The organism is Paracoccus sp. IB05, assembly GCF_016405985.1.
Lineage (GTDB): Bacteria > Pseudomonadota > Alphaproteobacteria > Rhodobacterales > Rhodobacteraceae > Pseudogemmobacter.
Genome location: NZ_JAEFCF010000012.1, coordinates 1 through 57,244 on the forward strand (window position 1 = coordinate 1; position 57,244 = coordinate 57,244).

Consider the following 57,244-nt stretch of genomic DNA (forward strand, 5'->3'; position numbering starts at 1 on the left):
GGGAAAGGGACACATGCGGCCTCAATCAGAATAGCGCAACAAAGCCGATCCAGGTCGGCGGTAGGGGCCATTCTTCCCTCCCGGGACACCAGTGCCCGGGGGCTTGAAGCAGGCCCCGCCTCCGGGATAGGGTTCTGGCAGATGCCAGCCATCCGGCAAGCCGACCGACCTGCCGGAGAGTGAACCATGGGCGCCAGCGCCATCACCCCGCGCCGCGTGCCGATCAACCAGACCGCCGCCGCGCCTTTCGATGCCCGCCAGATGGCGCGCGATCTCCTGCGCAGCTGCCGCAGCATTGCGCTGGCGACGCTCGATCAGCACAGCGGCTATCCTTACAGCACGGTGACCAATCTCTCGGTGGAACCCGATGGCAGCCCGCTGTTCTATGCTGCGGGGATCTCGCTGCATGCGCGCAATATCCTCGCCGATCCGCGGATCTCGATGACGCTGGCCCAGGCCGAGGGGCTGGATGTGGTCAGCGAAAGGCGGATGACGCTGGTTGGGCGCGCGCTCCCGCTTGAGGGCGAGGCCGCGCACATCGCGGGCGAGCGATACCGGCGCCGCTTTCCCAAGGCTTCGGCCTATATCCCTCTGAAAGACACTATGTTTTTCCGGGTGGCGGTCGAGGCGATCCATTTCAATGGCGGGGCCGCGCGCAATACCGATCAGCTGACAGTGGCGGATCTGCATTGCGATCTCGCCGGTGCCGATGATCTGATGCGCCATGAGGCCGAAGAGATCGCCCGCCTCCAGGCCGATCGCGAGAGTTTCGCCTTTCTGACCGCGAAAGCGGGCGGCGCGCGCGGGCGCTGGCGGATCGCAACCATCGATCCCGAGGGGATCGACCTGGCGGCTGAACGCGCCCTGTACAGGATCTGGTTTCCGCAGCGCGTCACCAGCCGGGCAGAGCTGCGCGCGATGCTCGCGGGGCTGTGCGCCCAGGCCCGGGGGGCGCTGCCTGCCGTGGCGGCGATGCCGCAACTTCGGGGGAAACTTTAATCTCTGTTTAATAAATGCGCGCCGCCACATTGCCCCGGACGAGACTATTTCCTAAAACGCTGGCGCCCGGGCGTGATGCGTCCGGCACCAGACACGATCCGAGACAGTTGGGCCAGGATATCTGTGGCTCCGGCGATCCAGGGGAAGTCATTTCCCTGAGTCAGATCCGGAGACAGCAATGTCCTATCCTCATGGCGCATATCCGCGCCTTTTCTCGACCCGTTTCCTCGCGCTTTTGCTGGGCAGCAGCATCCTGGCGCAATACCCGCTTTCCGCCACCGCGCAGACCACAGGTGAAGACGAGACCAGCACGGCGGTGCCGCATAACCTGGGCACCATCTTCCTGACCGGCGAAGGGCTTACGCTCGGCGTCGCAGGCGATGCGGTCTATGAGACGCCGGCCCCGGTCAGCGCGATTTCCGGCGCCGATATCCTTGGCCGCTATTCCGGCAATGCCCAGACCGCCTTGCGCGCAATCCCCGGTGTGTTTTCGCGCCAGCAGGCCAACCAGCCGGGGATCGAGGTCAATATTCGTGGCATGAGCGGCTATGGCCGGGTCACCGCGATGATCGACGGCGTGCCGCAGACCTTCAGGAATATCGGCGGCCACGAATCCTCCGGCGGCTCTATGCTTTATGTGCATCCCGAACTGACCGGCGCGGTCGAAGTGGTGCGCGGCCCGGTTTCGGGCGCCCATGGATCCGGTACGCTGACGGGGGCTGCGAATTTCCGCACGCTCGCGATTGATGATATTGTGCCGGAGGGCGAGACGCGTGGCGGGATGCTGCGGCTGAAAGGCGGCTCGAACGGCTATGACCAGTCGGGGATGCTGGCTTACGGGCAGCGCTTTACCGGCCTTTGGGGCGGCGACGGCGAGGTCAATGTGATGGCCGCGATCGCCCATACCTCGCAAAGCGATTACGAGAATGGCGACGGGATCGTGGTCGCGGGCAAGGGCGTCTCGAATTCGCCGAAGGGCGGGCTGATGAAATTCGAGGTCAAGCCGAATTCCGAACATACATTCGCATTCGGCACCCGCTGGTATCGCAACCAGTTCATCAATTCGAATTACAACTGGGATATCGACAACCAGACCGATACGCTGTCCTGGAAATGGCGGCCGGACAATCAGTGGATCAATCTTGATCTCGAGCTGTTCCATAATGAGGAAGAGCTGAACTACCGCCCCGGCTCGACCGGTGGCTATACCGGGCGGCGCACCGCCGATGTCACCAAAGGTGCGAGCCTGACGAACCATGCCAATGTCGATCTGTCGAATGGCGTGAACCTTGATCTGACCTTCGGCGTCAGCTGGCAGCAGAACGACTTCAGAACCTATGAGCGGCGCGGTGGCAACCATCCGGGAACACTCGACAAATCTTCGCTGTTTTCCGAAGCGGTGGCCGATTTCGGCCGCTGGAGCCTGATCGGTGGTCTGCGCTATGACCATTGGGAGGTTTCGGGCACCCGGACGGCTCCGGCGAATGAATATGTCGAAAGGTCGGGTGGTGAAGTGCTGCCGAAGCTCGGTCTCTCCTTTGATCTGACACCGGAGATCGAGCTTTACGGCACCTATTCCCACACCTTCCGGCCGCCAAGCTCGCATGAGGTGTTCTACGCCAATGTGCCGTTCAACACCGGTGTCGGCAGCTCGAACAACAACAATCTGGATCTGAAGCCGGAACTGTCGAAAGGCGTTGACCTCGGCGTGAACTGGCGGCGTGACGGTCTGTTCAGCGCCGATGACCAGGTGAGGCTGAAGGTTGGTTACTTCAACAACCGGATCAAAAACTACATCGTCAATGATCTGCAGGGTGGCGTGGTACGCTGGGTGAATACCGATGGCACGGTGAAAAGCCATGGCGTCGAGATCGAGGGCTCTTATGATGCCGGGCTCTATTACGTCAATATCGGGTATTCCGACAGCAAGACCGATGATGTGCCGACGGGCTTCGGCACCGGTGGCGGCAATGGGGAAGGCTCGATCCAGCCTGACCGCGTGGCGACCGTGGATTTCGGTGTGCGGCTCATGGATCAGCGGCTGCAACTGGGCGCGCAATATCGCTATGTCGGCACCGGCAAAGAGGCCGAGTTCTTCAATGGCTGGCAGGAGACCGCAGCCTATGACCTCTGGGATCTCTATGGCAGCTATAAGATCAATGACACGGTTCAGGCCTTTTTCTCGGTCGAGAATGTCACCGACAAGACCTATGGCTATGCCGGTTCGGGGCTGAACAATTACCGGTCTGAATCCGGCCGGGGCCGGACCTTTATCATGGGGATGACCGCGCGGTTCTGATCGGATATCGCGACTGAAACGGGCCGGCCCTGTCATGCGGGGCCGGCCTTTTTCATGTTCTCTGTCAGCCCAGCGTCAGGCGCTGACAGGTTCCAGGCGCCTTCGGCACGTCATGTGAGACACAAAGGATCATCGCCTCCGGCAGTTCACGGGTCAACAGCGCCAGCATCTCTTCCGCCGCTGCCGCATCGAGGGCGCTGGTGGCCTCGTCCAGGATGACAAAGCCGGGCCGTACCAGCAAAAGCCGTGCAAAGCCGAGCCGCTGGCGCTCGCCCCCGGAAAGGGTCCTGAGGGGCGTATCGGGGGAAACAGCGCCAAGCCCGGTCAGGCGCAGCGCCGCCTCGATCTGCAAAGGATCGCATTCCGCCGGGTCCAGCGGGTAGCAGGCGGCGGCGGCGAGGCTTTCGGGGAAGAGGCGCGGCTCTTGCGACAGTACGGTCGGGGCATGGGCCGGCAGCCCGATCTCGCCCTCGCCATAGGGCCAGAGGCCGGTGATCGCGGCGACAAGCGTGCTCTTGCCCTGGCCGGACGCCCCCGTGATCCAGAGCCGGTCCCCGGGCGCAAGGGTCAGATCCGGAACCGGTGCCAGCGCGCGTCCCTCAGGGGTGAAAAGACGCAGCCCGCGCAGCTGCAGCCTGCCGCTCCCGGAGGCGGCGCGGGTGATCGCCTGGGGCGGTTCCGGGCGCAGTTCTGGCCGCGCCGCTGCGGTGAAAAGGCCATCGAGACGCTCGGATACGGCCACGAACTGCGCCAGATCGCGGTAGGAAAAGATGAACCAGCTCAGTGTCGTGACAACATTCGAGAAGGCCGCCGCCAACTGCATCAGCCCGCCGAGCGTCACCGCACCCGCGAAATAGGCCGGCAGGGCAAAGAATGTTGGCACCCGCAGCACGGTCTGGAAATAGCTGCGCGAGAAAAGGCCAAAGATGAATTCGCGCCGGATCAGCTGGTTCCAGTTGACACGCAAGGCGCCGAAAAGCCGCAAGAGCCGCCGCGTCTCGGCCGCTTCGCCCCCCGATTGCGCGATGGGGCTGGCCTCTTCCCGCAGCTGGACCAGGGCATGGCGGAAATCGGCCTCGCGCTTTTCCTGGGTGAAAAGCAGGGTCTTCAGCGGCCGGCCAAGGAAATGCGTCGCAAGCGAGGATATGGCCACATAGAGAAAGGCAAGGATTACCATATATCTATGAATTTTAATATCATGTCCTGCGATGCTGAAGCTGAGAGTGAAGTCTGAAAGGGTCCAGAGCAGGGTGACATAAGAGATCAGCGCCACGATGTTCGAGATCAGATCGAGGGTCTCGATCAGCAGTTTCTCGGCGAAAACCCGGCAATCCTCGGCCACGCGCTGGTCAGGATTGTCGACCGGCACTGCCGAAAATCCCGGCCTGAGATACCAATAGGCCCGGCGCCCGACCCAGAGGTCCAGGGCGCGCGTGGTCAGCCGGCTGCGCAGCCGCATCAAAAGCCGTTTGCGCAGCCATTCTCCGATAAGGAAAATCGCAACCGAAGTCATGGTGAGCGCGAAGAACACCCCGATCTGACGCATCGCCTCGGCGGCGTTCATCTGTTCGAGTGCATCGAAAAAGGCCTTGTTCCAGGCAATGGTCCGGAGCGAGATCCAGACGCCGGCGAATTGCAGCCCCAGAACGATGGAATAGGTGAAAAGGGCAATCGACGTCCCCGGGCCGGAGAGCGCGATTTTGGTCAGCCGCCAGATGCGGCCTGCGAGCTGTCTCATATCTGTCCGCTTTATATGCGCGCCGCAGGTCTCAACGATGGCGCGGCAGGGCGTCAGCGGGAGAGGATGCGGATCTGTTGCAGGGGCCGCTCGGGGCTCGCGCTTATGTCACGGTCACGGGGCCTTCTTCTCAGGAAGGGCCCGCCCGGACCGGCTGGCGGCAAGGGACTGTCCCTGCGCTAGCAATTTGTCGCAGGGGTCGCAATATGGTCTTTCGCATGCAGGGCGGGCTGGCTATCGTCCGCCGCGCCGTAGCCCGAGTTCCAGCCAGCGGATTTGTGACCAAAGGCTATCCGGAGATCTCCCATGCCAGGCATAGACGCCGCCATCACTCCGCGTGATATCGAAATCAATCCGGGCGCAGCTGCGGCATTCGATCCGCGAGGGGCGGGCCAGGTGCTTTTGCACGAAAGCCGCAATGCCGCGCTCTCGACGCTGGATCCCGGCGGGTTTCCTTATGGTGTGGTGACCAATATCCTGCCCGATTACGATGGCAGCCCGGTGTTTTTCACCGCGCGGCTGGCGCTGCATGCAAGAAATATCGCAGCCGATGACCGGGTCTCGCTGGCGCTCGCAGGTTTTGACAGGCCGGACGCGCTGACGCAGCCGAGAATGACGCTGGTGGGCCATTCAAGGCGGGTCGGACCGGAGCGGATGGCGGCGCTGAGCGCGCGCTTTGCGGCGCGGTTTCCGAAAGCGAAGCTCTATCTGCAACTCCCCGATGCGGCGCTGTTCCGGATCGAGGTGCTGGGCGTCACTGTCGGTGGCGGCCCCGGGCGCAATGCCGCGGATATCGGGTTTGACGCGTTTCGCATCGACCTTTCCGGGGCGGAGGGGCTGATCGCGGATGAGGGCGCGGTTCTGGCAGAGCTGAATGCCGCACCGGCACGACTGGGCGCGATGGCTGTTGGCGCCGGGGCTGCGGCGGGGCGCTGGAAGGCGATTGCACTGGACCCGGCCGGCCTGATTCTGGCCTCGGGCGAGCGGCTTTTGCGGGTGGATCTGCCGGAGCGGGTGGTGACGGCCGCGGGTTTTGCGGCTGCGCTCGCGCGGCTGGCGGGCGGCTGAGCGTGCCGGGGGGCGAGGGTGAGGGGGCCAGCCCCCTCAGACCCCCGGAGTATTCAGGTCAAGAGGAAGATCAGAGCGCGAGGAGCGCGGTTGTCAGGCTGGAGCTGGGATCAGCGAGGGCGTCGGACACGTTTAAGTGGTGTTTGCCCGGGGCTGCGGACCAGGGGCAGGACCATTCCTCCGAGAGGATACGGGCCTGGGCGAGGAAGGCGGGGCGCTCCTCTGCGCCGACATGGATATGGGCGGAGATGCCGGGGGCGAGCCTGAGGCGCGCGGGGCTTTCGCGGGCGGCCTCGTCTGCGGTGATCCGCAGCGTCTCATTCATTTTCGTGGCCATCAGCGGGCCGAGTTCGCTGAGGGGCGAGATCGGGACGGTGCGGGCGATGGGCAGGGCAAGATCGGTGCAGGCAAGGCGCGCGGCCAGGTGTCCGCCGGCGGAATGGCCGGTTGCGATGACCGGGCCGGGATGGTCTTGCACGATCAGCCGGGTGAGATGGGCCATCTCCTGCACGATCTGCGTGAGGCTTGCATCGGGGGCGAGGCTGTAGGACGGCATGACGACACGCCAGCCATGCGCGAGCGGGCCGGCGGCGAGATGCGACCAGCTCTCGCGGCCAAAGGCCATCCAGTAACCGCCATGAATGAAGAGGACGGTACCGAGGGCCGTGCCTTCCGGCTCGAAGAGGTCATAGTATTGGCGTGACCCGGTGCCATAGGGCAGATCAGGACGCGCCCTTGCACCGAGACTGTCCCGGAAGGCATGGGCCATTGCGGCCCAGCGGGCGGGAAAGAGTGCGGCATCTGTGATGAAGGCGCCATTGGCATAGTCACGGTCAGGATCGGGCCAGGCATAGGGCGGGCGCGTCATTCAGCTCATCCTCTCCGGGTCTCTGCCCGTAAACGGGCGAATGGCCCTTCCTGAGGTATAGACCGGCTCCTGCAGCAGGAACAGAAGATCGTCGGGTGCATGGTGCCGCTGACAAAGGACCTTATGGCCGGACGCGTCGAGGCGGGGGCACCCGTCTGGTCGGGGGCGGCGGCAGCCCGGCTCCGCTTCGTGGCGGGGCGCATGAGAAAAGGGGCAGGGCGTCCGGCCCTGCCCCTTTTGGATGGGATTTTACCGATGCTCCGGCGCAGGCCCGCGATCAGTCTTTCGCGCGTTCCACATAGGAATTGTCATCGGTATTGATGACGATGCGGGTCTCGGCGCCGATATGGGCCGGCACCATCACCCGCAGCCCCGAGGTGGTCATCGCGGGCTTATAGGAGGACGAGGCGGTCTGGCCTTTGACGACCGGCTCGGTCTCGGCGATTTCGACGGTGATCTTTTGCGGCACTTCGATGGCGATGGGCGCGCCCTCATAGGTCTTGACGTAGCAACGCATGCCTTCGGTCAGATAGACCTTGCTGTCGCCCATGACGTCGGCGGTGACCACGACCTGGTCATAGCTTTCGGGCTGCATGAAATGGAAGCCCTCGCCATCCTCATAGAGGAAGTCGTAATCGCGTTCGTCCACGGTGGCCTTTTCGACCTGGTCGGTGGTTTTCCAGCGTTCCGAGACCTTCACCCCGTCCGAGATGCGGCGCATATCGACGGAGGTCGTGGGGGTGCCTTTGCCGGGACGATAGGTTTCGGCCGAAAGGACGGCGTAGAGCTTGCCGTCCACCTCAACCACATTGCCCTTGCGAAGCGATGACGCGATGACTTTCACGGGTGAATATCCTTTGATATGCGGATGCGCGACCGGGAAGGCTGAAGGCTCCGGCCAGCGATTGCGCTCCGGTTAGCGTATGATGTGTCAGATTTCCAGCAGGAATGGCGAAGATGAGCGGCAGAGACGGCGAAATGCGTGATCCGGGCCAGGGTCAGTGGTGGCAGCCGTCGCGCCATGCGGACCGGCGCCCGGCCTTGCTGGAGCGCAACCGCATCCAGGCGCGGATCAGGTCATGGCTGGCGGAAGAGGGGTTTACCGAGGTTGATCCGGCAGGATTGCAGGTCAGCCCGGGCAATGAGGCGCATCTGCACGCCTTCCGCACCACGGCCATCGGCAATGATGGCGGCCTGCGCGAGATGTATCTGCATACCTCGCCGGAATTTGCGATGAAGCGGCTGCTGGCGGCTGGTGAGACCCGGATTCACGCCTTTTCGCATGTCTGGCGCAATCGCGAGCGCGGGGTCTTGCATGAGCCGGAATTCACCATGCTGGAATGGTACCGGGTCGGCGAGGATTACACCCGGCTGATGGAGGATATCGCGGCCTGGGCGCGGCTTGCGCAGCCGGACGGGGTTTTGCGCTTTCGCGATCGGGTCTGTGATCCGGGCCTGCCCTATGAGCGGCTGAGTGTTGCGGAGGCGTTTTCGCGCCATGCCGGGATTGATCTCATGGCGACGATGGATGCGGCGGGCGTCACCGATGCGGCGGCGCTGGCGGCGCAGATGGACCGCGCAGGGATCCGCCATATGGCGGGCGAGACCTGGTCGGATCTGTTCAGCCGGGTGCTTTCGGAGCGGGTCGAGCCGCATCTGGGGCTGGGGCGGCTGACGGTGCTCGATCATTATCCGGCCTGTGAGGCGGCGCTGGCACGGCGCGTGCCGGGGGAGGCGCGTCTGGCCGAACGCTTCGAGGTCTATGCCTGCGGGGTGGAGCTGGCAAATGGCTTTGGCGAATTGACCGATCCGGTGGAGCAGCGGGCGCGGTTTGAGGAAGAGATGGCGCTCAAGGCGCGGATCTACGGCGAGACCTATCCGATTGATGAGGATTTTCTGGCGGCGCTGGCGCTGATGCCGCCAGCGGCGGGCTGCGCGCTTGGGTTTGACCGGCTGGTGATGCTGGCTCTGGGGGCGCCAAGGATTGCGGATGTGATCTGGGTGCCTGCCGGGTGACGGGGGAAGCCGGGCAGGGGGGCGCTGCCCCCGTCTGCTGATCGCAGACTCCCCCGGGATATTTTCAGACAGAAAATGAACCGGAGCTGCGAGAAAGGGCTGCGTCGCTTGAGGTGGGGGCGCTTCTCCTGTATCGGCTGGGGGAAAGTGCCCTGCGCCCGTTCTGAAAGATGCCCAGATGAAATTCCTCGATCTTGCCAAAGTCTATATCCGCTCGGGCGGCGGCGGTGCGGGCTGTGTCTCGTTCCGGCGCGAGAAGTTCATCGAATTCGGCGGACCGGATGGCGGCGATGGCGGGCGTGGCGGTTCGGTCTGGGCGGTGGCGGTCGAGGGGCTGAACACGCTGATCGATTATCGCTACCAGCAGCATTTCTTTGCCAAAAACGGCCAGCATGGCATGGGCAGTCAGAAGACCGGCAAATCGGGCGATGATATTATCCTGAAAGTGCCGCTGGGGACCGAGATCCTGGACGAGGATGAGGAAACCGTGCTCGCGGATCTGACCGAGCCGGGGCAGCGGGTGCTGCTGGCCCAGGGCGGCAATGGCGGCTGGGGCAATCTGCAGTTCAAATCCTCGACCAACCGCTCGCCCAACCGGGCCAATCCGGGGATTCCCGGGGTGGAGCGGACGATCTGGCTCAGGCTGAAGCTGATCGCCGATGCGGGGCTGGTGGGGCTGCCGAATGCGGGCAAGTCGACATTCCTCGCCGCCGTGTCGAATGCGCGGCCAAAAATCGCGGATTACCCCTTCACGACTCTGGTGCCGAACCTTGGTGTGGTGGGCATTGACGGACGCGAATTCGTGATGGCCGATATTCCGGGGCTGATCGAGGGGGCGTCAGAAGGGCGCGGCCTTGGCACGCAGTTCCTCGCCCATGTCGAGCGCTGCAAGGTGTTGTTGCATCTGGTGGACGGGACGTCTTCGACCATCACCAAAGATTACCGCACGATTGTGACGGAACTGGAGGCCTATTCCGAAATCTTAGGCGACAAGCCCCGCATTCTGGCGCTGAACAAGACCGATGCGATGGATGCGAAGCAGATCTCGGATCGCAGGCGCGCGCTGGAGAAAGCGAGCGGCGGCCCGGTCTATGTGATTTCGGGCGCGGCCCAGAAGGGGATCACCGAAGTGTTGCGGGCATTGATGGCAGAGATCCGGATGACCGGAGTGGAAGAAGAGGAAAGCGGGCCGTGGCAGCCCTGAGCGACAGAATGAGCGTTTTGCAGGCGCCCGATATCCGGGCCGCGCGTCGTCTTGTGGTGAAGATCGGCTCGGCCTTGCTGGTCGACCGCGCAAAGGGGCTGCGCCAGGCCTGGTTGTCTGCGCTTGCGCTGGATGTGGCAGAGGCGCGGGTTCGCGGCACCCAGGTGGTGCTGGTCTCGTCGGGTTCGATCGCGCTTGGGCGGATGGTGCTGGGGCTGCCGGCCTCGGGCGAGCTGTCTTTGGAACAGGCCCAGGCGGCGGCGGCGGTCGGGCAGATCCGGCTGGCGCGCGCCTATGAAGAGGTGCTGGCGCCGCATGGTATCACCACGGCGCAGATTCTTGTGACGCTGGAAGATACTGCCGACCGGCGCCGCTATCTGAACAGCCGCGCGACGATGGAGACGCTGCTGGGGCTTGGCGTCGTGCCGATTGTCAATGAAAACGACACAGTCGCCACTGATGAGATCCGGTTTGGCGACAATGATAGGCTGGCGGCGCAGATCGCGGTGACGGCGGGGGCGGATCAGCTGGTGCTTTTGTCGGATGTGGATGGATTCTATTCCGCCAATCCGAAGGAAGATCCGACGGCGGTGCGCTTCGATCTGGTGGATCACATCACGCCCGCGATCGAGGCGATGGCGGGGGATCCGATCTCCGGGCTCTCGAAGGGGGGCATGAAGACCAAGCTGATGGCGGCGAAGACTGCCGTTGCCGGGGGCTGCGCCATGGCGATCATGGAAGGCTCGCCCCTGCGGCCGCTGAAAGCGCTGGCCGAAGGGGCGAACCGGACCTGGTTCGTCGCCGAGGCCGATCCGCAGGCGGCGCGCAAACGCTGGATCAATGCGATGAAGGAAAAGGGCCGGGTCCGGGTGGATGAGGGCGCGGTGAAGGCGCTGCGCCAGGGCAAGAGCCTGCTCCCCGCCGGAGTGGTCGCGGTTGAGGGGCGGTTCGGGCGCGGCGAGCCGGTGGGGATCATCGGGCCCGCAGGCGAAGCGCTTGGCAAGGGCCTGATCCGCTATACATCTGACGAGGCACGGGCGATTGCCGGGCATCGCTCGGGCGAGATTGAGGCGATCCTGGGCTATCAGGGCCGGGCGGCTTTGGTGCATCGCGATGATATGGTGATGTGATCTGGCGGGGCGGAGCCAGGGCGGGTCTGACAGCCGGGGGCCAGCCCCCGGACCCCCGGGAGTATTTAAGTCAAGAGAAAGGCCTGAGAAGGAAGAGGTGAGGCGATGGATGGTCAGTTTCTGGATCTGATGACACGGATTGGATCGGCGGCGCGTGAGGCGGCGGCGGAACTGGCTTTTGCCCCACCAGAGCAGAAGACGGCGGGTTTGCTTGCGGCGGCGGATGCGATTGACGGCAGTGTTGATCTGATCCTTGACGCCAATGCGAAGGATATGGATTTCGCGCGCGGGAAGGGGATCTCGCCCGCCATGCTCGACCGGCTGCGGCTGGATGGGGGGCGTGTGGCAGGGATTGCCGCTGCGCTGCGCGAGGTGGCGCGCCAGCCTGATCCGGTGGGCCGCGTGCTTGAGGAATGGGACCGGCCCAACGGGCTGCAGATCCGGCGGGTGGCGACGCCTTTAGGCGTGGTTGGCGTGATCTATGAAAGCCGGCCCAATGTCACGGCGGATGCCGGGGCCCTGTGTCTGAAGGCCGGCAATGCCGTGATTTTGCGCGGCGGCTCGGAGAGCTTCCATTCCTCGGTCGCGATCCATGGCTGTATGGTGCTGGGGCTGAAAAAGGCCGGACTGCCGGAGGCCGCGATCCAGCTGGTGCCGGTCAGGGACCGCGATATGGTCTCGGCCATGCTGACGGCGGTGGACTATATCGACGTGATCGTGCCGCGGGGCGGCAAGGGGCTCGTGGGCCTTGTGCAGCGCGAGGCGCGGGTGCCGGTTTTCGCGCATCTGGAAGGCATTTGCCATGTCTATGCCGATGGCGCGGCGGATCTGGAAAAGGCGCGGCGCGTGGTGCTGAACGCCAAGACCAGGCGCACGGGCATCTGTGGCTCGGCTGAATGTCTGCTGATTGACCGGGCGTTTTATGCGAAACACGGTGCGGTGCTGATCGAGGATCTGGTGAAGGCCGGGGTCGAGGTCAGGACCGAGGGTGAATTGCTGCAGGTCTCTGGCACGGTCGAGGCGCAACTCGATGATTTCGGGCGCGAATTCCTGGATATGATCATCGCGGCCAAACTGGTTGACGGGGTGGACGGCGCGATTGCCCATATCCGCCGCTATGGATCGAACCATACGGAAGCGGTGCTGACCGAGGATGATGCGGTGGCCGAGCGCTTTTTCCAGCGGCTCGATTCGGCGATCCTGATGCGCAATGCCTCGACCCAGTTCGCCGATGGTGGCGAGTTCGGGATGGGGGGCGAGATCGGGATTGCCACCGGCAAGATGCATGCGCGCGGGCCGGTCGGTGCCGCACAATTGTGCAGCTTCAAATATCTTGTGACCGGCGACGGCACCATTCGCGGCTGAGCGGCACGCGACCGGCACCGAATGGGCGCCAATGGGCGTCAGACTGCCGGAAGGGCCTTGTCATTACGGCAACATATCGCCCGCATAGCCCGGTATGCGGGCTTTGTGCTGGCGGTATCGGTTCTCCCGGGCGTAACCCGGCCTGATCTCAACTTATGAGCGAAGACATGCCTCCTGTGACCGACCATCCGCTCCGCTATGCCACGGTGAATGAGCTGCATGCCCGGCCTTTCCCGGCGCTGGACCTGCCCTGCACCGCTGTGATGATGGCTTTCAAGGAGCCGGTGGATGCCGCAGGGCGCGACCGGGACCGCGACCGCGATCATCTGATCGACCTGATCGACCGCAATGGCGGCGCCCATCCGCAGCCCGATGCCACGCATTTCTCGGGCCCGATCGGCCGGACCGAGCTGAAATGGGAAAGCCATACCGAATTCGTGACCTATTCGGCCTTTACGCCGGGCGTCTCGTCGCGCCCCTTTGATCCGGCCGAGACGGAAGTATTCCCCGAGGATTGGGTGCAGGCGGCGCCGGGCGGGCGGATTGCCTCGGTGCTGATCCGCATCGAGCATATGCCCGCGAGCATGGGCGAGCTTTTCGCCCGCTGCGAGGACTGGTTCGTGCCTGAAAGCCTCGCCTTGTCAAAAGTGGTTGACGGGGCGGCGGTGATCGCCGGCGATTTCCGCATTGATCCGGCAGGAAATATGCGTTTCGCGGTGTTCATCCGCCCCGGCACCGGGCGGCGGCGGATCGGGCGGATCGTGCAGCGCCTGTGCGAGATCGAGGTCTATCGCGCCATGTCGATGCTGGGGCTTTTGCGGGCGCGCGATCTGTCGGGCAAGCTCAACCAGCTGGACCCGCGGCTTTCGGCACTGGTTTCGGGGCTGGATACCACGGGGGGCAAGGGGCCGGCGCCCGAGGCCGCTTTGCATGATCTGTTGTCGATTTCCTCCGAGCTTGAGCGGCTGGCGGTGCGGGTCTCGTTCCGCTTTGGCGCGACGGCGGCCTATGAGGCGATCCTGAACCAGCGCATCCAGGTCTTGCGCGAGGAACGGCTTGAGGGGCGGCAGACCTTTGGCGAGTTCATGATGCGCCGCTATGATCCGGCGATGCGGACGGTGAAATCGGCCCAGGCACGGCTGGAGACGCTGTCGACCCGGGCAGAGCGCGCCGCAGAGCTTTTGCGCACCCGCGTCGATGTTGACCGCTCGGCGCAGAACCAGCGGCTGTTGGAAAGCATGGACCGCCGCGCCGATCTGGCGCTCCGGCTGCAACATACGGTCGAGGGGCTTTCGGTGGTGGCGATCAGCTATTACGCGGTGAGCCTTGCGTCTTACGCACTGTATCCGCTGGGGAAACTCGCGGGGCTGTCGAAAGAGATGATGACGGCGGCGCTGGTTGTGCCGGTGCTTGCGCTGGTCTGGCTGGGCCTGCGCCGGATCCGGAAGAGCTTTCACTGAGACCACGGCGGCCCGGATAAAAACAGCTGGCTCCAGGGGACCTGCTGCCGGGCCAGGTGTTTGCGCGGGCGATCAGAGCAGGAAATCGCTTGCGATGAAATCGATCCCTCCGGTGAATTCAATCCGGAAATCCGCAACCCCATCGGCATCCCAGTCCGCCAGCAGCCTGGTGACCGATCCATCAACCTCATAGCGCAGCTCGTTGTAGTCATTGCTGAAAGCATCGCTGCCGATGAATATGAAGTTCCAGCCCTCGAAACTGATGCTGTCGCCCTGGGCGCGGCTGAAATCGGTGATGAGCGGGGTATTCTCGCCGTCCATGTTCCAGAACGTAAACATATCGGCACCAGCGCCACCGATGATCGTGTCTGCTCCGCCAACCAGAAAAATCCTGTCGTCGCCGGCGCCGCCATCGATGAGGTCAGCGCCGATACCGTCGCAGATCGTGTCATTCCCGGTGCCGCCGAGCAGGGTCGCCCCCGAACTGTATGTGGCATCGAGAGAATCGTCGCCGGCGCCACCATCCAGCGTGTCATTGCCACCATAACCAATGATCGTGTCATTGCCGGCGCCGCCCATCAGGAGATTGTCCCGACTGGTGCCAAAGAGCATATCATGGCCAGAGCCGCCGATCGCGGCTTCGAATTCAAAGATATTGAACTTGTAACCGTCAACGGATTCGATCCGGCCAAGATCCAGGTCGATCCACAGATCGCTGGTAAAGGGCGCCATGCTGACAGTGTCAAAATCGACGTCATCCGGGCCGGAAACCCCGCTGCCCCCGAAGATGGTGGTGACCTGGCTCTGGTCTGAGGGAGCGGTCAGGATGACGGTATCTGCGTCACGACCGAGCCGGATCACCGAGGCCCCGCCTGACCCGACGCTCACAGTGTCATTGCCGCGCCCGGTGTCGATGAATCCTGTCCATTCGGTGCTGGTCTCGACCCGGTCATTGCCGCCTCCGGTGCTGATATAGTTCACTTCGGCGTAAGCCTGGATGAAATCATTGTCGGCCCCGCTCAGGATGGTGTCGACATAGGATGCCGGGTTCAGGACACGCAGGATATTGTTGCCGTTCCCGAGATTGATGTTCCCGATCGAGCCGGTCGAATTGAACACCACAATATCGGCGCCATCACCGGTGCTGAGCGTGCCGAGCCGGGAATGGCCCAGGATCTGCACGGTGTCACTCCCGCTGCCGGTCACAATAAATTCGGCCACTGAATCGCCGAACAGCTGCACGATATTGTTGCCATGGCCGAGATTGGCCATCCCGGAAAACCCGCCATACATCAACAGCACATCATTGCCGCCATAGGCCTGAAGGCTGGAGAAACCACCGGTATTGGCGAGCATGGTAAGATTGTTGTTGCCATCGCCAAGATCGACCGAGCCGATAGAGCCGGTGACATTCAGCCGGACGAGGTCATTGCCGCCGCCCGCGAGGATATTCTGCACATAGGTGTCGCCGTTGATATGGATGATGTCATTGCCGCCGCCGGTATTGATATGGCCGACGCTGCCATTGGCGACGACCACATCGGCACCGTCATAGGCAATGATGGCCTGGGCCGATCCGGTGGCACCGATCACCGCACGGTTGTTGCCCTGGCCGAGATTGATCACACCCACGCCGGCCGTGGTGCTGACATTCACGGTATCGGCGCCATCGCCGGTATTGATGAAGGCCGCATAAGAGATGCCGGAAAAGGTCACCGTGTCATTATTGCTGCCGGTTGCGAGCGCGCCGACACGGCCCGAATTGAAGGCCACATTGTTGATGCCCGACCCCAGCAACATCAGCGCATTGATCTGCCGGCCCGAACCCGTCGCATGTTCGTTGAAGGTAACGCCAAGCGTACCGCCGGTCTGGAAGCTCCCGATCATGCTGTTGTCGCCGGCGAAAACAATATTGAGGCGCGAGGTGTCGGTGGCCCAGAAATCGGCATGGCCAAGCCAGCGATCATGGTTCCAGGTGAGAAGGGTTCCCCCGACAGTGACAGTGGTGACCCCGTTCAAAATCAGGGTGGTTGTGCTGGAAATCTGCGGCATTTTGTGCTCCGGAACGTTGGTGCAAGGAGAGTTCTGAAAAGCAAAGCGCAACCATTTACGGACATCGAAAATACGGTCCTGTGGAAAGCGTCTGGCGGCATTTCCACAAGCCTGGCATAAAAAAACGATCAAACAAGGATAAATTCGTCTGGTGCTGGCGGGGGAATTGAAATCTTGTGCGGTTTTGAGGATTGATTGCCGGACTTGCAGATCGGGAAAAAGACGTATCGTATTTTTCGCCGTTTCTGCAGCCGGCGGATATGCGGAGCAGGGCTCCGGCCCGGGCAGTGCCGCAATGGCGCCCGCCGGAACACCTGGAACTGGGCGCTTGCGGAGAAGCAGAATGAGTTTTCCCATCCACGAAAACAGCCCCGTCCGGCATCGGGGCCGGTTGCCTGCGGTCTGTGATACGGTGGTGATCGGCGGCGGCATCATCGGGGTGATGACCGCGCGGGCGCTGGCGAAAAAGGGCCAGCGGGTGGTTCTGTGCGAAAAGGGGCTGATCGCGGGCGAGCAGTCCAGCCGCAACTGGGGCTGGATCCGCCAGCAGGGGCGCGATCCGGCGGAACTGCCGATCATGATGGAAAGCCTCGCGCTGTGGCGCGAACTGGCCGCTGAGGCGGGCGGGGGGCTCGGGTTCCGGCAAACCGGTGTTCTGTACCTTGCCAATAAAGAAGGTGACATGGCGGGGTTCCGGTCCTGGCTCGATTCGGTCGCGGGCTCGGGGGTGGACAGCCGGATGCTGAGCGCGCGCGAGGTGGCGGAAATGGTTCCGTCGGCCAAAGCGGGCTGGACCGGCGGGCTCTGGACGTCGTCGGATGCGCGGGCCGAGCCATGGGTCGCGGTGCCGATGCTGGCCGATCTCGCGGTTGAGGCGGGGGTGGTGATCGCTGAGCATTGCGCGGTGCGCTGCCTCGATCTTGCGGCGGGCCGGGTCGCGGGCGTGGTGACCGAGGCCGGGCGCATCGCCTGTGATCAGGTCGTGGTTGCGGCCGGCGCCTGGTCGCGGCTTTTCCTCGGCGCGCATGGCGTCAGGATCCCGCAGCTTTCGGTCCGCGCGACGGTGGCCGCGACCGAGCCCCTCCCGGATCTTTTCCCGGGCGCCGCGGTGGACAGCCATTTCGCCTTTCGCCGCCGCGAGGATGGCGGCTATACGCTCGCCCCGGGTGACCACCAGAATTTCTGGATCGGCCCCGATGCCTTCCGCGAATTCGGCACCTATTGGCCGCTGCTGAAGCGCACCTTCGGCCAGACCAGCCTGCAACCGATGGCGCCGAAGGGATATCCCGACGCCTGGTCGACGCCGCGCTGGCTGAAGGGCGATGTCGAAACCCCGTTCGAGCGGATGCGGATCCTGAACCCCGCGCCTGATCGCAAGGCGCTGGAGCGGCTCCGGACCCGCTTTGCCGAAGCCTTCCCGCAGATCGGCAAGCCGCGCCTGACCGCCAGCTGGGCCGGGATGATCGAGACCATGCCCGATGTCGTCCCGGTCATCGACCGCACCGAAAAGCTGCCGGGCCTGGTGATCGCGACCGGGCTTTGCGGTCATGGGTTTGGCATCGGGCCGGGCATGGGCCGGGTGATCGCCAGCATGATCTTAGGCGAAGAGATCGGTCATGACATGCGCCGCTTCCGGCTGTCGCGTTTCACTGACGGATCAAAACTGGTGCCAGGGCCGAGCCTTTAGGCCCGGGCTCCGGTTTTGAGGAACGGCTTCCGCCGCTGCGGCGGGGGCTTGCCCTTCCGCGCGCCGGAGATCAGACTCCGCGCCGAAGGAGACGCCCATGCCCGTCAAGAACCGTTTCGCGGAACTCGCCCCCGAGATCAAAGCCTGGCGCCAGGATTTCCACCGGCACCCCGAGCTGAATTATGACCTGCCGCGCACCGCCGGGCGTGTGGCGGAACTGTGCCGGGCCTTTGGCTGCGACGAGGTGACGGAAGGGGTCGGACGCTCCGGTGTGGTCGCGGTGATCCGGGGGCGCAGGGACAGCGCGGGCCGCGTGGTGGGCTTGCGTGCCGACATGGATGCGCTGCCGATCCATGAGAAAACCGGCCTCGATTACGCCTCCGGCACACCCGGGATCATGCATGCCTGCGGTCATGACGGCCATACCGCCATGCTGCTCGGCGCCGCGAAATACCTCGCCGAGACGCGGAATTTCGATGGTTCGGTGGTCTGTATCTTCCAGCCGGCCGAAGAAGGCGGCGGCGGCGGCCTTGCCATGGTCAAAGACGGGCTGATGGAGCGCTGGAACATCCAGGAGGTCTACGGCCTGCATAATATGCCGGGGATCCCGGTTGGCCGTTTCGCGATCCGCCCGGGTGCGATCATGGCGGCCTCGGATGAATTCTCGCTGACCCTGACCGGGCGCGGCGGCCATGCGGCAAAACCGCAGGAGGCGATTGATACCACCGTGGTCGCGTCGCATCTGGTGCTGGCGCTGCAAAGCATCGTGTCCAGAAACACCGATCCGCTGCAATCGGCGGTGGTCTCGGTCGCGACGATCCACAGCGATTCGACCGCCTATAATGTGCTGGCCGAAGAGGTGGTGATGAAGGGCACTGTGCGCACGCTGGACGAGGGGGTCCGCGCGATGATCGAAGCGCGGCTGCGCCAGATCTGCGCGGGCGTGGCCGAGACCTATGGCGCGACGGTCGAGGTGCATTTCCGCCGCGGCTATCCGGTGACGGTGAACCACGAGGATGGCACCGCCCATGCAGCGGCGGTGGCGCGCGCGATCTCACCCGAAGTTGATGCCGAAACCGCGCCTTTGATGGCGGCAGAGGACTTCTCCTATATGCTGCAGGAGCGCCCGGGTGCCTATATCTTCCTTGGCAATGGCAATAGCGCGCCACTGCACCAGGCCGGGTATAATTTCGACGATGAGGCCGCGCCTTACGGTGCAAGCTGGCTTGCCGGCATGGCCGAGGCGCGGATGCCGGTCGCGTGAAACACGGCGCGTGAAAGGAGACAGAGATGACTGAGGAACGTGCGGTTCTGGCCGGGGGCTGTTTTTGGGGGATGCAGCAGCTGCTTCGCCGTCTGCCGGGGGTGGTGAATACCCGTGTCGGCTATACCGGCGGTGAGGTGCCCAATGCCACCTACCGCAATCATGGCCGCCATGCCGAGGCGATCGAGGTGATCTATGATCCGGCCCGGATCAGCTACCGCCAGATTTTGGAGGCGTTTTTCCAGATCCATGATCCGACCACCCGCGACCGTCAGGGCAATGACCTTGGCCCGAGCTACCGCTCGGCAATCTATTGGGTGACCGAGGATCAGCGCGCGGTGGCACTTGAGACGATCAAAGATGTCGATGCCTCCGGCCTCTGGCCCGGCCCGGTGGTGACCGAGGTGGAACGGGTTTCCGATTTCTGGGAGGCCGAGCCCGAACATCAGGATTATCTGGAGCGCCAGCCGAACGGCTATACCTGTCATTTCCCGCGACCGGGCTGGGTCTTGCCAAAACGCGCGGCGGAGTGATCGGCACGGCCTTTACCTGGCGCGGGGCCGGTCCCAGACCATGGCGCTCAGCCGCGGATCGGTGAAGCTTTCCCGCGGAAAATCAATCCCCTGGCGCGGATGTTCGCGCAAGGCCATCGCGCCGGTGGGGCTGAGACGGATGCGCCATGTCTGGCGGTCCTGGATCCCTGTGGCGGCAAAGGCGGTGCAGCTGAACACCGCCAGATTGGCACCGCCTTTCGGGTCGCGCACCGATGTGTAGCGGATGATCTCTGCCCCTGCCTCGCGGGCCGCCTCGGCCAGCGTTTGGCAGGGCGCGTAATCGGTCGGATGGCTCCAGGCCGGGTCGGCCATCGGCGGCGCTGTCAGATCAACCGCCCGCGCGGTCGCGAGTTTGGCCGCAAAGGCGGTATATTCCGCCGGCCCGTCGGGAAAGGGCGTCGCCGGGCTCTCGGCGTAAAACAGGAAACGGTAGAACACCATTTCCGCCAGGGCGGTCTGCACTTTTTCGGCGCCATACCAGACGCCCGGCGTCAGCCCGGCGCGACGAAAGCGCGACCCATGCGGGTAGGGGCGGTAACGAAAGGGCGTGGCCAGCAGGTAATCAAGCCCCTGACAGGCGGCGGGCATCGGCGGTTTGGTGGTTTCCAGAATCTCTTCCAGCAGCGCCTGTTCCGCAAGGCTGTCCACCAGTTTCAGGGTCGAGACCAGGTGCTGCGCCTCGACCAGCCGCCAGCCGCGCCCCTGAAAGGGCCGGCATTCAGAGCCGAGCGCGGCGGCTGTCCAGATAGGCGCAGACATCAACAAGTCCCTGAACTGAGGTGATCTTTTCCACCGGTGCCGCGCCCAGCGCCTCGTTCGGGGCCGAAATCCAGGCCCGCGCCACCGCCTCATCGCCACCGGTAATCGCATCGAGCGAGCGGTAAAGCCGCACAAGCATCGCCGCGAGTTCAAAGGTCTTGCTGCCTTCCTCGATCCCGGCAGTGCCGCGTTTCAGCCGTGACACACCCGGTTCCGAGAGGCCGGTCACCCGGGCGAATTGCCGCGCCGAAAGACCAAGACGTTCGGCTGCACGCAGGGCGGCTTTGCCAAGCACCTGGCCAGGCGTGGGCTGATCCAGCGCGATATTGGGGAAAGAGATCATCTGAAGGCTCCTTTCAGGTGAAAATATAGGCGCATTTGGTTTCATATGAAAGGGGGTTGCCGCGAAACATCGAAACATCCGCCCCTGTTGAAGCAAAGCCAGGCAATACCTATAGTTTGTAGAGATATCGGAGGCGCAAATGCTCACCATCGGCAAACTCGGGGACCGCACCGGCGTCAAGGTGCCCACGATCCGCTATTACGAACAGATCGGCCTCTTGCCCGAGGCGGAACGGTCCTCCGGCAATCAGCGCCTATACAGCCGGGTCGCTGAAGAGCGACTGCGCTTTATCCGCCATGCGCGCGATCTGGGCTTCCCGCTCGAGGCGATCCGCGACCTGCTCTCGCTTTCCGACCAGCCGGATCAGCCCTGTGCCGCCGCAGACAGCATCGCGCGCACCCAGCTTGGGGCGGTGCGCGAGCGGATCTCGCGGCTGAAAGCGCTGGAACATGAGCTGGAGCGGATGGTCGTCCAATGCGCCCATGGCACCATCGGCGATTGCCGGGTGATCGAGGTTCTGGGCGATCACAGCCTGTGCAACCATGATCATCGCGCGGCGGAGGGCGAGGCGGGACCAGGGCAGCGTGAGATGGATGTCACCGCAAAGACCGCCGGTTTTTGAGCACCTTAGCCGGGGGATTCGGTCACCAGACAACGGAATTGCACGGCCGGTACGCCCGACTGCGGCCCGCTGGGGGGCAAGGGGGGGATCTGCAAGTGTTCTGTCAGAAAGGGAATCCTCTTCCTTTCCTGGTGGTATCTTTAGAATTCTTAATCACGATAAATAATGTAGTCTTTTCCTGTGACCTCGGGAAAGGACCATGGTGATGATCAACACGCTTATCGTTCCGGGCCTTGACGGGTCGGCCGCCCCCCATTGGCAACATTGGTGGGCGGCCAGTGACCCTCATGCGCTGACGGTGGATCTCTCGGACCCGCATCGCCCTGTGGCGGCGGTCTGGGAGGTGGAGCTGGCCTCGATGATCCTCGCGCATCCCGATTGCGTTCTGGTTGGTCATTCGCTGGGAGCGATTTTGATCGCGCGGCTTCTGACGCAATGGCCGCATCTGCGGGTGGCGGGCGCCTTGCTGGTTGCCCCGGCCGAGACCGCTGGCGCCGACCGTATCGGCCATTTTGGCCCGATCCCGGAAGAGGTGCTTGACCTGCCGGTGATCGTCGCGGCCAGCCGAAACGACCCATGGATGGGCTTTTCGCGCGCGGCGCAACTTTCCCGCGCCTGGGGGGCAGAGCTGGTCGATCTCGGCTTCGCGGGCCATGTGAATGCCGATGCGGGCTTTGGCCCCTGGGAAGAGGGCCGCGTCCTGCGCAACCGTCTTCTGGCGGGGCCGCTGGATGACACCACCGCGCCGTCGCGATTTCGCGCAGCATATGGCTATGGGACGCCGGACGCGCAGCTGAGCAGAGCCCGGACCAGGACAGGAGCGGCGCTGTGAGCGCGCGGGACACTTCGCGCGTTACGCCGCGCCGGGGGCAGGAAAGGGCGGCGGTTCTGCTGGCAAGCCTCGCAATGGCGGCTGTGCTGGCGCTGACCGTCACGCCAAAAAATGCGCTCGGGTTCCTCTCCGCCACACCGGCCCAGGCCAATGATGGCCGGCTGGTCGAGGAGCCCGCCCGCTGAGGCAGGGCCCAGGTCGCGGGGGCGCGACACACAACCGGAATGCTGCTGCGATGCGGCTGCCCGAAAATCAGCCGTGATCCGGCCTCGGATACGGGCATCCGGCGAATCACGGGCATCCGGCGAACCACGGGCATCCGGAGAACGGAGAGACAGATGATCTACAATGGCTTTGATCCGGGCGTGCTGGCGATACTGGCTGGCGAAGACAGGATGGTGCTGGGCGCGGTGGTGAAAGGCGGGGCCGCACAGGAGAGGGACGAAAATGCGCAGGCGACCCCGGGACCCGGCGACGGCATTCTGATCTGTATCGCCGCGACAGTCTTGCTGGCGGCGGCGATTCTTCTCAGTGGAATCGGGACCTGAACAGCGATCCTCACCGGGAAGCATACCGGCGCGGGGCCGGGTATATCTGATCTGGATCCAATGCCTGACCTTGGGTCAAGCGGCGCGCGGGCCCCGGATCGCGCGCATGTTCAGCGCGGAATCGGGACAAGCCATGCCGGTCTTTGGCGGTATTTCACTTTCTCGCGCAGCTGTGAGACAGCGGGGCTTGACCAGGCCCTTCGGATCATGGCGCATGGCCGGATTGGTTCCTCGTGGGCGGTGCTCCGGCATCGCATCACGGCGGAGGTGTGCAAAGCCGGCGGCAAGCATCCCGCGATCCTGCCAGATCCGGGAGGTGTCTGCTCCTTCCCGCCGGCGGGAAAGGACAGTTTATGAGCGTTGTGGTCAGTCGTCGTGCGGCTCTTCTGATGACCCTTTCGGGGCTGGTATCGGCCTGTGGGCCAAAGCTGCCCGACTCCGGGTCGCAACCTGATCCTGCCGCCAATGTCCCTCCGGAAATCCTCGCGATGTATAGTGCGCTCGAGGATAACGGGTTCCACATCCCGGCCGTAAACCCGCGCTATCTGATTGCCGAAAACACCCGCACCGAGGTGGATCTTGCGATCACTGAAGCGCCCGGCGCGATCATCGTCGATCCCTGGCAGCGCTATCTCTATCTGATCCGGGGCGGCAATCGCGCGCTGCGCTACCGGGTTGCGGTGGGCGATCAGGGCCGGTCCTTCGAGGGTGCGGCGGTCGCGCAATATGACCGGGTCTGGCCGAGCTGGCGGCCGACCGACAATATGATCCGCGAGCGCCCGGATATGTATGCCGCCTATGCCGGCGGGCTGCCGGGCGGGCCGCAAAACCCGCTGGGCGCGCGGGCGATCTACCTTTTCCGCGGCGGGCGCGATACCTATTACCGCATCCATGGCACCAATGAGGTCGCCTCGATCGGCCATGCCACTTCGGCGGGCTGTATCCGGATGTACAACCAGGACGCCATTCATCTGGCGGCGAATTATGTCAAAGGCGGGAAAGTGCTTGTCCTGAGCCCCGAACAAAGCGCCGGTGCCTTCGGCTCCTATGTGCCCGCGACCACGCCCTATAGCGGCGCCTCATTCAACCAGCCGGCGGCGGCGACGCCGGAGGTTGCGGCTGCCGATCCGGCCTATGGCTATCCGACCGGATTTCCCGAAAGCCCTTATAGCAGCAGCCTGAACTGAGACGGTGATGAAAAGACGCGATCTGATCAGGGGCTCTCTCGGGAGCTCGCTCGGGGCACTGATGCTGGCGGGGGCCGCGTTTCCTGTCCGGGCCCAGGAAATGTTGCCGGGGGAAGCCCCGCGCGAGCTGACACATGACCCCGATCAGCCGGTGCTGGGCAATCCCGATGGCTCGGTGACCATCGTGGAATATTACGATTACCAATGCCCTTTCTGCCGCGACTCGCATCCGGCATTGCTGGACTATGTGCGCTCTGACGGCGATATCCGTCTCGTGATGAAAGACTGGCCGATCTTTGGCGAGGCCTCCGTGCGCGGCGTGCAGCTTGGCCTCGGCTCGGTGGCCCTTGGCCGCTACGCGCAAGTCAATGCCGCGCTGATGGCCGGAAAAGGGCGCCGGGTCGATGCGTTGCGGATGGATGCGGCCGTGCGCGACGCCGGTCTGGATCCCGAGGCCGCCATCGCGAGCTTCGAGCGCGAACGCGACAAATGGGTTGCCCTGATCGACCGTACCATGGCCGAGGCTGATTTCTTCGGCCTGCCCGGCACACCGGCCTATCTGGTCGGGCTGAACCTCTTTCCCCGCGTCACCGAAATCGCGGAACTGCGCGCCGCCGTCGAGGCGGTCCGCCGGGGGTAATTGCTGCGGGTGACCGGCGGGCCGGTACGGTGGCTGGCGAAGGACGCCTCCGGCGGGAGTATTTAAGTCAGGGGAAATACCATTCCTCTTGACACAAATACTCCGGGGGAGGCCGCCGGAACGGCGGGCGGGGGCAGCGCCCCCTGCAAGCTCGGCCAGATGCGGCGCGCCAGATGAGGCCTGCCAGACACACCCGCGAGACAGGCCGCGTGCCCCGTTCCGTGATGACTGCTCTCGACACTGGCGGCGGGATCGGCAAAATGGGCGGGCGCCCTGCACCTGTGACGCGGCACTGCCGCCGGGCTGCAACCTGCCCTGATTTCGGACCTGATCCTTGACCTCCCTCCTGTCCTATCTGCCCGCGCTCGGTCTCGGCACTGCCGGAGGCCTGGTCGCCTGGGGGCTCGGCCTCCCGTTGCCCTGGATGCTTGGCGCGCTTTTTGCCACCATGATCGCCTCGGTCGCCGGGCTGCGCATCCGGGGGCCCAATGCCATCCGCCCGGCGGTGGTGGCGGTGATCGGCGTGCTGCTGGGCGCGCGTTTCGCCCCCGAGGTGCTGGGCCATATGGTCACCTGGATCGGGACGCTGTCGCTTTTGCTGGTCTATCTGCTGGTTGTCGGCCTGATCAATGTGCCCTGGTATCGCTATGCCGGCGGCTATGACTGGCGCACCTCTTTCTTTGCCGGCATGCCGGGCGGGCTGGCAGAGATGATCGAGCTTGCCGAGGCCAAAGGCGGCAAGCCCGAGCCCGTTATCCTCGCCCACAGCCTCAGGATCGTGGTGACCATCTCGCTGATCGCGCTGTGGTTTCGGGTCATCATGGGCCATGATGTCGGCGCGGGGGCGGCAAGCGGCGCGGGTCTGCCGGAATGGCGCGAGGCAGGGCTTTTGCTGGCCGCCGCCATATTCGGCAGCCTGATCGGACGCGCGCTGAACTGGCCGGCGCCGACTTTCCTCGGGCCGATGGCGCTTTCGGCGGCGCTGCATCTGAGCGGGATTTCAGAGGCCGCGCCGCCCGCGGTTCTGGTCAATGCGGCCCAGGTGATCCTCGGCACCGTGCTGGGCTGCCGCTTTCGCGGCGTGCCACTTTCGGAACTGCGCAAGGCGGGGGCGCTCAGCATCGGATCGACCGCGCTGGTGCTGGGGGTTGCCCTTGCCTTCAGCCATCTGATGCGGATCCTGACCGGCACCAGCCCGGAACAGGCCATGCTCGCACTTGCCCCGGGCGGGCTGACCGAGATGGGGCTGATCGCGCTGGCGATCCATGCCGATGTTGCCTTCGTCGCGCTGCATCACGTGGTCAGGATCATCGCAATCATTGTCGCGGCCCCGGTGGTTTTCGCCCTGTTCGAGCGCCGTCTCGCGCCGGGTGGATCCGGGAAGGGCGGATCCGGGGATCCGCCCTGATCTGTCTTACGGCAGGATCGCCGTTACGGGATGTGGCGTGGTTGCGGTTTCCACCGGCAGGACCGGCAGCACCACTTCGGGCATCGTGCCGGTCACACTGTCGGGAAAGGCCACGATCTGCGTGGTCTCCTCGGGGTGCAACGCCTCGCCAAGCCGGCTTTCGGCCATGATCTCGACCGCCACGCGCAGATCCCAGACCTTGCCGGAATGGAAGCAGGGCGCGGTCAATGCGATGTTGCGCAAGGGCGCTGCGCGGAAGACATATTCGTCATCCACCGTCTCGGTCACCGCGAAGTGCCCCTTGTCATCGGGTGGCAGGATTTCGGCGCCGGGCTTTTCGATCAGGCCGAACGGGCAATAGCCATGCCCGCCGACATTGACGCCCGAATGGCAGGACGCGCAGCCCCTCTCCATGAAAAGCTGCAAGCCCACCAGCTGATCCGCCGTCATCGCCGCATCATCGCCGCATCATCGCCATTGAGCCAGGCATCAAAGGGCGCGGGCGTGATCAGGGTCGCCTCGGAGACCTCGATCGCTTTGGCCATATTGTCAAAGCTCAGCGGTTCGGCATCATCAGGAAAAGCCGCGCCGAACCAGGTCACATAGTGCGGCATGGAGCCGAGCGTGGCGATGACATTGTTGGGCGTATTGGCCATCTCGACACCGGCCTGGACCGGACCCTTGGCCTGGGCCGCGAGGTCATCGGCGCGCCCGTCCCAGAACTGCGCCTCATTAAGCACCGCATTCAGCGCCGTGAGCGCATTGCGCGGCCCCTTTGGCCAGCCGTGACCGACCGAGGTTTCCATATTGTCATCCCCGCCGGTGGTCAGCTTGTGGCAGCTTTAGCAGCTGAACACGCCCGAGGCCGAGAGACGCGGATCGAAGAACAGCGCCTTGCCCAGATCGAGCTTCGCCGGGGTCGAGGGATTGGCTTTGATGGCGGGGATCGTCGAGGGCAAGGCTCTGAAAGTTTCCAGCGCGAGATCGCGCAAGGTTTCGGCAGAAGCTGCCGTCCCGGACAAAACCGTCAGGACGAGGAGGGAGAGGAGGAGTGGTTTCATGCTTGCTCCTGAGGGTTGAGCTGGCGTTCGCGCAGGGTCAGTCCGGGGCCGGGCGCGGGCAGGGCGCCATGATCGGGATCGAAGCCGGAGGCTGTGCCGGATTAATTTAAATAAGTATTTGAAAATAAGTGATTATTCTGAAAATCCTCTGACGCGGCATGCCCAGGTCGCAGGATCGGACCCGTGCTGCACGACGGGCACCCCGCGAGAGAAAAGCTTCGGTTGCGCAATTGCCCGATTTTCAGACAGCTCCGGTCTTTGATCCTGCGGCGGAAAGATGAAATTGCAGCAGGGGCGGCGATTTCTCTTGCTCAATCGTATTGGGTACCCGCAATATGATCAAAATATAATAACACTGAAAACCACACCACAGGGGTGATCTTTTGGCTGTTACTGCTGCCATTATGGCGAAAGATGTGACCAAGGCGTTCGGTCAGGGCGAAACCGTGGTCAGGGCGCTGGACAATGTGTCCTGCGAAATCAGAACCGGCGAATTCTTTACGCTTCTCGGGCCATCGGGCTGTGGCAAGACCACGCTTTTGCGCCTGATCGCGGGGTTTGAGATGCCAAGCGCCGGGCAGATCCTGATCGATGGTCAGGATGTGACCGGCCAGCCCCCGAACAGGCGGGCGGTGAATACGGTCTTCCAGTCCTATGCGCTGTTCCCGCATCTGAGCGTGGCCGAGAATATCGGTTTTGGTCTGAAGATGAAGGGCATCGCAAAACCCGAAGTCGACCGGACGGTCCGGGAGATGCTGGCGCTGGTCAGGCTCGAGGCGATGGCGGGGCGCAAGACCAGCCAGCTTTCGGGTGGTCAGCAGCAGCGCGTTGCTCTGGCGCGGGCACTGGCGCCGCGGCCCAAGGTTCTCTTGCTTGATGAGCCGCTTTCGGCGCTTGACCTTAAGCTGCGCAAGGAGATGCAGGTCGAACTGAAACGGCTCCAGACCGAGACCGGCATCACCTTTGTCTTCGTCACCCATGACCAGGAAGAGGCGCTGACCATGTCGGACCGCATCGCGGTCATGTCAGCGGGCAAGATCCAGCAGCTCGGCGCCCCGCGCGAGATCTACACAAAACCCCGCAACCGCTTTGTCGCCTCGTTTATCGGCGAGACGAATTTCCTGACCGCAACCGGCGTGCCGGGCGGAGCAAAGCTTGCTTCGGGCGAGGTGATTGCGGTCGATACCGGCGGCAAGGGCGGGCAGATCACGCTTGCGGTGCGGCCTGAACATGTCGAGATCACCCCGCCGGAGGCGCAGGGCGCGATCCCGGCCGAGGTGCGGGGCTCGGTCTATTTCGGCACCGATATGAATTACCAGATCGCGCTGCCCGACGGGGCAGAGATCGAGGCCTGCGTGCAATCGGGCGTCACCGGCGAGGCGCTGATCGGGCAGGGGGCGAAGGTGGGGATCCGGTTCGCGCCGGGCTCTGTTCTCATGCTGGAGGATTGAGCAATGGCTCGGACACATGGCGCGAGCGAGGCCGAGCGCCTTCAGGCCGCAAGCTCGACCCGCAATGCCTGGGCGCTTTCGGCCCCGGCGCTGATCCTTTTGTTCTGCGCGGCCGCAGGGCCGCTGCTTGTCGTACTGATCTATTCCTTCCTCACGGCAGGCCCGACCGGCGGCGTGGTATGGGACTTCTCGACCGAGGCCTGGGTTGGGGTTCTTTACACCCGCGACATCTTTGATGACGGCAATCTGGTGCTGGCCGATGCGCATCTGACGATCTTCTGGCGTTCGGTGAAAATCTCGATCCTGACCACGCTGATCACCTTTGTGCTTGGCTTTCCCACAGCCTGGTTCATTGCCACGCGCCCGCTGAAAGAGCGCGCGCTCTGGCTGTTCCTGATCACCATTCCCTTCTGGACCAATCTGCTGATCCGCACTTTCGCGATCACCGAAATCATCCGCAATGAGGGGCTTCTGAACAAGATCCTGCTGGGGATCGGGCTGATTTCCGAGCCGCTCCGCATCATGAACACCGATACTGCCGTGCTGATCGGCATGGCCTATGTCTATCTGCCGCTGATGGTGCTGCCGCTGTTTGCGGCCATCGACCGCTTCGATATGCGGCTTCTGGAAGCGGGCTATGACCTTTACGCCTCGCGCCTTCAGGTGCTGCGTCATGTCGTATTGCCGATCGTGAAGCCTGGCATCATCGCAGGCTCGATCCTTGTCTTCATCCCCTCGCTTGGCGCCTATGTCACGCCGCGCGTGCTGGGGGGCGGCAAGAATATGATGATCGGCAATTTCATCGAACTGCAATTCGGCCAGGGCCGCAACTGGCCGCTCGGCGCGGCGCTTTCCATGACGCTTTTGCTGATCGTGATGCTCGCGATGATCTTCTATGTCCGCGCCGCGACCAAAGGGGGCAAGAGCCATGGCTGAGAAAAGCTTTGAAGTCTCGCGCCTGCCCGGTTTCGCCAGTATCGCGATCCTCGTCTTTATCGCGCTCTATCTGCCGATCTGCACGCTGGTGTTCTATTCCTTCAATGCCGGCACCACGCTTTCGGTCTGGCAGGGCTTTTCCTGGCGCTGGTATATTGAGGCCTGGGAGAATGATGTCGTGCAGGCCGCCGCGTTGCGCTCGCTGCAGATAGCGGTTTCGGCCAGTTTCATCGCGACCGTTGTGGCGACAATGGCCGCCCTCGCAACCACCAGACGCCGCGCGTTTCGTGGCCAGACGGCGATCTATGCCTTTATCAACCAGCCGCTGATGGTGCCCGAGATCGTGACCGCAGTGGCGCTTTTGATCGTCTTCGGGGTGATCAAGGCCTGGACCGGCTATCAGGGCCTCTGGTATCTGATCCTCGCGCATTCGGCCTTTTGTGTGCCTTTTGCCTATCTGCCGATCCGTGCAAGGCTGGAAGGGATGGATCTCTCGCTGGAATCGGCGGCGGCGGATCTTTACGCCAACCCCTGGCAGACCTTCCGCTTTGTCACGCTGCCGCTCCTGTCCCCGGGGATCGCGGCCGGAGCGATGCTCGCCTTTGTCATCAGCCTTGATGATGTGGTGATTACCGAGTTTGTGAAATCCGCAGGCCAGGATACGCTGCCGACCTATATGCTCGGCCAGTTGCGCCGGACGCTGACGCCCGAGGTCAATGCGATCTCGACCGGGCTTCTGGTGCTGACGGTGCTGCTGCTGGTCGGGTTCTCACTGATCAACCGCAAGAAAAACTGAACCGAATGGTTCTTTGACCAAAGTTTCACAGGGAGACGGATATGAAGAAATTCCTCAGCACGGTGGCCATTCTCTGCGCCACTGCCGCCATGGCCAGCGCCGATGACAAAGTGCTGCAGCTTTACAACTGGGGCGATTACACCAGTGCCGAGCTGCTGCGGAAGTTCGAGGCAGAGACCGGCATCAAGGTTATCGTCACCGATTACGATTCAAACGACACCGCACTGGCAAAGATCCGCGCCGGCGGCCATGGTTTCGACATGGTGGTGCCTTCGGCCAATTACGTGCCGATTTTCGTCGAAGAGGGGCTGGTGGCGGAGCTTGACCATTCGAAACTGCCCAATATCGGCAATATCGCCCCGGAATGGCGCGATGTCTCCTGGGATCCGGGCCGCGCCCATACCATTCCCTGGCAGTGGGGATCGACCGGGATCATGGTCAACAAATCGGTCTATAGCGGCGACATCAACACTTCGGCGATCTGGCTGGATGTGCCGGATGAGCTGAAGGGCAAAATCAATGTCACGCCGGAGATGAACGATATCGTCTATATGGCGGTGTGGTATGTCGGCGGCGAACCCTGCACCGAAGACACCGAAGTGCTGAAAAAGGCCCGTGACGCGCTGATCGCAGCCAAGCCCGACTGGATTTCGATGGATTATGGCGCCACCGAGAAGATGTCGAGCAATGACTGGGCGGCGACCGTCTACTGGAACGGGGCGGCCCTGCGCTCGCGCATCAATAACCCCGATGTGCATTTCGGTTACCCGAAAGAAGGCTATCCGCTGTTCATGGATTCGGTGGCGATCCTCTCGGATGCCAAAAACCCCGAAGGTGCGTATAAGTTCCTGAACTTCATCATGGAGCCGGAAAACGCCGCGCTGATCTCGACCCATGCCAAATATGCCAATGGCATCACCGGCTCTGAGCCGTTCATGCCCGAAGAGATGAAGGGCGCCCCGGAAATTGAGATCCCGGAAGCCTCGAAAGCCGCCGGTCACTTCCTGCAACGCTGCCCGCCCAAGGCGCAGGAATATATGACCGCGATCTGGACCGAGCTGATGAAATAAGCGGCAGCGCCGCTTTGTAAGATCCAGGGCGGCCCGCTTCGGGCCGCCTTTCTGCCGAATGGAGCCTGAGATATGCCCGCCGACCTGATTTTCATCAATGCCAAGGCCCTGACCATGGATCCCGACATGCCCCGGGCCGAGGCCGTGGCGATTGCCGCGGGGCGCATCCTCGCCGTGGGCTCCAATGCCGATATCACCGCCCTGAAGGGGGCAGCCACGAAAGTGGTGGATGCGGGCGGGCGGATGCTCCTGCCGGGCTTTGTCGAAAGCCATTTGCATCTGGGCCTTGGCGGCTCCGAGCTGAGCGATCTGCAACTGACCCATGTGCATGGCATTGACCAGCTGCGCGAGGCCTTTCTGGGCTATGCGGCGGCCAATCCGGATCTGCCCTTCCTCATGGCGCAGGGCGCCGATTACGGCCTTATCGAAGGCGGCGCCAACCGGCATATCCTCGACAGTATCATCGCGGACCGCCCGATCGCGATGACCTCGCATGACCACCATACGATCTGGGCCAATACCCTTGCGCTGGAGCTTTCCGGCACGCTGAACGGGCTGGACTGTTCGCCCGGCCATGAGGTGGTTATGGGGGCGGACGGGCTCGCCACCGGCGAGCTTCTGGAATTCGAAGCCTTTGGCCGGGTGGTTGATCTTGCCGGGCGCGGGCGGCTGAATCTGGGCATCGCGACCGGCGGTGAGCCGGTCAATCCAAGCCAGGCCGAGCGCGATCTGGACAAGGATATGTTCGAGCGCGGCCAGATCCATTGCGCGCAATATGGCATCACCTCGATGGTGATGATGGATGGCAACCGCTATACGCTGGAATGCCTGCGCGAATTGCAGGAAGAAGGCCGGCTGCTGGCGCGGGTCAAAGTGCCCTTCCATTACAAACCCAGTATGGACCATTCCGAGCTGGACCGTGCCGTCGAGATGACCGAGAGCTTCAATGATGAATGGCTCAGCTCGGGCTTTGTGAAAATGTTCATGGATGGTGTGCTCGACAGCTATACCGCCTTCATGCTGAACGATTATCCGACAAAGCCCGGCCATAGATCGGTCGCGCTTTTCCCGCCGGATCAGTTCAACCCGCTGGCCGCCGAGATCGACCGCCGCGGCCTGCAGATCGCGGTTCATGCCATCGGTGACGGGGCCGTGCGGACCACGATTGATGGCTATGAAACCGCGCAGATCCAGAATGGCAAGCGCGACTCGCGTCACCGGATCGAACATATCGAACTGATCGACCGCGCCGATGTGCCGCGAGTCGGTGCGCTTGGAATTGTCGCAAGCCTGCAACCCTCGCATCCGCCGGGCGCGATGGATTTCGGGATGGAGCCGACGCTGACCAATATCGGGCAAGCGCGCTGGCCGGATGCCTATCTGCACAAGACGCTGGCCGATCATGGCGCGCCCGTTGCCTATGCCTCGGACTGGGCGGTGACCGATGTGGCGGTGCTGCGTTCGATCCAGGCGGCGGTGACGCGGGTGCCTTACAGCGACGCCTGCACCGATGAGCGCCTCAGCCTTGAGGAAAGCCTATACGCCTATACAGCGGGCGGCGCCTGGGCGGCGCATACCGACCATATCACCGGTCGGCTGAAACCCGGCCTCGCGGCGGATCTGGTGCTGTTGCAGGAGGATCTGGAACAGGTCGAACCCGATCAGATCGGCAAGGTCCAGGTCGCACTGACCATCTGCGGCGGGCGGGTGACCTATGCGGCTGAAGGCCAGGCCATCGGATAAGGCCATCTGATCTCAGGGTCAAAAGACGGTGACGTTACGGCACCTGAAGCAAAACTGAGACAGTCGCCGGCGGGGCTTGCCTGAATCCCGCCGGCGTTGTCATTTGTTAACTTGCCTGTGGAAATCTTTCGCCTAAGTTGCCTCTCTTCGAGAAGACAGTTCATCTCCGCCCGGCGGGCGCGTCAAAGGTCTCAGTCATGTTTCCATTCCTGCCCCCCAGCGCGGCCCAGCTGATGCGCCTTGGCCTGCGATCTTCGGTCATGATGGCCGAGGCACAGGCGGTGATCGCGATGCGGATGGCCGGGATGATGGGGATGTGGCCGGTTTCACCGGGCGAGAATGCGCGGATGGTGTCGGAAAAGATCGCAGCCCTGCAAGAAGCGCAGATCGCGGTGATGAAGGCCGCGATGAAGGGGGCCTCGCCCGCGACGATGGCCGAGGCCGCTTTGCGCCCGGTACGCCGTCGCACCAGGGCCAATGCCGAACGGCTGGCGCGGGACGTCACCCGTTAAACCATTGGCGGATCACTGGGCCGCGATGCGGATCACCGGCTCCATCGCGGCAAATTGCGCGGGCGAAAGGTGGCATTTGATCTGATGCCCGCCGGCCAGCTGCACAACCGGCGGCATCACGCGATCACAGAGCCCGCCCCCGACCTGGGATTTCCAGCGACAGCGCGTCTGGAACGGACAGCCCGGCGGCGGGTTCATCGCAGAGGGGATCTCGCCCTCCAGCACGATATGTTTGCGCGTCACGGTCGGATCGGCAATCGGGACTGCGGATAAAAGCGCCTCGGTATAGGGGTGATAGGGCGGGGCAAAAACCTGTTCGGTCGTGCCCATCTCGACCACATGCCCGAGATACATCACCATCACCCGGTCGCTGAGATAGCGCACGATGGAAAGATCATGGCTGATGAACAAAAGCGTCGTGCCATTCTCGCGCTGGATATCCATCAGCAGATCGGTGACCGCCGCCTGGACCGAGACATCCAGTGCCGAGACCGGCTCATCCGCGACCACCACTTTCGCGCCACCCGCGAAGGCACGCGCGATGCCGACGCGCTGTTTCTGCCCGCCCGACAGCTGGCGCGGCATCCGTTCGGCGAAGGCGCGCGGCAGTTTCACAAGGTCAAGAAGCCCGAGCATCCGGGCCTGACGCGCGGCGTCACTGTCGCCGAAACGGAAGACCTCCAGCGCGCGGATGATCTGGCGTCCGACCGTCATCGAGGGGTTCAGCGTGTCGAACGGGTTCTGGAACACCATCTGCAGCTTTGACACCGTATCCGCGCCGCGTTTCTGGATCGGCGTGGATTGCACATTTTCATCAAACAGCATGATCTTGCCCGAGGTGGCGGTCTCGAGCCCCATCAGAACCTTGGCGAAGGTGGATTTGCCGCAACCCGATTCCCCAACGATTGCAAGGGTCTCGCCTTTCCGGGCCTCGAAGCTCAGCGTCTCATTCGCCTTGACGACTTTGGTCAGCCCGCCGCCGAAGGCCCCCGAGGAAACCTGGTAATATTTCCTCAGATCATCCATTTTCAGGACGATCTCGCCCGGCGGCAGTTTCTCGCGGGCTTTGGCCGCCCTGGGCGGCGCGAGCCAGTCGATTTCCTGCCATTTCAGGCAGCGCGTCGCGTGGCGGTCGCCGCCGGGAACCGCCTCCATCGCGATGTCACCGGCATTGCAGCGCCCGGCCGCGAAATAATCGCAGCGCGGGCCGAAATTGCAGCCCTGGGGGCGTTCATGTGGCAACGGGAAATTCCCGGGGATCGAGATCAGCGGGCGGGCGTTTTTGTCAGCTCCGGGCAGCGGGATCGCCCGGAAGAGGGCCTGGGTATAGGGATGGCGCATCCCGGTGAAGACCTCGGTGACATTGCCGGTCTCGACCGCCTCGCCGGAATACATCACGCAAAGCCGGTCGCAGACATCGAGGATCAGGCCGAGATTATGCGAGATGAACAGCATCGAAGTGCCGTATTTCTCGCCCAGTTCCTTTACCAGGGCGACAATGCCGGCCTCGACGGTGACATCAAGCGCGGTGGTCGGCTCATCGAGGATCAGGAGCGCGGGTTTCGCCATCAGCGCCATGGCGATGACGATGCGCTGCTGCTGGCCGCCCGAGAGCTGATGCGGATAGGAATTCAGCATCCGGTCGGGATCGGGCAGCCGTACATCGGCAACGATCTGGCGGGCGAGCGCCCAGGACCCGGATCGCGACATGCCACGATGGATCATCGGGACCTCGGCAAGTTGTGCGCCGATCTTCATCGCGGGGTTGAGCGAGGCCATTGGCTCCTGGTAGATCATCGCGATCTCAGAGCCACGTATGCGGCGCAGTTCCTCCTCGCCCATGGTGGTGAGGTCCTGGCCCTTGAAAAGGATGCGCCCGGCGGTGATTTTGCCGTTCTTCCCGAGGTCGCGCATCACAGCCAGCGCGACGGTGGATTTGCCGCAACCGGATTCGCCGACGAGGCCCATGGATTCGCCCGCCATCACCTTGCAGGAGAAATCCATCACCGCCGGGATCTGGCGGAGCCGGGTGAAGAAGGTGATCGAGAGGTTTTCGATCTCGAGAATTGGCTGTGTGGGGTCCCAGGTGCCTGGCGTCGCGGTCATCGGGGTCTCCTTTGGCTGGTGGCGCGAGCCGGGGGTTTCACACCCCCGGACCCCCGTGGAGTATTTGCGTCAAGCGGAAGGGATCAGTCTTTCAGGCTTTCTTCGCGCAAGCCGTCGGCGAGGAGGTTGAGGCCGAGGACGAGGCTCATCAGGGCAATGGCGGGGACGAGGGCGGCATGGGGGAAGATCGCGAGGAGGCGGCGGCCATCGTCGATGGTGGAGCCCCAGTCGGGGCTTTCGGGTGAGACGCCGAGGCCGAAAAAGCCGAGCGTGCCGAGGAGGATGGTGGTGTAGCCGATCCTGAGGCAGAAATCGACGATCAGGGGGCCCCGGGCATTGGGGAGGATTTCCCACAGCATGATATACCAGGGGCCCTCGCCGCGGGTCTGGCCGGCGGCGACATAGTCGCGGGCTTTGATGTCCATGGTGAGACCACGGACGATGCGAAAGACACCGGGCGAGTTTACGAAAACCACCGAGACAAAGACATTGAGCATATTGGGGCTCATCGAGAAGAGGCCGGTCGGGTCTTTGTTGAAGGCAAGCCCCGCCCAGGCCCAGAGCCCGATGATCAGCGTCAGGCCGACATAGAGGTTGCGGCGCGCGGGCAGAATGTGGAAGCGCGCATTGAAGAGCACGGTGAAGAAGATCACCGGGAAGAGGAAGAGGGCGGCGGCAAAGTAGGTCGGGATGCCGGTCTCGATGATCTCGGGCGTGACCAGCAGGTAGAAGAGCAGGATCACCGGGAAAGCCAGCACGAGATTGGCGATGAAGGAGAGGAATGTGTCGAACTTGCCCGCAAAATAGCCGGCGGGCAGGCCCAGCGTGATCCCGACCATGAAGGCGAAGACCGTGGCGGCAGGGGCGATTTTCAGCACCTCGCGCGCACCCATCACCATGCGCGAAAACACGTCACGGGCAAGGTTGTCGCCGCCGAGCAGATACCATGGATAGACCCCTTCGGCCGCAGTGGCCAGCGCCGTGCCGGGGAGTTTGTTTTTCATCCCCGAGAGCTGCACGAGGGGGTCATGCGTGATGATCAGATCGGCAAAAATCGCGGTGAAGATCCAGAACATCACCACGGCAAAGCCGATCTGGCCCACGAAAGAGTCGAAGAGCTTGCCATAAAGGCCAAGGCGGCGGCGGTACCGGATCGACAGGAAGAATGTGGCGATCAGCGCGATCCAGACCGGCGCAAAGGCGAGGCCGGATTTGAGGGCGATCTGGAGCCAGGAGAGGTCTTGCATCTGTCTCTCCTCAGCTCAGCCGGATGCGGGGGTTGAGGAAGACATAGCCGATATCGGATATGAGCTGGGTGATCAGCACCAGGACGACTGCAACGACGGAACAGCCGAGCAGGAGCGGGATGTCATTATTCCCCGCCGCCTGCACCAGGGTCCAGCCGAAGCCTTTGTAATTGAACAGGGTTTCGACGATCACCACGCCGTTCAACAGCCAGGGGAATTGCAGCATGATCACGGTGAACGGCGCGATCAGGGCGTTTCTCAGCGCATGTTTCATCACGACCTGGGAAAAGCTGACGCCCTTGAGGCGCGCGGTGCGGATATATTGCTGGCTCATCACCTCGGTCATCGAGGCGCGGGTCATGCGGGCGATATAGCCGATGCCGTAAAGCGCGATGGTCATCACCGGCAGGGCGAAATTCCAGAACGTGATCCTGTCCATGGCGCTGGTGGCGGTGCCCTGGAAGAGGGTCTTGCCCTCGATCCAGCCCATTTCGGCCAGCACGGGTGAGATGCCGACCGTGGCCGAGGCAAAGACCACGATGAAGATCACGCCCGAAACATATTCCGGCGTCGCCGTGGTCACGATGGCAAAGCCCGAGAGGATGCGGTCGGTCCAGGAGCCTTCGCGCATCCCCGAGAGCACGCCAAGGGTCAGCGCGGTCGGCACCATCACGATCATCACCCAAAGCATCAGCCAGGAGGTCATCGACAGCGCGCGTTTGATCACATCGGCCACCGGCTGTTTGAACACGGTGGAAAAGCCCCATTGGCCCTGGAGAAGGCCGCAGCGGGCGGGGATATCATCAAGGGTCGCCACCGTCCCGGTGATGCAGCGGCCGGTAAAGCGGCCCTCTTCTTCGCGTGTCCAGCCCGGCACGACACCAAGCCATTGCCCATAGCGATGCAGCGTCGGGGTGCCATAGCCGTTGCGATCGAGCCAGCTTGCGACTTCGGCATCGCTCATCCGCACTGAAGCCTCGGATTTCGCGAGCTTTTCCAGGTTGGGTGGCAGATTGGTCAGCCAAAAGACAATGAAGGTCAGCGCAAGGACAGTCAGGAACATCACGCCGGTACGGCGCAGGACAAAGGCGAACATGGCTTCTCCTCTTCCGGGTCAGGGAAGGCGGCGGCTTGTTGGCTGGGGGCCCGGGGGGCGGGGCGGAAACGGGGCAGGGCGGCGCCTGCCCCGGGAACCGCATCAGGCGGCGATCCACCACTTGTAATGATGGTGTTCAAAGGTTGCGTGGATGCCGCAATCCTTCACCTTCGGATCGGTATGGCGATAGAGCGAGCGCCAGTAGGATTGCACGAGCACACCCTGCTCCTGCATGATTTCCTCGACCCGTTTCATGACCTTGCTGCGCTCGGTCGCATCATTGATCGCCAGAGCCTTGCCCAGTTCAGCATCGAATTCTGCATTCGAGAAGGCGGATTCGTTCCAGGCCTCGCCAGAGCGATAGGCGACTGACAGAACCTGGACGCCAAGCGGACGCATGTTCCACTCGGTGGCCGAGAAAGGGTATTTGGTCCAGTCATTCCAGAAGGTCGAACCCGGCAACACCGTCCGTTTGATTTTGAGACCGGCATCGCGGATCTGGGCCGCAATGGCGTCACAGGTCGCAGCCTGCCAGGCATCATCAAGCGAAATCAGCTCGAATTCGAAATCACCATAACCGGCCTCGGTGACCAGCGCCTTGCCGGCGACCGGATCGGTGACCACTGGCGGCAATTCGTAATATTCCGGGTGGATCGGGCAGACATGGTGATTTTCCGCAACGGTCCCGAGGCCGGAATAGCCCAGCTCCAGCACCACGGCATTGTCGACGCATTTGATCAGGCCGGTGCGGGTTCTGACATCCTTATAATCCTCGGCCAGCTGGTTGAACCGGACCGCCAGCGTCGCAGATGTCACCGCCTCCGATTTATCCCAGCCCATCGCGTCGAGCACGTCGATGAATTCGCCAACGGACTGATATGTCGCGTCAATCTCGCCGGATCCAGCCGCCGCAACCTCGGCCGCCGGGTCGGTGCCAAGATCGTAATATTCGATCCGGTCGAGATAGGGCCCGCCGTAAACCTCGCTGCCCCACCAGGGCTGATCCGATTTCACCAGCGAGGCACGCACGCCGGTTTCGAAATTATCATATTTGAACGGGCCGGTGCCCGGCGTCTGGGTCGGATCACCATTCTCATAGCTTTTATGAACGACCATGCCGGGATAATCGGCCAGAGCCGCGATCAGGGCGATATCGGGGGCGCTCAGCAGCAGTTTCACGGTCGAGCCATCGACCACGGTGACCGCACCATCGCGCATCTTGCCGCCCTCGCTGCCGTCCCGCAGACCGACACAGCGCGCCGCCATCGAATTGCCCTCGACCGAACCATCGCACCAGCGCGCGAAGTTATGCGCCACATCCTCGGCGGTGAAATCGTCGCCATTCGACCATTTCACGCCCTGACGCACCTTCAGTGTGTATTCGGTCGCGTCGTCATTGGCCTCCCAGCTTTCCAGCAACATGCCGCGGATCGAGCCGTCATTGTTGTATTCGACCAGATATTCCAGCCAGCCGCGCATGAAATTGGCGATCTGGCTCCAGTCAGAGGTGCGCGGGTCTTTCAGCGCTTTCAGCTCCATCGACATCCTGAGCGTGCCGCCGGGCGTCGGGGTGCCTTCGGCATAGGCCGGGGCCTCGAGCCCCAGCAGCCCCCAGGCGACCGGCGCCGCCACGCCAAGCGCGGTGGTGCGGGTCAGGAATTCGCGGCGGCTGAGCTGGCCCGCACGATGCTCATCGGCATACATGGTTGCGGCGGGGTGCAGACGGGTATCGGTATTCCGGGTCATTCATCATCTCCCTGTCAGGCTCGGGCGCGAGGCAGAAAGCGTCGCGCAAACGAGGTCCGGGACGTGCCGTTCTCTCCCGGTTGCAGTGCCCTGCCGGCGCCTGTCCGGGCTGATGCCGGAACGGCCGGAACTGTCTGGCCACGCAGGAACCGCGCCGCGAAACAGGCTGTTGGGGTCTGCGGTGCGGGCCGGATTTTTTCCGCCGGCTTCATTCCCTGGTCCGTCCATTGCGCATGTTTTCCGCTTTCGCGTCAATGCTTTTGACAGATCATTCTCAGGGCTTTTGCGAGATCGGGGTCATGGAATTGCGCCAGACGCATTGCAGGTTCACCAGCTGGCGCATGGCAGCTGCGGGCCATACGGGACGCCCCGCAGGGTGCGCCGGCTGACCGCGCCGGCGCCCAGTCGGCGCCCTGTCGGCCCGTGGTCGCAGGCTCAGCCAGTGCGGCGGAATGCCGTCGGCGATTTGCCGGTCATATGGTGGAAGGCGCGGGTGAAATAGGCCGGCGAGGCAAAGCCAAGGCTCGCCGCGATATGGCCCACCGGGATCTTCGTCTCGCTCAACAGGCGCTGCGCCTCAAAGATACGGCGGTCCTGCAACAGGACCGAGGCCGGTTTGCCGCAGGACTGTTTGCAGCAGCGCGACAGATGAGTGGGCGTGACATTCAGCTTTGCCGCGAAATCCGAGACGCCAAGACCCGAGCGATACTCCTTTTCCAGCAGACTGGAATAGCGCGCCGCCAGCCGGCGGCTGGCATCGGGGCGGGTGGCTTCCGGCTCGGCCCGGGCGGCCTGGCGCTCCAGCCAGACCCCGAGCAGCCCCAGATAATGGCCGGTGGCCCGATCATGGGCCGGCACATCCGAACTCATCTCGCGCGAAATCGAATCAAGCAAGACGTTGATTTCCTGCTGCGCATGGACCTCGCGGATCCGCAGATGCTGCGGTGATGCGGGCAAAGGCAGCCCGCAATTGCGCCCGAAAAACACCGCCGTGCCGAAAACCGACGGGCCTGCATCAAAGCCATGCATAACGCCCGGCGGAATGAAAACCACATTATGTGCGGTGTAGCCGCGCGTCTGCCCCTGGACCGTGATACGGCCCTGGCCTTTGGTGAACCACAAAAGGCAGGATTCCGACAGCGAGCGCATCGCTTCGACACGCCAGCGGCCGGCGGCGGCGAGGCGTGGAATGGCGAGGACCCGGAGGTTTGAAATCGCGGTAAAGTCTTGCATTGTCTTCTTATCTTTTCTGCCGATGGGCGAAAGGTAAGCGGCAAGTCTGCAAAAATGAAACCAAAAAAATGACATTTCAGCCAAGTTACCCACAGCCCTCGCGGAAAGCTGTGGGTAAATATGTGGACGTTCCGCAAGCCGCCGGCAAGCCACGCCAGCCGCGACATCGGAAGGGGCAGGGCGCGCCTCAGGGCAGGGCCAGCCTCTGCCAGTCGCGCATCCGGCTGCGAAACCAGGTGCGCTGGCGTTTCGCGTATTGATGGCTGGCGATTTTTGCCGCCGTGATCGCCTCGGCAAGGCTGGTCTCGCCACGCAGATATGCAACAATCTCCTGCGCCCCGATCGCTTTGGCCCAGGGGCGCGCCGGATCCCAGTGCGGCAGCGCGGCGCGCGCCTCCTCCAGCGCCCCGTTCCCGATCATCTGATCGAAACGCCGGTCGATGCGGTGGTTCAGCCAATCGGTCTCCGGCTGCATCACAATGGCGTCACTACGCGCCCGCGGCAAAAGCGCCGGGCCCGTCTGCGCCTGCCAGAAGGCCAGCCCGCGCCCGGTGGCCCGCAAAACCTCCCAGGCGCGCTGCACCCGGGCGGGGTTGCGCAGGTCGATCCGCGCGGCGGTCTCAGGGTCGAGCCCCGCCAGCATCGCGGAATATTCCTCCAGCCGCAGCCGGTCTGCCACGGCCCGCACCTCGGGCGGCACCGGCGGCATCTCTGCCAGACCTTCCGTCAGTGCCATGAAATAAAGCCCGGTCCCCCCGACGATCACCACCGGGCGCGCCAGCAAAGCCGTGACCTCGCGCAGCCAGTGCCCGACCGAATACTCCGCATCGCGCCCGATATGCCCGTAAAGCAGATGCGGCGCCGCCGCTGCCTCGGCCAGAGAGGGCCGCGCCGACAGAACCCGCCAGCAGTCATAGACCTGAAGCGCATCGGCATTCACCACCGCCCGCCCGTCCCGGGCTGCCAGTTCCAGCGCCAGAGCCGATTTTCCGCTCGCCGTCGGCCCGGCGATCAGCACTGGCAGCTCCCTTGAAATTGCAGAGAGATCCGGCATCGAATTTCCTCTTGATCCAAATACTCCGGGGGAATCCCGGCTTTGCCGGGATGGGGGCAGCGCCCCATTTCGCGCCCCCTTTCGCGCCTGTGCGGATCCGCCGCAACCCCGGTTGATCCCGGTCCGCTTTTGGACCATTTTGCGCGCAACTTCAAAATCAGAACAAGACCAGGGGATTCCCATGTCCAGCGCAAGCACAAAGCCAGGGCCAGTCACGGCCTCGGCGGTGAAATATTCCCGCGTGATGCTCAAAATCTCGGGGGAGGCGCTGATGGGCGACCAGGGCTTCGGCCTCAATCCGCCCACGGTCGCGCGTATCGCGCAGGAAGTCAAAGCGGTGCAGGAGCTCGGCGTCGAGATCTGTATGGTGATCGGCGGCGGCAATATCTTCCGCGGCCTCGCCGGTTCGGCGCAGGGGATGGAACGCACCACCGCCGATTACATGGGCATGCTCGCCACGGTGATGAACGCGCTCGCGATGCAATCGGCGCTGGAACAGATCGGCGTCTTCACCCGGGTGATTTCAGCCATCCCGATGGACCAGGTCTGCGAGCCCTATATCCGCCGCCGCGCCGTCCGCCACCTCGAGAAGAAACGCGTCTGCATCTTCGCCGCCGGCACCGGCAACCCCTATTTCACCACCGATACGGCTGCGACATTGCGCGCCAATGAAATGGGCTGCGAGGCGGTGTTCAAAGGCACCAAGGTGGATGGCGTCTATGACAAAGACCCAAAAAAACACGAGGATGCCAAACGCTACGAGACCGTCTCTTACGACGAGGCGCTGGAAAAACATCTCGGCGTGATGGATGCAACCGCGATCGCGCTGGCCCGCGACAATGATCTGCCGATCATCGTCTTCTCGCTCGACGAGCCGGGCGGCTTCCGTACCATCCTTGCCGGCGAGGGCACTTATACGCTGGTGAATGCAAAGGGCTGAGATATCTCGGTCTTCGTGTAAATTTACCCGGGGCGGTCCCTATATTTCGACGTGAATGTCAGGGACCGCCCGTTTCCTGGCCGGTTATTCAGCCGGGTCCGGGCCTTCAGACGCATTGTTTCAGCGCCACCGTGACCGACGCTCTGCCTGTCGGCTGGCTGTGCTGGCGCATGAGGCGGGGACAGGCCGCAGCGCATCAGGACAGAGGGCGCAGAGAAACCGCCCGCGCCACACCGGTGCAGAGGGAATTTCCGCGCAGGTCCCGGTCGCGGGCGGCATTCCATGCCACAAGCTTCTATACCCCGGGCCATCTTTGTCCTATAGGAAACCAGATTTCCCCGCCTCCCGCGCGGGCCAGCCTGAGGAATATGCCAGATGTCGAACGAAGAGTTCATGCTCGACACCGATGATCTCATTCGCCGCATGGAAGGGGCGATCGCCTCTCTGCGGGTCGAATTTGCCAGCCTGCGCACCGGCCGTGCCTCCGGCGCGATGCTGGAGCCGATCATGGTGGATGCTTACGGCCAGATGACGCCGATCAACCAGCTTGGCACCGTCAACGTCCCCGAGCCGCGCATGGTCACGATCAACGTCTGGGACAAGGGCATGATCAATAAGGTGGAAAAGGCGATCCGCGAATCCGGTCTGGGCATCAATCCCCAGACCAATGGTCCGATCATCATGCTGCCGATCCCCGAGCTGAATGAGGAACGCCGCCGCGAGCTGACCAAAGTCGCCGGCTCCTATGCCGAACATGCCAAGGTTGCGATCCGCAACCTGCGCCGTGACGGTATGGATCAGATCAAGAAAGCCAAGACGAAGAACTCGCTCTCGGAAGACGACCAGAAGTTCTGGGAAGACGAGGTCCAGGAGCTGACCGACAAGCATATCAAGCTGATCGACCAGACGCTTGAGACCAAACAGGCGGAGATCATGCAGGTCTGATCCTTCGGGAGGAGCCGCGCATGGTCGCCGCTAAAACCCCCGATGCTGCAGGGCCCCGCATTTCGGGGTCTGGCATTTCCGGATCTGGCACCGCCATATCTGGCCCTGATGCGGCCGCGCAGGCGCATCTGGCGCAGGCAGGTGCTGGGGCGGCGCGCCATGTTGCGATCATCATGGACGGCAATGGCCGCTGGGCGACCAATCGCGGCTGGCCGCGTCTGGTCGGGCATCGCCGGGGCGCGGAACGGGTGCGGGAAATTGTCCGTGCGGCGCCGGATATGGGGCTGCGCTGGCTGACGCTTTATGCATTCTCGACGGAGAACTGGAAGCGCTCGACCGAGGAAGTCCTTGGTCTGATGGGGATCTTCGCGCATTTCATCCAGCGCGAGGCGGCAGCCCTTGCGCGCGAAGGCGTGCGGTTGCGCTTTATCGGCGACCGCTCGCGTCTGGCGCCAAAGCTGCAACGTCTCATGGCGGGGATCGAGGCCAAGACCGCGCATCTCACGCGACTGAACCTGATCGTTGCGATCAATTACGGCGGCCGGGACGAGATCCTGCGCGCCGCGCGCCGGATCGCGACCGAGGCGGCCGAGGGGCGGTTCAACCCCGCCGACCTGACTGATGCCGCGTTTTCCCATGCGCTCGACACCGGCGATGTGCCCGATCCGGATCTGGTGATCCGCACATCGGGCGAGACCCGCACGTCGAATTTTCTCGTCTGGCAGGCGGCCTATTCGGAATATGAATTCACCGAAACGCTCTGGCCCGATTTCACGCCGGACGAACTGGCCTCGATTCTTTCGCGTTTCGGCAATCGGGAGCGCCGGTTCGGCGGAGCAAAACCATGACCTCAAAATCCGCAGGCGAAAAATCGGCAAGATGGGGGGATCTGGCACCGCGTATCCTTTCGGCCATTGTCATGCTGGCGGTGGGAGGGTTTGCGATCTGGCTTGGCGGGATCTGGTTTCTCGCGCTTGCGGTGATCTCTTCGGCGCTGATGATGTGGGAACTTGCGCGGATGACGCGCGGGCAGGGGTTTGATGCCTCGATCCTGCTCGGGGCCCTCACGGCTGTGGTGCTGGTCATGGGGATCACGCTGCCCTGGGCACTGCCATTTCTTTTGCTGCCCTCGCTGATCGGGGTGCTGACGCCGCGCCGCGATATTCTGGCCTTCGGCCCCTATGCGCTGGTGATCGTGGTGACGGCGATGGCGCTGATCATCCTGCGCAGCGATACGCATGGGGTGGTGGCTATTGCCTGGCTCCTGTCGGTGGTGGTTGCCTCGGATGTGCTGGGCTATTTCGCGGGGCGCATCCTCGGCGGGCCGAAATTCTGGCCGAAGATCAGCCCGAAAAAGACCTGGTCCGGCACGGTGGCGGGCTGGATCGGGGCGGCGCTGGTGGGCTTTGGCTTCTGGCATTATGCGGGCTTTGGCGCGGCTGTTCTGTGGGTCTCGCCTCTGATCGCTTTCGCGGGGCAGCTGGGCGATATTGCGGAATCGGCGATCAAACGGCGGGCAGGGGTCAAGGATGCCTCGAACCTGATCCCGGGCCATGGCGGATTGCTGGACCGGTTCGATGCGCTGGCTTTTGCCTCGGTTCTGGCGGTGATCCTCAATCTCGGGCTGCATTTCCTGCCCACGCCCGGCGATGTTGCGACGATGGCGGACAGCCTGCCGCTTGACGTAACGGAGTAAGGTCTTGCGCAAGATATCCATCCTTGGTGCGACCGGCTCGGTCGGCACCCAGACCATTGACCTTGTGACCCGTGCGGGCGAGGGCGCATTCGCCGTCGCCGCGCTGACCGGCGGGCGCAATATCGCGCTCCTGGCCGAACAGGCGCGGGCGCTCAGGCCTGAAATCGTGGTGACTTCCGAACCCGGGCTGCTGCGGGATCTGCGCGATTCACTTTCCGGCAGCGGGATCGCGACCGCCGCCGGGCCGGAGGCGATCCGCGAGGCCGCTGCGCGCCCTGTCAGCCTGACGGTGAATGCGATCATCGGGGCGGCGGGGCTGGTTCCGGGCCTTACCGCGCTTGAGGCCGGTGCCACGCTGGCACTTGCGAATAAGGAAAGCCTGGTCGCCGCCGGCCCGCTTATGATGCGGCGGATGCGTGAGACCGGCGGGCATATCCTGCCGGTCGACAGCGAACATTCGGCGATTTTTCAGGCCCTTGCCGGGGAAAAGACCGACACGATTGACCGCATCATCCTGACCGCTTCGGGTGGGGCTTTGCGTGACTGGCCGCTGGCGCGGCTGGAGAGCGCGACCGTGGCCGAGGCGCTGGCGCATCCCAACTGGTCGATGGGGCAGCGGATCACCATCGATTCCGCCTCGATGTTCAACAAGGCGCTTGAGGTGATCGAGGCGCGCGAGCTCTTCGGCGTCCGGCCCGATCAGATCGAGGTGATCATCCACCGCGAAAGCATCATCCATTCAATGGTCGGCTTTCAGGATGGCGCGGTGATGGCGCATCTGGGCGTGCCGGATATGCGTCACCCGATCGGCTATGCGCTGAACTGGCCCGAGCGCGCGGCGCTGCCGGTGGCGCGGCTTGATCTCGCGAAACTGGCGAGGCTGAGTTTCGAGGCGCCCGATGAGACCCGTTTCCCGGCCCTGCGGCTGGCGCGCGAAGTGATGGAGACCCGCGGCCTTGCCGGTGCCGCCTTCAATGCCGCAAAAGAGATCGCGCTGGATCTTTTCCTCGCGGACAGGATCGGCTTCATGGATATGGCGCGGCTGGTCGAGGCGACTTTGACCAGGCTTTCGTCAGATTCCGGCCTTCACAAAGACGCAGGCTCTCTTGAGGATGTGCTCGCAATGGACCATCTGGCAAGGATCCGCGCGGCAGAGATTGCAGCAGAGCCCGCGCGCGCGGTCTGAAATACGCGGTCTGACGAAAAAGCAGACAAACAGACGAAAAGCAGACGAACAGGCATAAGGAACGGCTGATTTATGGATATCCTCGGATTTGTCACGGGGGCCGCCTGGTCGGTCGTCTTCTTCATTGTTGCGCTTTCGATCATCGTGGCGATCCATGAATATGGCCATTACATCATCGGGCGCTGGTCGGGGATTCATGCCGAGGTCTTCTCGCTGGGATTCGGGCCGGTGCTGCTGTCGCGCGTTGATAAGCGCGGCACACGCTGGCAGATCGCGGCGATTCCCTTTGGCGGCTATGTGAAATTCCTCGGTGATGCCGATGCGGCCTCTGTCCGGTCCGAAGTGCCCTCGGGGCTGAGCGCGTCCGAACGCCGCCATACGATGGCGGGGGCACCGCTCTGGGCGCGGGCTTCGACCGTGCTGGCGGGGCCGGTGGCGAATTTCATTCTGACCTTCGCGATCCTGCTGGGCACCGTGTTGCTCAACGGCATGTCGCTGGACCGGCCTATCGTGGGCAGGCTGGTGCCGGTGCCCGGGGTGCAGACGCTGCAGGAGGGCGATGTCATTCTGGCGCTTGGCGGGCGTGCCACCCCGGACAATAAGAGCTTTGGCGAAGCGCTGCGGGCCTTGCCGCGCACAGCCAAGGTGGAATTCCGCGTCGAGCGGCAGGGGCAGGAGCTGACGCTGATGGCGCCGCATCCGCAGCCCGGTCTGATGGGCGGCGTGCAGGTGAAATCGGCCGCGATTGATGCTGGTCTTCAGGCCGGGGACGTGGTGGTCAGGGCCGATGGCAAGGAGATCAATGCGTTTGAGGATCTGGCGGATATCGTGCGCGGCTCGAATGGCCGCACCCTGCCGCTGACGGTCTGGCGCGATGGCCGCACCTTTGATCTGGAGCTGACGCCGCGTTCGCGCGATGTGCCGCGCGCGGCGGCTGATGGCGGCGGTTTCGAGACCCGCTGGCTGCTCGGGGCCTTTTCCGGCATGACCTTTGAACCCGCGAGCCGCCCGGCCGGCGTCTGGGAGGCGGTCACAACCGCCGCCAGCGCGATGTGGAACATGACCACGACCACTTTCTCGGGCCTGTGGCATATGATCGTCGGGCAGATCTCGACCTGCAATATGTCGGGCGTGATCGGCATGGCCGAAACCATGGGAGATGCGGCCAAAACCGGGACCATGGGCTTTTTGAGCATGCTCGCAGTGCTGTCATTGGGGGTCGGGATCCTGAACCTCCTGCCGATTCCGGTGCTGGATGGCGGGCATCTTGTGTTCCACGCCTTTGAGGCGGTGACGGGCAAGCCGCCCTCGGACGGGGCGCTGCGGGTTCTGATGACGGTGGGGCTGACACTGCTTCTGTCGCTGATGGCCTTTGCCCTGTGGAATGATGTCACCTGTGTCTGACATGGGCGGCGGTCGCAACGGCGGTGGCAGGGGAGGGTTTTCCCGGCACCGCCGGATCTTGCGCGATTTGCGCCTTAGTCTCGCCAGATTCGCGGCCTATCCCTCTGCCTAACACGAGGTGATGCTATGCAGATGGTTGAACGCAATTTCCCGGGTCTTGTCCTGCTCGCCAGGATCAATTTCGATCGTATTTTCACCATGGGAACGATTGTGGTGGGTCTTCTTGCCGGGGCGTTTCTTGGATCCGCCATTCTGGGCTATTACGCGGCACCCCTGCAAATCACGCCCTGAGGCGACGCAACGTGGTCCGCGCCAGGCAGATTTCCGCCGCTTGCTGACTGCTCAACGATTTTGTGCCATAGGTAACAAACCGACCTGAACCCGGCTCTTTTGTGCCGGGTTTTCGCTTTTTTACCTGTCAGACGGCGGGGAAGGCGGCGGGAATCCCCCGGTCCGGGCGCGTATTTCTGCCGATTTCGCCGCATATCGGTACATTTGCTCTGGCCGCAGCTTCCTGCGGGCTGTGCTGCCCTTCAGTCGCCCGTCTCGTCTGCGGCGATCAGCGGGGCGACATACTATATCTGCCAGACTTATCCACAAGGACCGCAGGCTTTTGACAAGGGCCGGCTTTGTCGTTAGTCAGACACAGGGAAATTTCTACTGCGGAGCGCGTGGCAGGTCATGGTGAAAAGCTCGATCCGGAAACAGCAGCGCGCCAGTGGTATTGCCGGTGGCCGCAAAAGGGTTGCCGGGGTCACGCTTGTGACTGCGGTTCTGCTCGGATCGGTGGCCACGACGCCGGTCTGGCTGAAGCCCGCCTTCGCCCAGGTTTTCGCCTTCTCAGCGGTGAAGGTCGAAGGCAATGAGCGCGTCGATGCCTCTACCATCCTGTCTTATGCAGGGATCAGCCGCGGCCAGGAGGTTTCGGCCGGGGCGCTGAATGACGCCTATCAGCGGATCAATGGCTCGGGCCTTTTTGAGACGGTCGAGATCGTTCCCCAGGGCAATACGCTCGTGATCAAAGTGAAGGAATATCCCTTCATCAATGTGATCAGCTTTGAGGGCAATAAGCGCATCAAGGACGAAGACCTCGCGAAACTGGTCAAGTCGCAGACGCGTCACGTCTTCTCGCCCTCGACGGCCGAAGCCGATGCCGCAACCCTGGCCGAGGTCTACCGCCAGCGGGGCCGTATCGCCGCGACCATCAACCCCAAGGTCATCCGTCGCGATGGCAACCGGGTCGATCTGGTGTTCGAGATCACCGAGGGCAAAGTGGTCGAGATCGAGCAGCTTTCCTTTGTCGGGAACCGCGCCTTCTCGGACCGCCGGCTGCGCCAGGTCCTGCAGACCAAACAGGCGGGGCTTTTGCGCCAGATCATCCAGCGCGACACCTATGTCTCGGAACGGATCGACGTCGATAAGCAGCTCCTGACCGAATTCTACCGCTCGCGCGGCTATATCGATTTCCAGGTGCTTGACGCTTCGGCTGAAGTCTCGCGCGAACGCGATGCAAGCTTCGTGACCTTCACCATCCGGGAAGGCCAGCAATATTCCATCGGCGCGATCTCTACCGTGTCCGAGATCGAAGGCGTCGATGCCGCCGAATTCGCGGCGGTGCAGAAGATCCGGGCGGGCCAGACCTGGAGCCCGGCGCTGATCGACAACAATATCGCCCGGATGGAAAACCTCGCCCTGAAAAAAGGGCTGAATTTCGTTCGCGTCGAACCCCGTATCACCCGGGATGACCGCAATCAGCGTGTCAATATCGAATTCGCGGTGGTGCGTGGCGAGAAGATTTTCGTCGAACGTATCGATATCGAAGGCAATGCCACCACGCTGGATGAAGTCATCCGCCGTCAGTTCCGCAGCGTTGAAGGCGACCCCTTCAACCAGCGCGAGATCCGTCAGTCGGCGGAACGGATCCGCGCGCTCGGCTTCTTCTCGGATGCGCGGGTCAATGCGGAACCGGGCTCGGCGCCGGACCAGGTGGTCGTGAATGTCGATGTCGATGAACAGCCGACCGGTTCGCTTGGCTTTGGTCTGAGCTATTCGGTGGAATCCGGGGCCGGGATCTCGGTCAATTTCTCGGAATCGAACTTCCTTGGTCGTGGCCAGTCGATTGCGGCCAGTGTCGCAACCACCTCGGACAATCAAAGCTCGTCTTTCTCTTTCACCGAGCCTTCGCTGTTCGGCCGCGATCTGAGCCTTTCCTTCGGCCTGTTCTACCGCACCACCGATTCGGATTATGCGCTCTACAACACCCGCAGCGCCGGCTTCTCGCTTTCGCTTGGCTTCCCGCTGGGCGAGCAGTCACGTCTCAGCCTGCGTTACCGGCTCAGCCGGGACGATATCTTCGATCTCGACGCGGATGAATACGACAACAGTACCGTTCCGCCGACGCCGATCTCGCTGCGTTCGCCGATCCTGAAGGACGAAGTCAGCCGCGGCGCGCTGACCTCGTCGTCTATCGGCTATACCTATGAATATGACAGCCGCATCACCGGGCTTGATCCGACGCGCGGCCTGTTGTTCCGCTTTGGCCAGGATATCGGCGGGCTTGGCGGCGATACCAAATTCCTCACCACAACGCTTTTCGCCATGGGCGAGCAGAAGATCTGGAATGAGGAAGTCACGATTCGGGCGATTTTCGAAGCCGGGCATCTTCAGGATCTTGGCGATACCGGCACCCGCGTGACCGACCGCTTCTTCCTGCGTGGCAAGATGCGTGGCTTTGAGCCCAACGGGATCGGCCCGCGTGACGGCACCGATCTCGAAGATGCACTCGGCGGCAATGTCTTTGCAGTGGCGCGGTTCGAATCGGAATTCCCGGTCGGCCTGCCTGAGGAATATGGCATCATGGGGGCTGCCTTCCTCGATATCGGCTCGGTCTGGAGCCTTACCGACAAAGCCGGCCTTGCCGGGACCATCGATGACAGTTTCAAGCCGCGTGTTGCGGTCGGTGTCTCGGTGCTCTGGGATACGCCGGTGGGGCCGCTGCGCTTCAACTTTGCCAAGGCGCTCAAGAAGGAAGACTACGATAAAACGCAGTCCTTCGACCTGACCGTTTCGACCAAGTTCTGAGATGGCGGCGCCGGCGCTCCGGGGGATGATGCTGGCGGGTCTGGCACTGCTGCCGGTCTGGGCTGGCGTGGCTTTTGCGCAAGACGCCGAAGCCCCTGCGGCATCCGGAGGGGCAGAGACGGCCCCCGACACGGCTGCGGGCGAGGCTGCCACGGGCAGTGTTGGCACGGACCCATCTGGCAAGGGCGAGAGTTTCGCACTTTTGACCCTCAACCAGGCGGAGCTCTTTGAGAAATCCGCCTGGGGGAGGGCTGCAACGAAAGCGGCAGAACAGGCTGCCGCCGAAGTCAGCGCCGAGAACCGCGCCATCGAGGCCGCGCTGGAACAGGAAGAGCGAGACCTGACGGGCAAGCGCGCCGGCATGACAGCCGAGGCATTCTCGGTTCTGGCGCGCGATTTCGACACCAAGGTCGAGGATTTCCGCCAGTCGCAGGATGCGAAAGTGCGCGCGATCAATCGCAAGCTGGACGAGGATCGCAAGGTATTTGTCGACCTCTCTGTGCCGCTGATGGCGGAATTGCTGGATGAATATGGCGCAGTGGCGATCATTGGCGATGATGTGTTGATTCTCTCGCGTTCCTCGGCGGATGTGACGCAGCGCGCGATTGCCCTGATGGATCAGCGTCTGCCGGCGCCCGTGGCCGCTCCGGCGGATGGAAAGGGCGAAGGGCAGGGCGCAGAGGGCGGTTCAGACCCCGTGCCTGCGCCGGTTCAGGATCCAGCAGCCGGGACAGCTGCGCCTGCACCGTGAAAGCCGAACCGGGGCGGGCGTCCTGGGCGCTCTTTGCCGGCGCTGTTCGCCGGAACTTGCCCCGCAGCTGTCAACTTGGTAGCAGTCGGAAAACCGCGCGAAACCGCTGCGGATTTCAGCCCTATGTGACAGGAGGAGGATGCGCCAGATGGATGCCAATACGGAAGCCAGGGCCGTCACCAATGCCGATCTGGATCTGATCCAGCGGATTATCCCGCATCGTTACCCGTTTCTGCTGATCGACAAGGTCCGCGATGTGGTGATCAACGAATCCTGCGTCGGCGTGAAATGCGTCACCTATAACGAGCCGCAATTCACCGGCCATTTCCCGGGCATGCCGATTTTCCCCGGTGTGATGATCATCGAGGCGATGGCACAGACCTCGGGCGTGCTGGTGGGGCTCTCGATGGATCTGGTCGACAAGAATGCGAAAGTGTTCTTCATGGGCGTCGACGGTGTGAAATTCCGCCGCAAAGTGGTGCCGGGTGATGTGCTGGAACTGCATGTGAAAGCGCTGCGTGGCGGCGGCAAAGTGTGGAAATTCTCGGGCCGCGCCACGGTCGATGGTGAGCTGGCCTGTGAGGCTGAATTCACCGCAATGTTCGACCTGCCAAAGGCCTGATCCATGTCCATTCACGGAACCGCCGTCATCCACCCTTCTGCCGTGATCGATGACGGCGCCGTGATTGGCCCTGATTGCTTTATCGGCCCGTTCAGCGTGGTCGGCCCCGAGGTTACATTGCAGCGCGGGGTCGAGCTGAAATCCCATGCCGTTGTTACCGGTTGGACCGATATCGGCGAAGAAACCACAATCTGGCCTTTTGCGAGCGTAGGCGAGGTGCCGCAGGATCTGAAATTTAAAGGCGAGCGCACCCGGCTGGAAGTCGGCGCCCGCTGCCGCATCCGCGAAGGCGCCACGCTGAACACCGGCACCGAAGGCGGTGGCGGAGTGACGCGCGTTGGCGATGATTGCCTGCTGATGACCGGCGTCCACATCGGCCATGATGCGATTGTCGGCAATCGGGTGGTGATGGCGAATAATGTCGCCATCGCCGGTCATTGCCATATCGGCGATGATGTGGTGATCGGCGGTCTGTCGGGGATCCACCAGTTTGTCCGCATCGGGCGCGGCGCGATCATCGGCGCGGTGACGATGGTCACCAATGACGTGATTCCCTATGGCCTCGTCCAGGCCCCGCGCGGCGAGCTGGACGGGCTGAACCTTGTCGGGCTGAAGCGGCGCGGCGTCACCCGGGCCGAAATCACCCAGCTGCGCGCCGCCTTCCAGATGCTGGCCCAGGGCGAGGGCACCTTCCATGACCGCGCCGAGCGTCTCGCGGAAGATTTCGACGCCGTCCATGTGCGCGAGATCAGCGAGTTCATCCTCTCGGCCAGCGACCGGTCGTTCCTGACGCCGAAAGGCGCGAAATGAGCGTCGCGATCATTGCCGGGCGTGGTGCGCTGCCTGCCGCGCTGGCGCAGGCGGCGCCCATGCGCCCTTTTGTGGCCACGCTGGATGGGTTCCCCCCCGAAGGGCTGGTGCCCGATCTGACCTTCCGGATCGAACGCCTCTACCCGTTCTTTGCCGCTTTGCATGAGGCGGGGATCACCGCCGTCTGTTTCGCCGGCGCCGTGCAGCGCCCGCGGCTTGACCCGGCGCTGTTTGACCCGATCACCGCCGGTATCGTGCCGCGTCTGATGGCCTCCCTGGCCCAGGGCGATGATGCGACGTTGCGCGAAGTGATCGCGCTGTTTGAAGAAGACGGGTTTTCGGTGATCGGCGCCTCCGGTCTTGCGCCCGCTCTGGTGCCGCAAGCCGGGTTTTATGCCGGCGAGGTTCAGCCCCGCGACCGCCAGGATGCGGCGCGCGCCGCGCTGATCGCCGAGGCGCTTGGCCGGGTCGATGTTGGCCAGGGCTGTGTCGTGCAACAGGGGCTCTGCCTTGCGACCGAGACACTGGCCGGGACCGACGCGATGCTGGCGGGCGTGGCTGCCTTGCCTGCCGGGCTGCGACCCGAGGCCCCGCGCGGGCGCGGGCTGCTCTATAAGGCGCCAAAACCGCTGCAGGACCGCCGTATTGATCTGCCGGCGCTTGGGCCGGTCACCGTGGCTCAGGTCGCTCAGGCCGGTCTGGGCGGCATTGTCTGGGAGGCCGGCGGCGTGATCTGCCTCGACCTGCCCGCAATGCAGGCGGCGGCGCGGGAGGCAGGGCTTTTCCTCTGGGCCCGTCAGCCCGGAGAACCCGCGTGAAATTCATCCTGATCGCCGGAGAGCCCTCGGGCGACCGGCTCGGGGCCGCGCTGATGGCCGGGCTGAAGGCGCTGCTGCCCGAGGCGCGGTTCGAAGGGGTCGGTGGGCCGGCCATGCAGGCCGAGGGGCTGGAAAGCGCCTTTCCGATGGAAGAGCTCTCGGTCATGGGCATTGCCGAGATATTGCCGAAATATTTCCATCTCAAACGGCGGATCCGGCAATGCGCTGACCTGGTGCTGGCTGAGCGACCGGCGGCCCTGATCACCATCGACAGCCCGGATTTCTGCCTGCGCGTGGCGCGGATTGTGAAAGAGGCCGCGCCGGAAATCCCCACGATCCATTATGTCGCGCCCTCTGTCTGGGCCTGGCGCCCGGGCCGCGCCGCAAAGATGGCGGGGGTGATCGATCATGTGCTGGCGCTTTTACCCTTTGAGCCGCCCTATATGGAAGCCGCCGGGATGAGCTGCGATTTTGTGGGCCATCCGGTGGTCTCTGAACCGGTGGCCAGCGCGGCAGAGGCAAGGGCATTCCGTGCCGCGCATGGCATTGCCCCCGATGCGCCGCTGCTTGCCGTTCTGCCCGGATCGCGCCGGGGCGAGGTCAGCCGGCTTCTGCCGCCGTTTGGCGAAACGGTTGCTGGCCTGGCCGCGTCATGCCCTGGCCTGCGGGTGATCCTGCCAACGCCGACCCATCTGATGCCGGTCGTGTCAGAAGCGGTTGCAGGCTGGGCCGGCGCGCCGGTCATCCTCCGGTCCCCCGATGTCGCAACCCGCACTGCTGCCTTCGCCGCAGCAGATGCCGCACTGGCCGCATCCGGCACGGTCAGCCTGGAACTGGCGGCGCAGGATTGCCCGATGGTGATCGCCTATGACATGGCGCCGCTGACGCTCTGGCTGATGCGGCGGATGATCCGGATCGATACCGTGACCCTCGTCAATCTCGTCTCCGGGACCCGGACGGTGCCCGAATTCATCGGCCGCGATTGCCGCGCGCCAAAGCTTATCCCGGCGCTGACCGCGCTTCTTTCGGGAAAATCAAAAGGGCAGGAGGCAGCAATGCGCCTGACAATGGAGCGGCTCGGTCATGGCAGGGAGGCCCCCGGGTTGCGCGCCGCGCGCTCTGTTCAGACGTTTTTGCGGTTTGATGCCGCGCAACTGCGCTGACGCGCATGCCTCCGGCGGGGATATTTAAGGACAGAAAATGAATCTGTTTGCTATTTTCTGTCCTTAAATATCCCGGGGGTGAGGCTCCTTATGGAGCCGAGGGGGCAGTGCCCCCTCTCTGTTCAGCGCCCGCGCCAGATCCAGCCGCCGCCATAGATGCGGCTGCCCTCGTTGGCATAGAATACGCAGGCCTGGCCGGGGCTGACGCCATCTTCCGGCTCGATCAGCTCCACTTCGGCTTCTGTCGCAGAGACCGGTCGGATGATTGCCGGGCGCGGCGCGCGGGTGGAGCGCACCCTTGTCAGCACATGCCATTCCGGCTGGCTCTCAAACGGCGCATCGCCCAGCCAGTTGATTTCCCGCACCGGGATCACCCGGGTCGAGAGCGCCTCTTTTGGCCCGACGATAACCCGGCGGTTTTCCGCATCAAGCTTCACCACATAAAGCGGCTCGCCGAGCCCCCCGATCCCCAGACCTTTGCGCTGACCGATCGTGTAATGGATCACGCCACGATGCTCACCCAGCACCTGGCCCGAGAGATCGACGATCTCGCCGGGCGAGGCCGCATCGGGCCGCAGCTTCTCGATCACGCTGGCATAATTGCCGTTCGGGACAAAACAGATGTCCTGGCTGTCGGGCTTGTCGGCCACCGGCAGACCATATTTTGTCGCCAGGGCCCGGGTCTCTGCCTTGGACTGCAGATGGCCCAGCGGGAAGCGCAGGTAAGAGAGCTGCTCCGGCGTGGTCGAGAACAGGAAATAGCTCTGATCGCGATTCGGATCGGCGGCCGAATGCAGCTCCGGCCCGGCGCCGCCCAGTTTGCGCTGGATGTAATGACCGGTCGCCATGCAATCAGCGTCCAGCTCTCTCGCGGTGGCGAGCAGGTCCTTGAATTTCACCCGCTCATTGCAGCGGATGCAGGGCACAGGGGTGGCGCCAGCCAGGTAGGCCTCGGCGAATTCCTCGATCACCGCCTCGCGGAAGGTGTTCTCGTAATCCAGCACATAATGCGGGAAGCCCATTGTCTCGGCCACCCGCCGCGCGTCATGGATGTCGCGCCCGGCACAGCAGGCGCCTTTCTTTGCCAGCGCCGCCCCGTGATCATAGAGCTGGAGCGTCACGCCGACGACATCATAGCCCTCTTCCTTCAGCATCGCCGCCACGACAGAGCTGTCGACGCCGCCCGACATGGCGACGACCACGCGGGTATCTTGTGGGGCCCGGTCAAAGCCGAGCGAGTTGAGCCTGGTATCAAAGGGCATGGCAGTGTCGGGGCATGGGAGGGTCGCCGATGGGGAACGGATCCGGATTAGTCCGGAATATATGAAAATCTTTCCTACTCTCAAGGTGCGGGTTCAGCAATGTTTAAGCGTAACTGGTCAAATCTGCCTGAACCAGACAGCGAACGGAAACCGCGATGTATCTCAGACGAGTTGACGGCCCGAGGCAGGTGACCTTGCCGGATGGCTCCATTCTGACCCGGGCGGATCTGCCCGCGCCAGAGACGAGCCGCTGGGTTGCCAGCCGCAAGGCGACGGTTGTACGGGCTGTGGCCCATGGGCTGATTACGGCCGAAGAGGCGCGGGAGCGATATTCGCTGTCAGAAGAGGAATTCCGGCTTTGGTGTGACGCTGTGGAAAAACACGGAGAGAAGGCGCTGAAAGTGACGTCTATTCAAAAATTCAGACAACTTTAGATTGTATTGGAATTTCTCTCTGGCAATCTGTGCGTGGT

At 63.3% G+C, this 57,244-nt stretch carries 51 protein-coding genes and 1 pseudogene; 38 read left to right on the plus strand and 14 right to left on the minus strand.

Annotated features, from left to right (window positions below; translation table 11 throughout):
• The first annotated feature begins 186 nt into the window (after positions 1–186).
• Entirely contained in the window at positions 187–999 is an 813-nt protein-coding gene (locus JC607_RS09905) for a HugZ family protein (protein WP_198836768.1), read from the plus strand.
• Positions 1,000–1,177: 178 nt separating this feature from the next.
• On the plus strand, positions 1,178–3,298 hold the full coding sequence (locus JC607_RS09910; protein ID WP_198836769.1) for a TonB-dependent receptor domain-containing protein: 2,121 nt from the start codon (positions 1,178–1,180) through the stop codon (positions 3,296–3,298).
• 64 nt (positions 3,299–3,362) lie between these two features.
• Here JC607_RS09910 and JC607_RS09915 read toward each other — a convergent pair whose 3' ends face one another.
• Positions 3,363–5,036 carry an ABC transporter ATP-binding protein/permease gene (locus JC607_RS09915; RefSeq protein WP_198836770.1) on the minus strand — a complete coding sequence of 558 codons (1,674 nt, stop codon included), beginning with the start codon at positions 5,034–5,036 and terminating at the stop codon, positions 3,363–3,365.
• A 306-nt stretch (positions 5,037–5,342) separates the two neighbouring features.
• Between JC607_RS09915 and JC607_RS09920 the strand changes: the two genes are divergently transcribed.
• On the plus strand, positions 5,343–6,104 hold the full coding sequence (locus JC607_RS09920) for a HugZ family protein (RefSeq protein WP_198836771.1): 762 nt from the start codon (positions 5,343–5,345) through the stop codon (positions 6,102–6,104).
• Positions 6,105–6,174: 70 nt separating this feature from the next.
• On the opposite strand, the gene JC607_RS09925 is transcribed toward JC607_RS09920, so the two are convergent.
• Both JC607_RS09925 and efp read right to left on the minus strand, forming a co-directional pair.
• Positions 6,175–6,972 (minus strand): alpha/beta hydrolase, encoded by a 798-nt coding sequence (locus JC607_RS09925; protein WP_198836772.1) that lies wholly within the window; start codon positions 6,970–6,972, stop codon positions 6,175–6,177.
• A 277-nt stretch (positions 6,973–7,249) separates the two neighbouring features.
• Positions 7,250–7,816 carry an elongation factor P gene (gene efp / locus JC607_RS09930; RefSeq protein ID WP_198836773.1) on the minus strand — a complete coding sequence of 189 codons (567 nt, stop codon included), beginning with the start codon at positions 7,814–7,816 and terminating at the stop codon, positions 7,250–7,252.
• 113 nt (positions 7,817–7,929) lie between these two features.
• On the opposite strand from efp, the gene epmA reads away from it, so the two are divergent.
• The 5 genes from epmA to JC607_RS09955 all read left to right on the plus strand — a co-directional run bounded on the left by epmA (position 7,930) and on the right by JC607_RS09955 (position 14,147).
• Positions 7,930–8,988, plus strand: a complete 1,059-nt coding sequence (gene epmA, locus JC607_RS09935; protein ID WP_233092839.1) for an EF-P lysine aminoacylase EpmA — start codon at positions 7,930–7,932, stop codon at positions 8,986–8,988.
• A gap of 178 nt (positions 8,989–9,166) precedes the next feature.
• On the plus strand, positions 9,167–10,192 hold the full coding sequence (gene obgE, locus JC607_RS09940) for a GTPase ObgE (RefSeq protein WP_198836774.1): 1,026 nt from the start codon (positions 9,167–9,169) through the stop codon (positions 10,190–10,192).
• 8 nt (positions 10,193–10,200) lie between these two features.
• Complete coding sequence (gene proB, locus JC607_RS09945; RefSeq protein WP_198836775.1) at positions 10,201–11,322, plus strand: glutamate 5-kinase; 1,122 nt, start codon at positions 10,201–10,203, stop codon at positions 11,320–11,322.
• Positions 11,323–11,427: 105 nt separating this feature from the next.
• The gene (locus tag JC607_RS09950) at positions 11,428–12,687 is read left to right on the plus strand and encodes a glutamate-5-semialdehyde dehydrogenase (protein ID WP_198836776.1); all 1,260 of its coding nucleotides are present in this window, start codon (positions 11,428–11,430) and stop codon (positions 12,685–12,687) included.
• Positions 12,688–12,854: 167 nt separating this feature from the next.
• A complete protein-coding gene (locus JC607_RS09955; protein WP_198836777.1) occupies positions 12,855–14,147 on the plus strand; it encodes a DUF3422 family protein in 1,293 nt (430 codons plus the stop codon).
• A gap of 72 nt (positions 14,148–14,219) precedes the next feature.
• On the opposite strand, the gene JC607_RS09960 is transcribed toward JC607_RS09955, so the two are convergent.
• Complete coding sequence (locus JC607_RS09960) at positions 14,220–16,199, minus strand: calcium-binding protein (protein ID WP_198836778.1); 1,980 nt, start codon at positions 16,197–16,199, stop codon at positions 14,220–14,222.
• 343 nt (positions 16,200–16,542) lie between these two features.
• Here JC607_RS09960 and JC607_RS09965 point away from each other — a divergent pair, with 343 nt between their 5' ends.
• From JC607_RS09965 to msrA, 3 genes are all read left to right on the plus strand, one after another.
• On the plus strand, positions 16,543–17,886 hold the full coding sequence (locus JC607_RS09965; RefSeq protein ID WP_198836779.1) for an FAD-binding oxidoreductase: 1,344 nt from the start codon (positions 16,543–16,545) through the stop codon (positions 17,884–17,886).
• 97 nt (positions 17,887–17,983) lie between these two features.
• Positions 17,984–19,150, plus strand: coding sequence for a M20 aminoacylase family protein (locus JC607_RS09970; protein ID WP_198836780.1), 1,167 nt, complete (start codon positions 17,984–17,986; stop codon positions 19,148–19,150).
• A gap of 26 nt (positions 19,151–19,176) precedes the next feature.
• Positions 19,177–19,683 (plus strand): peptide-methionine (S)-S-oxide reductase MsrA, encoded by a 507-nt coding sequence (gene msrA / locus JC607_RS09975; protein ID WP_198836781.1) that lies wholly within the window; start codon positions 19,177–19,179, stop codon positions 19,681–19,683.
• Positions 19,684–19,695: 12 nt separating this feature from the next.
• On the opposite strand, the gene JC607_RS09980 is transcribed toward msrA, so the two are convergent.
• Complete coding sequence (locus JC607_RS09980) at positions 19,696–20,463, minus strand: RES family NAD+ phosphorylase (RefSeq protein WP_198836782.1); 768 nt, start codon at positions 20,461–20,463, stop codon at positions 19,696–19,698.
• Positions 20,423–20,806: an antitoxin Xre/MbcA/ParS toxin-binding domain-containing protein gene (locus JC607_RS09985; protein ID WP_198836783.1), complete on the minus strand. Its 384-nt coding sequence runs from the start codon at positions 20,804–20,806 to the stop codon at positions 20,423–20,425. Before JC607_RS09985 ends, JC607_RS09980 begins: the two co-directional genes overlap by 41 nt.
• A gap of 139 nt (positions 20,807–20,945) precedes the next feature.
• On the opposite strand from JC607_RS09985, the gene JC607_RS09990 reads away from it, so the two are divergent.
• From JC607_RS09990 to JC607_RS10020, 7 genes are all read left to right on the plus strand, one after another.
• Entirely contained in the window at positions 20,946–21,428 is a 483-nt protein-coding gene (locus JC607_RS09990; protein ID WP_198836784.1) for a helix-turn-helix domain-containing protein, read from the plus strand.
• 205 nt (positions 21,429–21,633) lie between these two features.
• Positions 21,634–22,260, plus strand: coding sequence for an alpha/beta hydrolase (locus JC607_RS09995; protein ID WP_198836785.1), 627 nt, complete (start codon positions 21,634–21,636; stop codon positions 22,258–22,260).
• Complete coding sequence (locus JC607_RS10000; protein WP_198836786.1) at positions 22,257–22,445, plus strand: hypothetical protein; 189 nt, start codon at positions 22,257–22,259, stop codon at positions 22,443–22,445. The genes JC607_RS09995 and JC607_RS10000 overlap by 4 nt, the downstream gene beginning before the upstream one ends.
• A 153-nt stretch (positions 22,446–22,598) precedes the next feature.
• Positions 22,599–22,808 carry a hypothetical protein gene (locus JC607_RS10005; RefSeq protein ID WP_198836787.1) on the plus strand — a complete coding sequence of 70 codons (210 nt, stop codon included), beginning with the start codon at positions 22,599–22,601 and terminating at the stop codon, positions 22,806–22,808.
• Between the two features lie 353 nt (positions 22,809–23,161).
• A complete protein-coding gene (locus tag JC607_RS10010) occupies positions 23,162–23,995 on the plus strand; it encodes a L,D-transpeptidase (RefSeq protein WP_198836788.1) in 834 nt (277 codons plus the stop codon).
• 7 nt (positions 23,996–24,002) lie between these two features.
• On the plus strand, positions 24,003–24,635 hold the full coding sequence (locus JC607_RS10015; RefSeq protein ID WP_198836789.1) for a thioredoxin domain-containing protein: 633 nt from the start codon (positions 24,003–24,005) through the stop codon (positions 24,633–24,635).
• 334 nt (positions 24,636–24,969) lie between these two features.
• Positions 24,970–26,043 (plus strand): AbrB family transcriptional regulator, encoded by a 1,074-nt coding sequence (locus JC607_RS10020; RefSeq protein ID WP_198836790.1) that lies wholly within the window; start codon positions 24,970–24,972, stop codon positions 26,041–26,043.
• A 6-nt stretch (positions 26,044–26,049) separates the two neighbouring features.
• On the opposite strand, the pseudogene JC607_RS10025 reads toward JC607_RS10020, so the two are convergent.
• A pseudogene (locus JC607_RS10025) lies at positions 26,050–27,104 on the minus strand (cytochrome-c peroxidase).
• A gap of 383 nt (positions 27,105–27,487) precedes the next feature.
• Here JC607_RS10025 and JC607_RS10030 point away from each other — a divergent pair.
• From JC607_RS10030 to JC607_RS10055, 6 genes are all read left to right on the plus strand, one after another.
• On the plus strand, positions 27,488–28,555 hold the full coding sequence (locus JC607_RS10030) for an ABC transporter ATP-binding protein (protein ID WP_198836791.1): 1,068 nt from the start codon (positions 27,488–27,490) through the stop codon (positions 28,553–28,555).
• Positions 28,556–28,558: 3 nt separating this feature from the next.
• Positions 28,559–29,491 carry an ABC transporter permease gene (locus JC607_RS10035; protein WP_198836792.1) on the plus strand — a complete coding sequence of 311 codons (933 nt, stop codon included), beginning with the start codon at positions 28,559–28,561 and terminating at the stop codon, positions 29,489–29,491.
• The gene (locus JC607_RS10040) at positions 29,484–30,287 is read left to right on the plus strand and encodes an ABC transporter permease (RefSeq protein ID WP_198836793.1); all 804 of its coding nucleotides are present in this window, start codon (positions 29,484–29,486) and stop codon (positions 30,285–30,287) included. Before JC607_RS10035 ends, JC607_RS10040 begins: the two co-directional genes overlap by 8 nt.
• A gap of 41 nt (positions 30,288–30,328) precedes the next feature.
• Positions 30,329–31,357, plus strand: coding sequence for an extracellular solute-binding protein (locus JC607_RS10045; RefSeq protein WP_198836794.1), 1,029 nt, complete (start codon positions 30,329–30,331; stop codon positions 31,355–31,357).
• A 72-nt stretch (positions 31,358–31,429) separates the two neighbouring features.
• Complete coding sequence (locus JC607_RS10050; protein WP_198836795.1) at positions 31,430–33,100, plus strand: amidohydrolase; 1,671 nt, start codon at positions 31,430–31,432, stop codon at positions 33,098–33,100.
• A 197-nt stretch (positions 33,101–33,297) separates the two neighbouring features.
• Positions 33,298–33,612, plus strand: a complete 315-nt coding sequence (locus tag JC607_RS10055; protein WP_233092840.1) for an antifreeze protein — start codon at positions 33,298–33,300, stop codon at positions 33,610–33,612.
• Positions 33,613–33,624: 12 nt separating this feature from the next.
• Here JC607_RS10055 and JC607_RS10060 read toward each other — a convergent pair whose 3' ends face one another.
• The 6 genes from JC607_RS10060 to miaA all read right to left on the minus strand — a co-directional run bounded on the left by JC607_RS10060 (position 33,625) and on the right by miaA (position 42,094).
• Positions 33,625–35,718, minus strand: coding sequence for an ABC transporter ATP-binding protein (locus JC607_RS10060; RefSeq protein WP_198836796.1), 2,094 nt, complete (start codon positions 35,716–35,718; stop codon positions 33,625–33,627).
• Between the two features lie 83 nt (positions 35,719–35,801).
• Positions 35,802–36,965: an ABC transporter permease gene (locus JC607_RS10065; protein WP_198836797.1), complete on the minus strand. Its 1,164-nt coding sequence runs from the start codon at positions 36,963–36,965 to the stop codon at positions 35,802–35,804.
• A gap of 10 nt (positions 36,966–36,975) precedes the next feature.
• Positions 36,976–38,061: an ABC transporter permease gene (locus tag JC607_RS10070; RefSeq protein WP_198836798.1), complete on the minus strand. Its 1,086-nt coding sequence runs from the start codon at positions 38,059–38,061 to the stop codon at positions 36,976–36,978.
• Between the two features lie 102 nt (positions 38,062–38,163).
• On the minus strand, positions 38,164–39,807 hold the full coding sequence (locus tag JC607_RS10075; RefSeq protein ID WP_198836799.1) for an ABC transporter substrate-binding protein: 1,644 nt from the start codon (positions 39,805–39,807) through the stop codon (positions 38,164–38,166).
• A gap of 435 nt (positions 39,808–40,242) precedes the next feature.
• Positions 40,243–41,040 carry an AraC family transcriptional regulator gene (locus JC607_RS10080; protein WP_198836800.1) on the minus strand — a complete coding sequence of 266 codons (798 nt, stop codon included), beginning with the start codon at positions 41,038–41,040 and terminating at the stop codon, positions 40,243–40,245.
• Between the two features lie 187 nt (positions 41,041–41,227).
• Entirely contained in the window at positions 41,228–42,094 is an 867-nt protein-coding gene (gene miaA, locus JC607_RS10085; RefSeq protein ID WP_198836801.1) for a tRNA (adenosine(37)-N6)-dimethylallyltransferase MiaA, read from the minus strand.
• 181 nt (positions 42,095–42,275) lie between these two features.
• On the opposite strand from miaA, the gene pyrH reads away from it, so the two are divergent.
• The 13 genes from pyrH to lpxB all read left to right on the plus strand — a co-directional run bounded on the left by pyrH (position 42,276) and on the right by lpxB (position 55,510).
• Positions 42,276–43,034 carry a UMP kinase gene (gene pyrH, locus JC607_RS10090; RefSeq protein WP_092897685.1) on the plus strand — a complete coding sequence of 253 codons (759 nt, stop codon included), beginning with the start codon at positions 42,276–42,278 and terminating at the stop codon, positions 43,032–43,034.
• A 375-nt stretch (positions 43,035–43,409) separates the two neighbouring features.
• Positions 43,410–43,979: a ribosome recycling factor gene (gene frr / locus JC607_RS10095; protein ID WP_198836802.1), complete on the plus strand. Its 570-nt coding sequence runs from the start codon at positions 43,410–43,412 to the stop codon at positions 43,977–43,979.
• Positions 43,980–43,999: 20 nt separating this feature from the next.
• On the plus strand, positions 44,000–44,827 hold the full coding sequence (gene uppS, locus JC607_RS10100; protein WP_198836803.1) for a polyprenyl diphosphate synthase: 828 nt from the start codon (positions 44,000–44,002) through the stop codon (positions 44,825–44,827).
• The gene (locus JC607_RS10105) at positions 44,824–45,675 is read left to right on the plus strand and encodes a phosphatidate cytidylyltransferase (RefSeq protein ID WP_198836804.1); all 852 of its coding nucleotides are present in this window, start codon (positions 44,824–44,826) and stop codon (positions 45,673–45,675) included. Before uppS ends, JC607_RS10105 begins: the two co-directional genes overlap by 4 nt.
• Positions 45,676–45,679: 4 nt before the next feature.
• On the plus strand, positions 45,680–46,861 hold the full coding sequence (gene dxr, locus JC607_RS10110; RefSeq protein WP_198836805.1) for a 1-deoxy-D-xylulose-5-phosphate reductoisomerase: 1,182 nt from the start codon (positions 45,680–45,682) through the stop codon (positions 46,859–46,861).
• A 72-nt stretch (positions 46,862–46,933) separates the two neighbouring features.
• Positions 46,934–48,265 (plus strand): RIP metalloprotease RseP, encoded by a 1,332-nt coding sequence (rseP, locus tag JC607_RS10115; protein WP_198836806.1) that lies wholly within the window; start codon positions 46,934–46,936, stop codon positions 48,263–48,265.
• Between the two features lie 126 nt (positions 48,266–48,391).
• On the plus strand, positions 48,392–48,556 hold the full coding sequence (locus JC607_RS10120; RefSeq protein WP_198836807.1) for a hypothetical protein: 165 nt from the start codon (positions 48,392–48,394) through the stop codon (positions 48,554–48,556).
• Positions 48,557–48,946: 390 nt separating this feature from the next.
• On the plus strand, positions 48,947–51,346 hold the full coding sequence (bamA, locus tag JC607_RS10125) for an outer membrane protein assembly factor BamA (RefSeq protein ID WP_198836808.1): 2,400 nt from the start codon (positions 48,947–48,949) through the stop codon (positions 51,344–51,346).
• Position 51,347: 1 nt separating this feature from the next.
• Positions 51,348–52,097, plus strand: coding sequence for an OmpH family outer membrane protein (locus tag JC607_RS10130; RefSeq protein ID WP_198836809.1), 750 nt, complete (start codon positions 51,348–51,350; stop codon positions 52,095–52,097).
• Between the two features lie 148 nt (positions 52,098–52,245).
• On the plus strand, positions 52,246–52,719 hold the full coding sequence (gene fabZ, locus JC607_RS10135) for a 3-hydroxyacyl-ACP dehydratase FabZ (RefSeq protein WP_092901673.1): 474 nt from the start codon (positions 52,246–52,248) through the stop codon (positions 52,717–52,719).
• Positions 52,720–52,722: 3 nt separating this feature from the next.
• Positions 52,723–53,529, plus strand: a complete 807-nt coding sequence (gene lpxA / locus JC607_RS10140) for an acyl-ACP--UDP-N-acetylglucosamine O-acyltransferase (RefSeq protein ID WP_198836810.1) — start codon at positions 52,723–52,725, stop codon at positions 53,527–53,529.
• Positions 53,526–54,347: an LpxI family protein gene (locus JC607_RS10145; protein ID WP_198836811.1), complete on the plus strand. Its 822-nt coding sequence runs from the start codon at positions 53,526–53,528 to the stop codon at positions 54,345–54,347. The genes lpxA and JC607_RS10145 overlap by 4 nt, the downstream gene beginning before the upstream one ends.
• The gene (gene lpxB, locus JC607_RS10150) at positions 54,344–55,510 is read left to right on the plus strand and encodes a lipid-A-disaccharide synthase (RefSeq protein WP_198836812.1); all 1,167 of its coding nucleotides are present in this window, start codon (positions 54,344–54,346) and stop codon (positions 55,508–55,510) included. The genes JC607_RS10145 and lpxB overlap by 4 nt, the downstream gene beginning before the upstream one ends.
• 122 nt (positions 55,511–55,632) lie before the next feature.
• Here lpxB and mnmA read toward each other — a convergent pair whose 3' ends face one another.
• Positions 55,633–56,772 carry a tRNA 2-thiouridine(34) synthase MnmA gene (mnmA, locus tag JC607_RS10155; RefSeq protein WP_198836813.1) on the minus strand — a complete coding sequence of 380 codons (1,140 nt, stop codon included), beginning with the start codon at positions 56,770–56,772 and terminating at the stop codon, positions 55,633–55,635.
• 155 nt (positions 56,773–56,927) lie between these two features.
• On the opposite strand from mnmA, the gene JC607_RS10160 reads away from it, so the two are divergent.
• Entirely contained in the window at positions 56,928–57,206 is a 279-nt protein-coding gene (locus JC607_RS10160) for a DUF1153 domain-containing protein (RefSeq protein WP_198836814.1), read from the plus strand.
• Positions 57,207–57,244: the final 38 nt, after the last annotated feature.

Excerpts from the sequence above, each read along its gene's own strand:
- JC607_RS09960 (WP_198836778.1), bottom strand. The coding sequence starts at position 16,199 with ATGCCGCAGATTTCCAGCACAACCACCCTGATTTTGAACGGGGTCACC.
- frr (WP_198836802.1), top strand. The coding sequence starts at position 43,410 with ATGTCGAACGAAGAGTTCATGCTCGACACCGATGATCTCATTCGCCGC.
- JC607_RS09980 (WP_198836782.1), bottom strand. The coding sequence starts at position 20,463 with ATGTCTGCGCCTATCTGGACAGCCGCCGCGCTCGGCTCTGAATGCCGG.
- pyrH (WP_092897685.1), top strand. The coding sequence starts at position 42,276 with ATGTCCAGCGCAAGCACAAAGCCAGGGCCAGTCACGGCCTCGGCGGTG.
- JC607_RS09905 (WP_198836768.1), top strand. The coding sequence starts at position 187 with ATGGGCGCCAGCGCCATCACCCCGCGCCGCGTGCCGATCAACCAGACC.
- JC607_RS09995 (WP_198836785.1), top strand. The coding sequence starts at position 21,634 with ATGATCAACACGCTTATCGTTCCGGGCCTTGACGGGTCGGCCGCCCCC.
- JC607_RS09925 (WP_198836772.1), bottom strand. The coding sequence starts at position 6,972 with ATGACGCGCCCGCCCTATGCCTGGCCCGATCCTGACCGTGACTATGCC.
- JC607_RS10130 (WP_198836809.1), top strand. The coding sequence starts at position 51,348 with ATGGCGGCGCCGGCGCTCCGGGGGATGATGCTGGCGGGTCTGGCACTG.
- rseP (WP_198836806.1), top strand. The coding sequence starts at position 46,934 with ATGGATATCCTCGGATTTGTCACGGGGGCCGCCTGGTCGGTCGTCTTC.
- JC607_RS10010 (WP_198836788.1), top strand. The coding sequence starts at position 23,162 with ATGAGCGTTGTGGTCAGTCGTCGTGCGGCTCTTCTGATGACCCTTTCG.
- JC607_RS10055 (WP_233092840.1), top strand. The coding sequence starts at position 33,298 with ATGTTTCCATTCCTGCCCCCCAGCGCGGCCCAGCTGATGCGCCTTGGC.
- obgE (WP_198836774.1), top strand. The coding sequence starts at position 9,167 with ATGAAATTCCTCGATCTTGCCAAAGTCTATATCCGCTCGGGCGGCGGC.
- JC607_RS09950 (WP_198836776.1), top strand. The coding sequence starts at position 11,428 with ATGGATGGTCAGTTTCTGGATCTGATGACACGGATTGGATCGGCGGCG.
- proB (WP_198836775.1), top strand. The coding sequence starts at position 10,201 with ATGAGCGTTTTGCAGGCGCCCGATATCCGGGCCGCGCGTCGTCTTGTG.
- msrA (WP_198836781.1), top strand. The coding sequence starts at position 19,177 with ATGACTGAGGAACGTGCGGTTCTGGCCGGGGGCTGTTTTTGGGGGATG.
- epmA (WP_233092839.1), top strand. The coding sequence starts at position 7,930 with ATGAGCGGCAGAGACGGCGAAATGCGTGATCCGGGCCAGGGTCAGTGG.
- JC607_RS10060 (WP_198836796.1), bottom strand. The coding sequence starts at position 35,718 with ATGACCGCGACGCCAGGCACCTGGGACCCCACACAGCCAATTCTCGAG.
- JC607_RS09910 (WP_198836769.1), top strand. The coding sequence starts at position 1,178 with ATGTCCTATCCTCATGGCGCATATCCGCGCCTTTTCTCGACCCGTTTC.
- JC607_RS10065 (WP_198836797.1), bottom strand. The coding sequence starts at position 36,965 with ATGCAAGACCTCTCCTGGCTCCAGATCGCCCTCAAATCCGGCCTCGCC.
- JC607_RS10075 (WP_198836799.1), bottom strand. The coding sequence starts at position 39,807 with ATGACCCGGAATACCGATACCCGTCTGCACCCCGCCGCAACCATGTAT.
- JC607_RS10005 (WP_198836787.1), top strand. The coding sequence starts at position 22,599 with ATGATCTACAATGGCTTTGATCCGGGCGTGCTGGCGATACTGGCTGGC.
- JC607_RS10120 (WP_198836807.1), top strand. The coding sequence starts at position 48,392 with ATGCAGATGGTTGAACGCAATTTCCCGGGTCTTGTCCTGCTCGCCAGG.
- JC607_RS10040 (WP_198836793.1), top strand. The coding sequence starts at position 29,484 with ATGGCTGAGAAAAGCTTTGAAGTCTCGCGCCTGCCCGGTTTCGCCAGT.
- lpxA (WP_198836810.1), top strand. The coding sequence starts at position 52,723 with ATGTCCATTCACGGAACCGCCGTCATCCACCCTTCTGCCGTGATCGAT.
- uppS (WP_198836803.1), top strand. The coding sequence starts at position 44,000 with ATGGTCGCCGCTAAAACCCCCGATGCTGCAGGGCCCCGCATTTCGGGG.
- JC607_RS10015 (WP_198836789.1), top strand. The coding sequence starts at position 24,003 with ATGAAAAGACGCGATCTGATCAGGGGCTCTCTCGGGAGCTCGCTCGGG.
- JC607_RS09965 (WP_198836779.1), top strand. The coding sequence starts at position 16,543 with ATGAGTTTTCCCATCCACGAAAACAGCCCCGTCCGGCATCGGGGCCGG.
- mnmA (WP_198836813.1), bottom strand. The coding sequence starts at position 56,772 with ATGCCCTTTGATACCAGGCTCAACTCGCTCGGCTTTGACCGGGCCCCA.
- miaA (WP_198836801.1), bottom strand. The coding sequence starts at position 42,094 with ATGCCGGATCTCTCTGCAATTTCAAGGGAGCTGCCAGTGCTGATCGCC.
- JC607_RS09920 (WP_198836771.1), top strand. The coding sequence starts at position 5,343 with ATGCCAGGCATAGACGCCGCCATCACTCCGCGTGATATCGAAATCAAT.
- JC607_RS09990 (WP_198836784.1), top strand. The coding sequence starts at position 20,946 with ATGCTCACCATCGGCAAACTCGGGGACCGCACCGGCGTCAAGGTGCCC.
- JC607_RS10105 (WP_198836804.1), top strand. The coding sequence starts at position 44,824 with ATGACCTCAAAATCCGCAGGCGAAAAATCGGCAAGATGGGGGGATCTG.
- JC607_RS10080 (WP_198836800.1), bottom strand. The coding sequence starts at position 41,040 with ATGCAAGACTTTACCGCGATTTCAAACCTCCGGGTCCTCGCCATTCCA.
- JC607_RS09970 (WP_198836780.1), top strand. The coding sequence starts at position 17,984 with ATGCCCGTCAAGAACCGTTTCGCGGAACTCGCCCCCGAGATCAAAGCC.
- JC607_RS10045 (WP_198836794.1), top strand. The coding sequence starts at position 30,329 with ATGAAGAAATTCCTCAGCACGGTGGCCATTCTCTGCGCCACTGCCGCC.
- JC607_RS10035 (WP_198836792.1), top strand. The coding sequence starts at position 28,559 with ATGGCTCGGACACATGGCGCGAGCGAGGCCGAGCGCCTTCAGGCCGCA.
- bamA (WP_198836808.1), top strand. The coding sequence starts at position 48,947 with ATGGTGAAAAGCTCGATCCGGAAACAGCAGCGCGCCAGTGGTATTGCC.
- JC607_RS09955 (WP_198836777.1), top strand. The coding sequence starts at position 12,855 with ATGCCTCCTGTGACCGACCATCCGCTCCGCTATGCCACGGTGAATGAG.
- JC607_RS10050 (WP_198836795.1), top strand. The coding sequence starts at position 31,430 with ATGCCCGCCGACCTGATTTTCATCAATGCCAAGGCCCTGACCATGGAT.
- fabZ (WP_092901673.1), top strand. The coding sequence starts at position 52,246 with ATGGATGCCAATACGGAAGCCAGGGCCGTCACCAATGCCGATCTGGAT.
- JC607_RS10160 (WP_198836814.1), top strand. The coding sequence starts at position 56,928 with ATGTATCTCAGACGAGTTGACGGCCCGAGGCAGGTGACCTTGCCGGAT.
- JC607_RS09915 (WP_198836770.1), bottom strand. The coding sequence starts at position 5,036 with ATGAGACAGCTCGCAGGCCGCATCTGGCGGCTGACCAAAATCGCGCTC.
- JC607_RS10070 (WP_198836798.1), bottom strand. The coding sequence starts at position 38,061 with ATGTTCGCCTTTGTCCTGCGCCGTACCGGCGTGATGTTCCTGACTGTC.
- JC607_RS09985 (WP_198836783.1), bottom strand. The coding sequence starts at position 20,806 with ATGATCTCTTTCCCCAATATCGCGCTGGATCAGCCCACGCCTGGCCAG.
- JC607_RS10145 (WP_198836811.1), top strand. The coding sequence starts at position 53,526 with ATGAGCGTCGCGATCATTGCCGGGCGTGGTGCGCTGCCTGCCGCGCTG.